The organism is Bradyrhizobium nivariense (assembly GCF_029846695.2).
Lineage (GTDB): Bacteria > Pseudomonadota > Alphaproteobacteria > Rhizobiales > Xanthobacteraceae > Bradyrhizobium.
Genome location: NZ_JARWCR020000033.1, coordinates 1 through 57671, shown reverse-complemented (window position 1 = coordinate 57671; position 57671 = coordinate 1). Strand labels below are relative to the sequence as shown.

The 57671-nt window shown below is 61.8% G+C and carries 46 protein-coding genes and 8 pseudogenes (1 of these 54 running past the window's edge); 19 read left to right on the top strand and 35 right to left on the bottom strand.

Annotation, left to right across the window (positions count from 1 at the left end; translation table 11 throughout):
- Both QCM77_RS25125 and QCM77_RS25120 read right to left on the bottom strand, forming a co-directional pair.
- Positions 1 to 1284: the 5' portion of a non-ribosomal peptide synthetase gene (locus QCM77_RS25125; protein WP_279685306.1), read on the bottom strand. 1632 nt of this gene lie to the left of the window's left edge; only the first 1284 of its 2916 coding nucleotides appear in the window; it begins with the start codon at positions 1282 to 1284; the stop codon falls past the left edge of the window.
- 50 nt (positions 1285 to 1334) lie between these two features.
- Positions 1335 to 1946 (bottom strand): 4'-phosphopantetheinyl transferase family protein, encoded by a 612-nt coding sequence (locus QCM77_RS25120; RefSeq protein WP_279685305.1) that lies wholly within the window; start codon positions 1944 to 1946, stop codon positions 1335 to 1337.
- 894 nt (positions 1947 to 2840) lie between these two features.
- Here QCM77_RS25120 and galE point away from each other — a divergent pair.
- On the top strand, positions 2841 to 3866 hold the full coding sequence (gene galE / locus QCM77_RS25115) for a UDP-glucose 4-epimerase GalE (RefSeq protein WP_279685304.1): 1026 nt from the start codon (positions 2841 to 2843) through the stop codon (positions 3864 to 3866).
- 334 nt (positions 3867 to 4200) lie between these two features.
- On the opposite strand, the pseudogene QCM77_RS25110 reads toward galE, so the two are convergent.
- The 4 genes and pseudogenes from QCM77_RS25110 to QCM77_RS25095 all read right to left on the bottom strand — a co-directional run.
- A pseudogene (locus QCM77_RS25110) lies at positions 4201 to 4251 on the bottom strand (hypothetical protein); the annotation flags it as partial.
- 25 nt (positions 4252 to 4276) lie between these two features.
- Positions 4277 to 4450 (bottom strand): DUF2934 domain-containing protein, encoded by a 174-nt coding sequence (locus QCM77_RS25105; protein ID WP_279685303.1) that lies wholly within the window; start codon positions 4448 to 4450, stop codon positions 4277 to 4279.
- A 321-nt stretch (positions 4451 to 4771) separates the two neighbouring features.
- Positions 4772 to 5349: pseudogene (locus QCM77_RS25100) on the bottom strand (sugar transferase).
- 778 nt (positions 5350 to 6127) lie between these two features.
- Entirely contained in the window at positions 6128 to 6934 is an 807-nt protein-coding gene (locus QCM77_RS25095; protein WP_279685301.1) for a LuxR C-terminal-related transcriptional regulator, read from the bottom strand.
- A gap of 774 nt (positions 6935 to 7708) precedes the next feature.
- On the opposite strand from QCM77_RS25095, the gene QCM77_RS25090 reads away from it, so the two are divergent.
- Positions 7709 to 8344, top strand: coding sequence for a LuxR C-terminal-related transcriptional regulator (locus tag QCM77_RS25090; RefSeq protein WP_511337210.1), 636 nt, complete (start codon positions 7709 to 7711; stop codon positions 8342 to 8344).
- A gap of 91 nt (positions 8345 to 8435) precedes the next feature.
- On the opposite strand, the gene QCM77_RS25085 is transcribed toward QCM77_RS25090, so the two are convergent.
- Complete coding sequence (locus QCM77_RS25085) at positions 8436 to 8678, bottom strand: DUF6894 family protein (RefSeq protein ID WP_279685299.1); 243 nt, start codon at positions 8676 to 8678, stop codon at positions 8436 to 8438.
- A 612-nt stretch (positions 8679 to 9290) separates the two neighbouring features.
- Between QCM77_RS25085 and glmS the strand changes: the two genes are divergently transcribed.
- Complete coding sequence (gene glmS, locus QCM77_RS25080; RefSeq protein ID WP_279685298.1) at positions 9291 to 11117, top strand: glutamine--fructose-6-phosphate transaminase (isomerizing); 1827 nt, start codon at positions 9291 to 9293, stop codon at positions 11115 to 11117.
- Between the two features lie 643 nt (positions 11118 to 11760).
- Here glmS and QCM77_RS25075 read toward each other — a convergent pair.
- On the bottom strand, positions 11761 to 12042 hold the full coding sequence (locus tag QCM77_RS25075; RefSeq protein ID WP_279685296.1) for a hypothetical protein: 282 nt from the start codon (positions 12040 to 12042) through the stop codon (positions 11761 to 11763).
- Between the two features lie 334 nt (positions 12043 to 12376).
- On the opposite strand from QCM77_RS25075, the gene QCM77_RS25070 reads away from it, so the two are divergent.
- Positions 12377 to 12571, top strand: a complete 195-nt coding sequence (locus tag QCM77_RS25070; RefSeq protein WP_279685294.1) for a hypothetical protein — start codon at positions 12377 to 12379, stop codon at positions 12569 to 12571.
- Between the two features lie 131 nt (positions 12572 to 12702).
- On the opposite strand, the pseudogene QCM77_RS25065 reads toward QCM77_RS25070, so the two are convergent.
- The 6 genes and pseudogenes from QCM77_RS25065 to QCM77_RS25040 all read right to left on the bottom strand — a co-directional run bounded on the left by QCM77_RS25065 (position 12703) and on the right by QCM77_RS25040 (position 16371).
- Positions 12703 to 13327, bottom strand: a pseudogene (locus tag QCM77_RS25065) (LabA-like NYN domain-containing protein).
- Between the two features lie 300 nt (positions 13328 to 13627).
- Positions 13628 to 14816 (bottom strand): annotated as a pseudogene (locus QCM77_RS25060) (IS4 family transposase).
- Positions 14780 to 15034, bottom strand: a pseudogene (locus QCM77_RS25055) (DUF7662 domain-containing protein); the annotation flags it as partial. The pseudogenes QCM77_RS25060 and QCM77_RS25055, both read right to left, overlap by 37 nt.
- A gap of 67 nt (positions 15035 to 15101) precedes the next feature.
- Positions 15102 to 15287 carry a hypothetical protein gene (locus tag QCM77_RS25050; RefSeq protein ID WP_279685293.1) on the bottom strand — a complete coding sequence of 62 codons (186 nt, stop codon included), beginning with the start codon at positions 15285 to 15287 and terminating at the stop codon, positions 15102 to 15104.
- Between the two features lie 240 nt (positions 15288 to 15527).
- The gene (locus tag QCM77_RS25045) at positions 15528 to 15827 is read right to left on the bottom strand and encodes a hypothetical protein (RefSeq protein ID WP_279685292.1); all 300 of its coding nucleotides are present in this window, start codon (positions 15825 to 15827) and stop codon (positions 15528 to 15530) included.
- A 337-nt stretch (positions 15828 to 16164) separates the two neighbouring features.
- On the bottom strand, positions 16165 to 16371 hold the full coding sequence (locus QCM77_RS25040) for a hypothetical protein (RefSeq protein WP_279685291.1): 207 nt from the start codon (positions 16369 to 16371) through the stop codon (positions 16165 to 16167).
- Positions 16372 to 17036: 665 nt separating this feature from the next.
- On the opposite strand from QCM77_RS25040, the gene QCM77_RS25035 reads away from it, so the two are divergent.
- Both QCM77_RS25035 and QCM77_RS25030 read left to right on the top strand, forming a co-directional pair.
- Positions 17037 to 17240: a PAS-domain containing protein gene (locus QCM77_RS25035; RefSeq protein WP_279685290.1), complete on the top strand. Its 204-nt coding sequence runs from the start codon at positions 17037 to 17039 to the stop codon at positions 17238 to 17240.
- Positions 17241 to 17896: 656 nt separating this feature from the next.
- The gene (locus tag QCM77_RS25030) at positions 17897 to 19411 is read left to right on the top strand and encodes a serine hydrolase (protein WP_279685289.1); all 1515 of its coding nucleotides are present in this window, start codon (positions 17897 to 17899) and stop codon (positions 19409 to 19411) included.
- 188 nt (positions 19412 to 19599) lie between these two features.
- On the opposite strand, the pseudogene QCM77_RS25025 reads toward QCM77_RS25030, so the two are convergent.
- Positions 19600 to 20021 (bottom strand): annotated as a pseudogene (locus tag QCM77_RS25025) (hypothetical protein).
- Between the two features lie 346 nt (positions 20022 to 20367).
- Here QCM77_RS25025 and QCM77_RS25020 point away from each other — a divergent pair.
- From QCM77_RS25020 to QCM77_RS25000, 5 genes and pseudogenes are all read left to right on the top strand, one after another.
- On the top strand, positions 20368 to 20862 hold the full coding sequence (locus tag QCM77_RS25020) for a septal ring lytic transglycosylase RlpA family protein (RefSeq protein ID WP_279685288.1): 495 nt from the start codon (positions 20368 to 20370) through the stop codon (positions 20860 to 20862).
- Between the two features lie 288 nt (positions 20863 to 21150).
- Positions 21151 to 22302: pseudogene (locus tag QCM77_RS25015) on the top strand (IS1182 family transposase); the annotation flags it as partial.
- 282 nt (positions 22303 to 22584) lie between these two features.
- A complete protein-coding gene (locus QCM77_RS25010; RefSeq protein WP_279685287.1) occupies positions 22585 to 22755 on the top strand; it encodes a hypothetical protein in 171 nt (56 codons plus the stop codon).
- A 13-nt stretch (positions 22756 to 22768) separates the two neighbouring features.
- Positions 22769 to 23131, top strand: a complete 363-nt coding sequence (locus QCM77_RS25005) for a response regulator transcription factor (RefSeq protein WP_279685286.1) — start codon at positions 22769 to 22771, stop codon at positions 23129 to 23131.
- Positions 23132 to 23656: 525 nt separating this feature from the next.
- Positions 23657 to 23917, top strand: coding sequence for a hypothetical protein (locus QCM77_RS25000; protein WP_279685285.1), 261 nt, complete (start codon positions 23657 to 23659; stop codon positions 23915 to 23917).
- A gap of 136 nt (positions 23918 to 24053) precedes the next feature.
- Here QCM77_RS25000 and QCM77_RS24995 read toward each other — a convergent pair.
- The 5 genes and pseudogenes from QCM77_RS24995 to QCM77_RS24975 form a co-directional block, all read right to left on the bottom strand.
- Positions 24054 to 24494, bottom strand: a pseudogene (locus QCM77_RS24995) (SDR family NAD(P)-dependent oxidoreductase); the annotation flags it as partial.
- Positions 24487 to 25872 (bottom strand): AMP-binding protein, encoded by a 1386-nt coding sequence (locus QCM77_RS24990; RefSeq protein ID WP_279685283.1) that lies wholly within the window; start codon positions 25870 to 25872, stop codon positions 24487 to 24489. The pseudogene QCM77_RS24995 and the gene QCM77_RS24990, both read right to left, overlap by 8 nt.
- The gene (locus QCM77_RS24985) at positions 25859 to 26104 is read right to left on the bottom strand and encodes an acyl carrier protein (protein ID WP_279685282.1); all 246 of its coding nucleotides are present in this window, start codon (positions 26102 to 26104) and stop codon (positions 25859 to 25861) included. Before QCM77_RS24985 ends, QCM77_RS24990 begins: the two co-directional genes overlap by 14 nt.
- Before the next feature lie 34 nt (positions 26105 to 26138).
- Positions 26139 to 28100, bottom strand: a complete 1962-nt coding sequence (locus tag QCM77_RS24980; RefSeq protein ID WP_279685281.1) for a long-chain-acyl-CoA synthetase — start codon at positions 28098 to 28100, stop codon at positions 26139 to 26141.
- Entirely contained in the window at positions 28097 to 28366 is a 270-nt protein-coding gene (locus QCM77_RS24975; RefSeq protein ID WP_279685280.1) for an acyl carrier protein, read from the bottom strand. The genes QCM77_RS24980 and QCM77_RS24975 overlap by 4 nt, the downstream gene beginning before the upstream one ends.
- Before the next feature lie 293 nt (positions 28367 to 28659).
- On the opposite strand from QCM77_RS24975, the gene QCM77_RS24970 reads away from it, so the two are divergent.
- From QCM77_RS24970 to QCM77_RS24950, 5 genes are read left to right on the top strand one after another with little or no spacing between them, the layout of a single operon-like run.
- The gene (locus QCM77_RS24970; RefSeq protein WP_279685333.1) at positions 28660 to 29835 is read left to right on the top strand and encodes an acyl-CoA dehydrogenase family protein; all 1176 of its coding nucleotides are present in this window, start codon (positions 28660 to 28662) and stop codon (positions 29833 to 29835) included.
- Between the two features lie 26 nt (positions 29836 to 29861).
- Positions 29862 to 30866 carry an amino acid--[acyl-carrier-protein] ligase gene (locus QCM77_RS24965; RefSeq protein ID WP_279685279.1) on the top strand — a complete coding sequence of 335 codons (1005 nt, stop codon included), beginning with the start codon at positions 29862 to 29864 and terminating at the stop codon, positions 30864 to 30866.
- Positions 30867 to 30898: 32 nt separating this feature from the next.
- A complete protein-coding gene (locus tag QCM77_RS24960; protein WP_279685278.1) occupies positions 30899 to 32170 on the top strand; it encodes an O-acetylhomoserine aminocarboxypropyltransferase/cysteine synthase family protein in 1272 nt (423 codons plus the stop codon).
- Between the two features lie 27 nt (positions 32171 to 32197).
- Positions 32198 to 33343, top strand: coding sequence for a homoserine O-succinyltransferase MetA (gene metA / locus QCM77_RS24955; protein WP_279685277.1), 1146 nt, complete (start codon positions 32198 to 32200; stop codon positions 33341 to 33343).
- 11 nt (positions 33344 to 33354) lie between these two features.
- A complete protein-coding gene (locus QCM77_RS24950; RefSeq protein ID WP_279685276.1) occupies positions 33355 to 34164 on the top strand; it encodes an acyl-CoA acyltransferase in 810 nt (269 codons plus the stop codon).
- 362 nt (positions 34165 to 34526) lie between these two features.
- Here QCM77_RS24950 and QCM77_RS24945 read toward each other — a convergent pair whose 3' ends face one another.
- The 3 genes from QCM77_RS24945 to QCM77_RS24935 form a co-directional block, all read right to left on the bottom strand.
- Positions 34527 to 35324: a hypothetical protein gene (locus QCM77_RS24945; RefSeq protein ID WP_279685275.1), complete on the bottom strand. Its 798-nt coding sequence runs from the start codon at positions 35322 to 35324 to the stop codon at positions 34527 to 34529.
- Positions 35325 to 35761: 437 nt separating this feature from the next.
- On the bottom strand, positions 35762 to 36355 hold the full coding sequence (locus QCM77_RS24940; RefSeq protein WP_279685274.1) for a site-specific integrase: 594 nt from the start codon (positions 36353 to 36355) through the stop codon (positions 35762 to 35764).
- 90 nt (positions 36356 to 36445) lie between these two features.
- Positions 36446 to 37015: a DUF4102 domain-containing protein gene (locus tag QCM77_RS24935; protein ID WP_279685273.1), complete on the bottom strand. Its 570-nt coding sequence runs from the start codon at positions 37013 to 37015 to the stop codon at positions 36446 to 36448.
- 281 nt (positions 37016 to 37296) lie between these two features.
- Here QCM77_RS24935 and QCM77_RS24930 point away from each other — a divergent pair, with 281 nt between their 5' ends.
- Together QCM77_RS24930 and QCM77_RS24925 are read left to right on the top strand one after the other, a co-directional pair.
- The gene (locus QCM77_RS24930) at positions 37297 to 38757 is read left to right on the top strand and encodes a sensor histidine kinase (protein ID WP_279685272.1); all 1461 of its coding nucleotides are present in this window, start codon (positions 37297 to 37299) and stop codon (positions 38755 to 38757) included.
- The gene (locus tag QCM77_RS24925) at positions 38754 to 41741 is read left to right on the top strand and encodes a bifunctional [glutamine synthetase] adenylyltransferase/[glutamine synthetase]-adenylyl-L-tyrosine phosphorylase (RefSeq protein WP_279685271.1); all 2988 of its coding nucleotides are present in this window, start codon (positions 38754 to 38756) and stop codon (positions 41739 to 41741) included. Before QCM77_RS24930 ends, QCM77_RS24925 begins: the two co-directional genes overlap by 4 nt.
- Here QCM77_RS24925 and QCM77_RS24920 read toward each other — a convergent pair.
- From QCM77_RS24920 to QCM77_RS24900, 5 genes are read right to left on the bottom strand one after another with little or no spacing between them, the layout of a single operon-like run.
- The gene (locus QCM77_RS24920; RefSeq protein WP_279659981.1) at positions 41698 to 41931 is read right to left on the bottom strand and encodes a formate dehydrogenase subunit delta; all 234 of its coding nucleotides are present in this window, start codon (positions 41929 to 41931) and stop codon (positions 41698 to 41700) included. The two genes, QCM77_RS24925 and QCM77_RS24920, sit on opposite strands and share 44 nt — an antisense overlap.
- Positions 41921 to 42748: a formate dehydrogenase accessory sulfurtransferase FdhD gene (gene fdhD / locus QCM77_RS24915; RefSeq protein WP_279659980.1), complete on the bottom strand. Its 828-nt coding sequence runs from the start codon at positions 42746 to 42748 to the stop codon at positions 41921 to 41923. The genes QCM77_RS24920 and fdhD overlap by 11 nt, the downstream gene beginning before the upstream one ends.
- A 4-nt stretch (positions 42749 to 42752) precedes the next feature.
- On the bottom strand, positions 42753 to 45626 hold the full coding sequence (gene fdhF, locus QCM77_RS24910; RefSeq protein ID WP_279685270.1) for a formate dehydrogenase subunit alpha: 2874 nt from the start codon (positions 45624 to 45626) through the stop codon (positions 42753 to 42755).
- Between the two features lie 10 nt (positions 45627 to 45636).
- Complete coding sequence (locus QCM77_RS24905; RefSeq protein ID WP_279685269.1) at positions 45637 to 47193, bottom strand: formate dehydrogenase beta subunit; 1557 nt, start codon at positions 47191 to 47193, stop codon at positions 45637 to 45639.
- Positions 47190 to 47666, bottom strand: a complete 477-nt coding sequence (locus QCM77_RS24900; RefSeq protein WP_279685268.1) for a formate dehydrogenase subunit gamma — start codon at positions 47664 to 47666, stop codon at positions 47190 to 47192. The genes QCM77_RS24905 and QCM77_RS24900 overlap by 4 nt, the downstream gene beginning before the upstream one ends.
- Positions 47667 to 47889: 223 nt before the next feature.
- Here QCM77_RS24900 and QCM77_RS24895 point away from each other — a divergent pair, with 223 nt between their 5' ends.
- Positions 47890 to 48783, top strand: coding sequence for a LysR family transcriptional regulator (locus QCM77_RS24895; protein ID WP_279685267.1), 894 nt, complete (start codon positions 47890 to 47892; stop codon positions 48781 to 48783).
- Positions 48784 to 48786: 3 nt separating this feature from the next.
- Here QCM77_RS24895 and QCM77_RS24890 read toward each other — a convergent pair whose 3' ends face one another.
- The 7 genes from QCM77_RS24890 to QCM77_RS24860 form a co-directional block, all read right to left on the bottom strand.
- Positions 48787 to 51117, bottom strand: a complete 2331-nt coding sequence (locus QCM77_RS24890; protein WP_279659975.1) for a PAS domain-containing sensor histidine kinase — start codon at positions 51115 to 51117, stop codon at positions 48787 to 48789.
- A 227-nt stretch (positions 51118 to 51344) separates the two neighbouring features.
- Positions 51345 to 52718 (bottom strand): cation-efflux pump, encoded by a 1374-nt coding sequence (locus QCM77_RS24885; RefSeq protein ID WP_279685266.1) that lies wholly within the window; start codon positions 52716 to 52718, stop codon positions 51345 to 51347.
- 221 nt (positions 52719 to 52939) lie between these two features.
- Positions 52940 to 53908 carry a zinc-binding dehydrogenase gene (locus QCM77_RS24880; RefSeq protein WP_279685265.1) on the bottom strand — a complete coding sequence of 323 codons (969 nt, stop codon included), beginning with the start codon at positions 53906 to 53908 and terminating at the stop codon, positions 52940 to 52942.
- Positions 53909 to 53933: 25 nt separating this feature from the next.
- The gene (locus QCM77_RS24875; RefSeq protein WP_279685264.1) at positions 53934 to 54929 is read right to left on the bottom strand and encodes an NAD(P)H-dependent flavin oxidoreductase; all 996 of its coding nucleotides are present in this window, start codon (positions 54927 to 54929) and stop codon (positions 53934 to 53936) included.
- Positions 54930 to 56110: 1181 nt separating this feature from the next.
- Positions 56111 to 56761, bottom strand: coding sequence for a hypothetical protein (locus QCM77_RS24870; protein ID WP_279685263.1), 651 nt, complete (start codon positions 56759 to 56761; stop codon positions 56111 to 56113).
- Positions 56762 to 56818: 57 nt separating this feature from the next.
- Positions 56819 to 57019, bottom strand: coding sequence for a hypothetical protein (locus tag QCM77_RS24865; RefSeq protein WP_279659970.1), 201 nt, complete (start codon positions 57017 to 57019; stop codon positions 56819 to 56821).
- A 171-nt stretch (positions 57020 to 57190) separates the two neighbouring features.
- Positions 57191 to 57671, bottom strand: a 481-nt coding sequence (locus QCM77_RS24860) for a hypothetical protein (protein ID WP_279685262.1), incomplete at its 5' end; no start/stop codon positions are given.

Here is a 57671-nt window from a genome sequence, read left to right as displayed (position 1 = left end):
CTTATAAAGCCGCAGATTCGAAGACCCACCTCGGGGATCGGCGGCCGTGCGGAAGCGCTCGTCGGTCAGGTCCGGCCGATTGAAATAACCTCTCGCGAGACCGTCGCCGGCAATGAACATCTCTCCGATGATGGCGGGGCCGGTGGGGTGATATGCCTTGCTAAGGATGTAGATTCCCGCATTGGCGGCCGGAACGCCGATCGGCACCGATGCGGATTGATCCCGGTCAATGTCGAAACGGTGAATCATGCAGCCCACTGTGGCTTCGGTTGGCCCGTACTCGTTGTAGATCTCGATAGGATGGTGGATCGCTTTCGTGATATCGCGAGCCAACTCGGTCTTGAAATCTTCGCCACCCACGATGAACTTGCGCAGTCTTGTGGTCTCAAGATTGCGGTCGCGGATCATCGCGAGATGCGCAGGCGTCAGCTTCATGATATCGACGGCATTGTCGTCGATGACCTTCAGCACCACCATGCTCTGCACTCCGGGGTCACCAAGATAGACCACGATGCGGCCGCCGGTGATGAGGGGCGTGAAGAGCGTTGTGACGGTAAGGTCGAAGGCGAGGGATGAGAAAAGGGGCCATGTGAGACGTTCGCCGGAACTGTACACCCGAGCGGCCCACCAGATGTAGTTCACCAGGCTGCGGTGCTCGATCTCGACGCCCTTGGGAGTGCCGGTCGAGCCGGAGGTGAAGATGATATAGGCGGTGACGTCCGACGTGGCAGCGGACGGCCGGGCCGAGTCCGGCTGATTCGAAATCGAACCGAAATCGGCGTCGAGCACGAAGATGTCGGCAAGGTTCGAGGAAATGGCGGATTGCAGGCGCGCCTGAGTGATCGCCACCGGCGGCCGCCCGTCGGTCCCGTTGGAAATATCGTTCAGGATTGTTGCGATACGCCCCTTTGGCGTTGCCGCATCCAGCGGCACATAAGCTGCGCCTGACTTCAGGACGCCTAAGATCGCGACGACGACCTCAATAGAGTGCTCCATGAACACCACGGCAATCCGACCCGGCCCTACGCCGGTCGAGCTCAAATGCGTGGCCATCTGGTTGGAGCGTTCGTCGAGCTGCCGGTACGTCAGCGTTGCATCACCAAAGCGGATCGCTTCGGCATCAGGACTACGCGTCACCTGATCGCGGAAGAGATCGATGATCGTCCTGTCCGATGGGTAGGGCGCTGCCGTGGCGTTGTACTCGACAACCAGCGCCTGATGATCGGCGTCTTTCAGCAGGGCAAGCGCTAAGCCCTCCGCCGCGATAGGTAGGACTTCATTCATGAGATGGCTCCCATCGAGCAGAAAATCAAATCACATCACCGGACGATCATTCATTTCCGAACGACCACGCTCCCGATATATCCAGGTTTCGGTATGAAACTTCGGACAGCCCAATCCTTTTCATCCCAGGAAATGCGCTGTCCTAAGCCGCACCCCAGGGCCTTAGAGATAGCCTCCAGCCGGGTCCAGCGCCGGAGGAAGCCTTCCAGCCGGTCTTCCGGACCAAGGGCGGTGTAGGACGCATACTCGGAGGCGGAAAAGCAGAGCGCCGCGATCTCGTCCGCTTCGGGCACAGGGAGAACTGCCTCGATGTCCACCCCGACCTCTTGCTTGGTCGAGAGGGCCACGACCGCCACATCTGCGGATCGTGAGACGCTGAAGCGCAAATCGCGCGCAGGCATACGGTACGAAAGGTGGGGTTTGCCCAGCCGCCCATACTCTAGTTCGACCTCGGACGGCGAAATTCCCAGTTTGGAACCGAGGACCCGGCGCAACTGCCCACGGGTAGCAACAAAGCGGCGGCGGTCCTGCTCCAGTCTTAACCCCTGGGCGCGTCGACGTTCCTCTTCGTTGAGGCAAACGCCTATCCGCCGGATGATGTCCTGCTCCGCATCGAGCATGAATGCCAGGACCTCCAATCCATCGTTCTCGAAAACCGGCATTATGATCCCGGGTCTCAGCTCGACTGCTTTATTCAAAAGGCTCGAGAGGGCAGTGCTGGCGCCGCTAGCCCCGCATTCAAGCTCGTGATCGCCCGGCCGGTCCTGGCCACCAATGCCATATCGACGATTCCCCCACTCGCTCCGCTCGCGGGCCCTAATGCGAAAAGCCATCAAACCCTACTTTCTACGCCCAATTTTAATTCGGATCGCCACCAATAGATTGGGAACGGGTATTTGAGCGGATTGCTGATCGAAATTTTAGTCCCGCGCTGCAATGGCTCAATGGACCATCGTAATTACCCATTTGTTGCCAGTTCCCATCCAGTGACTGGGATTGCACAGGCGGCGGCGAACGGCGCGCCGTGCGCGGCTTCATCTTGAGGAGGCTGCTGCGGCAGAGCTCATCGCGCGCGCGAGCATGCTCCTCGACCAAGCGATGTAGGTGGGACGCGGATTGTGCTGGAGCGCGCCGTCCAGATTGGCAGCGCTCAGGCAGCCTTCTCGCTCGCAGAGACCTATGACCCCTGGTCGTTGCGGAATGGGGAAGTTACGGGACGCGCGGCGACGCAACCAACGGGCAGGATTCTATTGCGTAGGCTGCAGCAGCGGGAATCAAGAAGGCGAAAGAACGATACGAGGCGCGGCGTCGGCAAGCGAAGCCAAAGGAGGTAATCCCTCGGCGTCGTTGCACTCAGCTGTGGTGAGAAGTCAGCTGGAAACGTGAGGAGTCTGGCAAAGCTGCTGACACCGGTCGCATCGAGCTTCAGGCGGCCTGCGGCGAAGCCTCTTGCCGCAGTCGCGTCGCAGCATCTGCTACCGCGGTTGAGTTTTGAGAGCATAGACGGTGGATGCGCAGGAATAAGGCCGGTTGTGTAAACACAGGAACTGTCCAAGATGATTCTTTTGACTGGAGGCGCTGGCTATATCGGGTCCCATGTGTGCATTGCCTTGCTGGACGCTGGATTCGATGCCGTCGTAGTCGACAATCTCTCAAACAGCAACAAAGCCTCCCTTGAGCGGGTACAACTCATCTGCGGGCGGTCCCTCGCCTTTCGGCACGTCGACATTCTGGATGAAGAGGCCATCTACGAAACACTTTGCGCATACGAAGTAACTGCGGTTATCCATCTTGCGGGCCTGAAGGCGGTAGCGGAATCCAGCATTCGGCCAATGACCTATTATGAAAACAACCTGCTCGGAACCATGCGCCTCGTTTCGGCGATGAACAGGGCAACTGTAAAGACGCTCGTCTTTAGCTCGTCCGCCACTGTCTACGGTGTACCTACCTACCTGCCGCTCGATGAGCACCACCCTCTCGGACCGACAAACCCATACGGCCGTACCAAGTTCTTCATCGAGGAAATGCTGAAGGATCTCTATCGGTCCGACAATGATTGGCGGATTGGGATTCTCCGATATTTCAATCCGGTTGGCGCACATGAAAGCGGGCTGATCGGTGAAGACCCCAAGGGCGTTCCGAACAATCTGCTGCCATTTGTCGCGCAAGTGGCGATCGGAAAACGAGAGAAGCTGCAGATTTGGGGAAACGATTACGACACGCCGGATGGCACTGGGATCCGCGACTTCATTCACGTCGTTGATCTTGCGTCTGGTCATCTGAGTGTATTGAATAACCTGAAGCAGCCTGGACTCCTTACGGCGAACTTTGGAACGGGCAATGGCAGCAGCGTTCTGGACGTTGTTCGGACATTTGAAGCCGTGAGCGGCAGGTCGGTTCCATTTGAAATTGACAAACGCCGGGCCGGTGATGTCGCCGTCTGTTTTGCCGATCCTACGTTTGCGGAAAGGGAGTTGGGCTGGAAATCGGTGCGATCACTGGAGGAAATGTGCGCGGACCATTGGCGCTGGCAATGCAAGAATCCCGACGGCTATCGTGGTACGAACTCTGGAGGCCGATAGATCGTGCCGTGATTGTACGATATCCGGAGGCGCAAGTCGTCGACTGTGTCTGGCTATGGTGTCGCTGTAAGCCGAACGCCGGCCATCCTAGTGTGGGAAAAAGCGGCGTTGGCTCCTTTTGGCAGACGAGAGCCGTCTCAACACATCGATCCACGAATGTCGGCTGCCGGCACGAACTGCAATGCGCTGCCATCTCGCCAGCGAACGGAGGCGCGCAACGGAAATGCCGCGCCACCATTGTCAATATCCGAGACCGAGACCGCGAGCCCAGCGAGCACTGTCCGGTTGCTGATTCGAGCTCCTGGAAGATATGGTGAAGATGAACCTTCGTGGTCTCGTCGCAAATGTTCAGCCGACGCGCAATGTCCTTGTTCGAAGCTCCCACTTCCACGTCTTCTCGGTCTGGGGTTTCATAGATGTTTCTTCTGAGTACCGGCAACCGACGGTTCGTCGCGGAGCAGCTCTCTCTTCAGCTGCCGCTTCGCTTCAAAAAAACTCTTGGTCTCGCCCTTAGGCATCCCGGCTTGCTCCCACAGCCGATATGCGCGGCACTCGATGTCCTTCTGGGTTGGAAGACCTCGCATCTGCCTTACTCCTAATGAGCCAACGGCGGGCTTTGACCGTGAGATTGGCCGCCTCTGCTCGTATCGATGAGCCCGCTATCTCCTCAGGTATTCTTTGTTCATCGACTACAAGCATCTAACTGACGCCCGTCTTGTGGTCGCTGATGCGAACGAGCAGGCGCCAAGCGCATCAGGATCTGGTGAGGTCTGCTGCACAGGAGTTCGGGGAATCATTCGAGGGTGGCACCGGGCGTGTTGGGAATGGAGAAAACTGCTCGCGTTCCTCCGAGCTCGATCGGATCGCGCGGCAGACCGGCTCCAAGCACCCATGGGCCAGGCGGTCTACGACACCGCCTCGCCGCGGATGACCGTTGCTGGCGAAGATGGTGGAACACGGGCAATCCAGCCGAAATCCGATCCGAGAGTCCAGTGCGGAAGATAGGCAAGGTCGGTTTTCGCCTTGGCTGGAAACAGGACCTTCCGATAATACCCCTGCTGCGGGCGTGTCGGCGGGGTACATCCTGTTTTCGTGTCTAAACAGGACCTGGCACGAGCCAAACACGCCCGGCTTGTAGTCGAGCAGCTTTCGAAGCCGTCGCGAAAGCAATCGGAAAAGCTGAGAGACTCTGGCCGGGCCCCCACGAGAGACATATCGTCCCGCAAGACGTTCCAGAGCTGCGGCAGCTCGTCCAGCCGGTCGCGGCGAGGATTCGGGCGACGGCCGTCATACGTTCATCCTCCTGCAGCGTCATCAGGGAAGAGCCGTCGCTGCCGCAGCTCGGGCTGAACTTGCGAAACTTGTACATGCGAAACGGTTCGCCGCTTTGGCCCATGCGGCGCTGCGAGAACAGGAGTGGCGGTCCGCTCTCCAGACAAATGACAAACGCGACAACGACGGACACGGGTGAAAGTGATGCCATCGCGAGGCCGGCACAGAGTGGCGATCTGAGAGTGGAGAGTTGCCGCGCCGATGGCAGATCACGAACTGATTGAGATTCAGATTCGTCAGCACGTCGCCATTAGGAACGAGAAACGGCTCACGAGCTGGTCGCAGCAACGACAGTGGACCAATGGTTTCGAGCGGCTCCATCTCCTAGGTGTTGTTGATGCGCATGTCCCACCGATTGCCGTCCCCGCAGACGCTGCGAAGGAGGTGGCGCGGATATCCGGTCCTGACGTAGACCTCTCTGATCCCGTTCCGACTGAGCCATTTGAGGACGAGCTCAAGAACAGCACGCGCACCGATCGGCATAATGGCTTCGGCAGGTGTGGGCGTAAGCGTGTTCCTTCGCCGCATTGAATAACCCCCTTCATAAAACCCTCCGTATTGCTAGAGTCTGCAATCGATCAACTATGTACTTTCGCCTGCGCAAGTCTGATCTCAGCGCGCCGATCGGACCGGCGTTGGAAAGAACGTAAGCGCAATTGAGCGGACGCGTCTTCGTGCGTTTGCATGAGACGATCTGGGTATGAGGACATGATCCAGTGGACCCACTGCGATCGCAATCGAGTGTCGAATGATGAGCGCAGGTGGAGCTGCGCTGGTCGGCGCGTTCAAGCGCGAGAAATCCTGGCACGATCACTGCGCTGCGTAGACCTGGACGGTCGAGATATGCACGAAAAAAACGCCACAACAGCGTGGCCGCTGTGGCGTTTCGAGAAGATTGCGAACCGCGCGACGGTTGCCGTACCGCGGGATTAGTTCTTTATCGCTTGCCGAAGGCGCAGTTGCGATGAGCTGGTAGGCGCATGTAGAGGGATAATCGAGGGCAGGGTGTGTCCATTTGCGGCGTGCACCGGTGTCCCATTGTTCATTCCCCAGATCGCAGCCTGCGTCCGGTTCTGGACCCGGATCTTGCGCAGGATCGCCTTGACGTGAACTTTCACGGTCGCCTCAGCTATGTCGATCTTTCGGGCGATGGACTTGTTGGAATTGCCCTCGATCAAACAAGACAAGATCGCCTTCTCGCGTGGAGAAAGATGTGGCGCAGCCTGTTCCTCCGCGGCGAGCACGATGCCGTGCTCGACCTCTTCGGTTGGTGCTGCTTCGCGCTCAAGGGTTGGTGCTGCTTCGCGCTCAAGGATGCCGTCAAGCGCGAACGAAAGGAATGCCGGAGGAAAGACAGCCTCACCCATCGTCACGAGTTCAATGGATTTGATGAAGGCATCGCAAGAATTGACGTTCACGAAATAGCCACTCGCACCGGCCCGATAGGCCAAAACAAGTTCATCTGGGCGATAATGATCCGACACGACTGCGATTCGAGCATCAGGATAGTGAGCTTTTACGAAGTGTATCTGGTCCAATGCGAGATCGAAACTGTCGCCGTTGTGGATGATGAGAAACAGCAGTTGAGGTGCTTGGAGTTCGCTTGGTAGTTCATCAGCGCTCGAAGCAGAGAGCACGATCCGGAAATGTGCCGCATGTAGGATCCGCGAAATTCCCTCCCTGACCAAAATGTTTTTTCCAATAAGAATTGTTTCGTAAGATTGACGCCTCGGCATTCTACCCTCCTACGCTACGCAAAAACGACTGCGATGAAACATTGGGAATTCAAAACCATCAGCATTGAAGTCAAAACGATCTGCGCCGATCAGTCCGTCTGCCTCCTGACAGGCCGCTTAGTGATCGTCCTTGGTACACTACCCTTTCGTGCTACCCCGGCTGTGTGCTTCCAGCCTTTGCCATCATTTGGCAAGTTTCCGGCCTTAATTGTTTGTTAACGTTTTGGGACGTTAAATGCGAATTTTGCATTTCCATATATATCGTTCGTTGTAGGTGCACTCGCGGATCCGTCGGCTTCCGTGCCAGTATTTTCGCAATCTGCAGATGAGCCAACATCAGAATTCTTGCATACATTGAGTCGATCCCTGGAGCCGCGCGCCGGGCTGAACTGCTGTTGACTCAGGCAATCTCCGAGGGAGACGTGTAGCGGAATAGCCAGAGACAAAAGATAAGATCTTCGAGTTTGGGTTACGGGAAGTTCTCGTCGCGAATACGCGGTGTGACGAACCACCACCGGGATCTTACGGGCGAAGCGCCCCGGGACACTGATCGCTGGTCTGCGGTAAGGCATCGGCCGCGGTCGTTGGGCCGGAGAGCATACGGTGAATTCTATAGGTTAATTGGCGTGAGCGTGTTGCGGGGTGGGGTCGACATTTCTTGCAGTCTCCCAAATGTGTCGAGCCATACCGATATGGAAGTGAAACAAAGCCAGGTGAGTGAGCGTTGAGATCGGGGTCTACTGGTTGAGGAGCCCAATGAGTTGCACAAGGGTAGTGGTCGCAGACCGGCATCCGGTGGTCTTGCGAGGTCTGAGCAGCGTGCTCGGTGCGGAGGGCGACTTCAAGATTGTTGCATCTTGTGGTGATGCGGCAAGTTGTATGCAGGCGATCGAGAGGCTTGCGCCCGATATCGTGATTCTCGATTCAACAATGCCCGAGCTGATCGCGCTTAACTTGTCTGCCCTCAATTCAGCCGATTGCTCGATCCGCTTGGTGTTTTTCATCTCTTCAGAAGACTACGAGCTCGTCTTGCCGGACGCGTTCGACGGCTGCAGCGTGCTCTTGAAGGAGATCTTGCCGGAAGCGCTGGTGCGATCTTTGCGGCAAATCGCGAGCGGTGAGAGAATCGTGCCGCAGTCCTCAATTGATCAGGTTATGCCAGCGGGGCATGGGGTGAATTCAGACAATGCGCTGGCCGTGCTGACGGACCGAGAGCGACAGATCATGCGCTTGGTTTCGGAAGGACTATCAAACAAGCAAATTGGACGCCGCTTGAACATTGCCGACGGCACAATCAAAGTCCATCTTCACCACATCTTCCAGAAGCTGGAGATCAGCAATCGGACAGCGCTCGCGGCCTTGGCCATTTCGCAGAATGATCGGGGCGCTCCGGTCAAGTCGACGGAATGACTGAGCGGAGAGCTCTGCCGAGGCCAACTGACGTTCCCATCGGGATTAATCCGACGCTCGCGGGGTTCTATCAGCAGGTGCTTGCTGCAGGCTATTGCTCTACCGAAAAGTGAAGGACAAACAGTGGCAGACTGGTCATCTCAGGCCTGTCGCTCACCTCGATCCGCCAAGACGGATGGTCCTGAAATGTCCCGACGACGTCACTTCGCAGGATCTCGCGGCTCAAGTCAATGGCCGCTATCCGGGCGGCGTCGATGTCGGGGAGATTCAAGCCAAGGTCGTCGGGTATTGAACCGCCGTCGACGTCGTGAACGTGGAAGAAATAGCGAGGCATTGGCGTTTCCGGAAAACGAGTGCACTCCCGGGACAAAACCAAGCGGACGTAGCAGTAGCGTCCCCGAGTGGACCTTCGACGAGCTGCCATTCCAGGTCCATGATCATTGTTGAGTACCTCAACGTCGAACCGGATTCTCGTGGTTGACATGGACTATTGCTTCTTGCGGTCTAGAGTCACGTTGCGCCGCAATTGCCCAATTCGGCGTGTTCGGCGGCCCCGGCTTCCCTGCAAATCAGCCCCCCGCCGGGGCCGCGATCTCTTCGCATCGAAGGCATAGCGACGGCGGAGGCTTGCCTGCTGATTCACTTGCACGCGTTCGCCCCGGCTCCCGGCAGCTATTGAACCGCCTCGCGTAAGGCACCTGGAAGCACGGCTCAGATCCAGATCACGCATTCACCCGCCGCAATCGCATTCACGACATTGATCTGTGCCGCAGCGGATCTCCTCGAAAAGAGGAGGGCGCTTTCTGCATTCGCTCGCTCAAGCGGAGTACCCCGCGTTTGTTGCTGCAATTCTCCGGATTCGAGCGCCCCAATTCGCACCAACCGGCGATGATGATCATCGCGCGCGTGCATTTGGTGATTGTCGGCAAGGCGAGAGATCTGACGGATGTGCGGAATTATCGGCATACTAGGACAAACTGCGGTATCGGGGCGATTGATCGATGCCCTCAGGCGGCTCGAATATCGTGGTTACGACTCGACAGGGGTGGCCACCCTCGATGATGGTCATCTCGAGCGCCGGCGTGCCGAAGGCAAGCTCAAGAACCTGGAGGTGCGGTTGCGCGACGAGCCGCTGGGTGGGGACGTCGGAATCGGTCACACGCGCTGGGCGACGCACGGCAAGCCGACAGAGTGCAATGCGCATCCACACGCGACCGAGCGCGTCGCGGTGGTCCATAACGGCATCATCGAGAACTTTCGGAAATTGCGGCAGGGGCTCGAAGCGAAGGGCGCGAGATTCGCGAGCGAAACGGATAGTGAAGTCGTAGCACACCTCGTTCATTCCTACCTGCTAATGGGCTATTCGCCTCAGGAAGCCGTCAAGGCGTCGTTGCCGCAGCTACGCGGCGCCTTTGCGCTGGTGTTTCTCTTCAAGGGATATCGCGATCTTCTGATCGGGGCGCGCAAGGGTTCGCCACTGGCGGTGGGCTATGGCAACGGCGAGACCTATCTCGGTTCTGATGCAATTGCCCTCGCTCCGTTTGCCAAGGGCATCAGCTACCTGGAAGACGGTGACTGGGTGGTGCTGTCACGCGAGAGAGGAGTGATCCGGGACACCAATGGCGCGGTCGTCATGCGCGAGGTGCTCCAATCGGGTGGGGCGTCGTTCGTCGCCGACAAGGCCAACCATCGCCATTTCATGGCCAAGGAGATTTGCGAGCAGCCGGACGTAGTGGGCCGCACACTCGCCCACTATGTGGATATGAAAGCCGAGCGGGTGGCGCTGCCGATCAAGCTACCGTTCGATTTCAGCGACGTCGGGCGTGTTACGATCACGGCCTGCGGCACCGCAAGTTATGCGGGCGCTATCGCGAAGTACTGGTTCGAACGGCTGGCACATATCCCCGTCGATGTCGATATCGCCTCCGAATTCCGCTATCGCGAAGCGCCGCTCCGTAGAGGCGACCTCGCGGTCTTCATCTCGCAATCGGGCGAAACCGCCGACACGCTGGCAGCACTTCGCTACGCCAAGGAGATGGGGGTTCACACCGTCTCTGTTGTGAACGTTCCGACCTCCACGATTGCGCGTGAAAGTGAAACGGTGCTGCCGACCCTGGCCGGCCCGGAAATCGGCGTTGCCTCCACGAAAGCCTTCACCTGTCAGTTGATGGCGCTCGCCGCCCTCGCGGTCGCTGCGGGAACAGCGCGTGGCGAGATCTCCGTGAGCGAAGAGCGAAAGCTCGTGAGGGGGCTGATTGAAGTTCCGCGTTTGATGGCCGCCGCCCTTGTCAGCGGGCCGCAGATCGAGAAGCTGGCTCGCTATGTCGCAAAATCGCGTGACGTCCTTTATTTGGGGCGCGGCACCAGCTATCCGCTTGCGTTAGAAGGCGCGCTGAAGCTGAAGGAAATCTCCTATATTCACGCCGAGGGTTATGCCGCAGGCGAACTCAAGCATGGCCCGATCGCTCTGATCGATGAGAACATGCCTGTCGTGGTCATCGCGCCTTTCGACGGAGTGTTCGAAAAAACCGTGTCGAACATGCAAGAGGTCGTAGCGCGCGGCGGCAAGATCATTCTGATCACGGATGCCAAAGGTGCGGCGGAAGCAGGCGTTGAGCCCGTAGCTACGGTATTGCTGCCTGACATGGCGTCGACCTTCGCGCCGATAGTCTACGCCGTTCCGATCCAGTTGCTCGCTTATCATACGGCAGTCATCATGGGCACCGATGTGGACCAGCCGCGCAATCTCGCCAAATCGGTTACGGTCGAATAGAGGCGAATGCCGTGGCAGGATATGGTCGCTCGGCATCCACGGGTGCGGTCATCAAGGATCCGCTCGGAAGCATTATCGGCCATGCGGCTGCCCTCCTCCAGGTCGGAGACGACGGAGATGACCCATTTGGTGCAACGAATTTGCGGGGAGCAAACGCTCCGATTTTCCTGAAGGAGTACCCCTTATGGGACGGCAGAATGGTCTGTCGTGGTGCTTTGAATTCTCGCCGCATGTCGTGCAATATCAAAGAGTCCGCAGGTGATCGCGTTACGGCCGGCAGCCGACAAGATTCTGTGTACGGGTCCGGTATGCGTGTGAGCGTGCCGGGGAGAGCGCCCCATCGCAAAGCTCGGCTAATCGTCGCGGGCTTAAGTGAATGGTGGCGCGGTCAGCCGGATTCGCCGCGATAACAAGAGTGTCAAACGCAGTACAAATTCGGATAGAGGGAGCATCAACGTAAGCTATTCCTCAAATATCCAGACATTGTTCTCCAGACCCTCAACGACCAGCGTCCCCCCGCTCAACGGCCGTGCCGTTGGGCCGAACTAGGGGTCGAGGATTGAATGGACGAACCCGACCGAGGGATCGCCAACCCTGCAGTCGGTCACGGCTTCTTCTCGCCGTTATCGCCGACCAGCGGCCTCTATGATCCACGCCCGTATACGACAGCGGTGAGGACGATGATGCTTGCAGTTGGGAGGTCCGTGTGCGCTTCGTCGATCTCGCGCCAAGCGCGGCCGGCCCGCGCTCCGAAGTCGTCCTGCACCAGATAAACGTGGCGTCGGTCGGCGCGATCGAGGGCGAGCAACGCATACGCCAGACAGTGCAGATCAAATCGCGATGGCAAGCTGATCGTTCGTCCCAGAAGACCACTGTCAATTCGCCTGCCGTTCTTGTCGATCTCGACCTTGAAGCCAGCGGGCATGCGCGGCGTCTCGCCCTCCGCGGAGATTGCACCTCGGGCAGGGCGCGCCGGCACCGCGGCAGGGACGCGCTCGCGGGCCATCCCACGGCCGATCCAGATGGTTCTCCCCAGTCGGTGCCGTCGCAGCCGCTGCAGGTCACGAGCGAGAGCGAGTTCTCGCCGGAGAGACGGCCCGGTTGTGGGCTCTTGGGGAGGTAGACCGGGGCTGCTCCGGCAACCATCGGCGGCGAGGGCCGGCAGACCTTAACCTTCGACCAAGTTCCACGTTCCTCTAAGGGGCTAACCGCTGCATAATTGTCCGATTTAGCTTGTCATTTTTCAATGAGTCTTTGCCATGGCGAACGGCGTTGAAGATCTTCAGATGCTGCGGTTGATCAGGGCATTTCTGAAGCTGACTGACCAGGGCACACGGCGCACGGTGGTCTTGTACGTCGAGGAGCAGGTTCAGAAGCAGCAAGCCGAGGCAACTGTTGAACGCTCCACCAGGTCGTCGCCCGACACCGGCAGCAGCATAACCGTAGATTCATAGTCATCGACCGGCAGACAAGCGAAGCTAAGGCATATTGCGTCTCGGTGGGAAAACCCAATGCGCCCTGCATTTGCATTATGTAGGTCTCTGCGCGTCGCCAGCGGCTGGATGTCCGTGATGTTGAAGCCGGGCTACCCAGATTCATCGATGCGGACGTCGCCCTTGTCGTGAGGATCGTTTCCCTTCGGCTCTTGCAAGAATTTAGGCATGCGTCCACGCGCTTCACGATCACGCGGAGCGGGGCGCTCGGGCGGATCGCGGCCAAGCTTGGATTGAAGTTCGACGAGGTCGGTGAAGACGTCGGCCAGGCGGCGAAGCTCAGCGATGGTGGAGATCACGGTGACTCGCACGCCGCGGCGCTGGACGGCCTCGACCAGGCAGCGGAAGTCGAAGTGACCCGATAACAGCCTCATCTGGTCGATGAGCTCGGCCAGCTCCACGGCGTCCACGGCAAGCTCGATGTCCATGTTGCCCTTCACCTTGAGCCGGCCGGAGGGGTCGACAAACTGTTTAGTCGCCTTAATGACGACGGTGTGGTCGTTGTGCTGTGGTCCAACCAATCGATCAGTGGACGGATCGAGGATTATTCCTGGTCCTCGATGACTGCGGTGTAGTAAAACGCCCGAAACAGCTCCCCTATCTGAAACTCCTTCAGCAGTCGCTTGTAATCGATGTCGAAGCCGAGAGCTTCGCCGTCGCATAGAGATTGGCCCCATCAATGAAGAGCGCAACCTTGTTGGTAGGAGCGGTTGGCATGACTTGCGGGCTTTGTGGCGAGTTTAGGTGGTCGTTTGGAGTAAGCGTCCTGTGAGCGATGCGGATTTACCTCTCTTTGGCAGTTCGATCACGCGGCGTGGTCGTGCCTGGCGTTGGTGTGTCTCGGGCGAAGCCGTAGGACTGTCTTGCAGAGTACGGAGCGCAGCCGACCAGCGGCACAGTATATGGCTGCGCTTGCTACTTCAGGATCCGCCTTTACGCGCGAGAATCAGATCCGATTGAATTCGGCCGCTTGGTGCTTCAGCGACACCTTCGCCTTGAAGCCAGTCTCCAGCCACGTCATAGCCTGCGTGTGGCCACGGCGGTCCGGTTTAAGGTGTGAGCAGGACTTAGGCACATCTGCGACAGATCTTGGATGGTCGGCGATGGTACGAGCAAGCTGTCGATACGGCGGCGTTGCATGAGATTGGCGCGGACCAGCCTTGCGAAGACGAGCGGGCTTTGAATGGTTTGCTGCGTAGCCTGAGCAAGGCGCAACAGCAGCAACGCGATCAGGGCGACGGCAATCTGGATGCGCACGGCATTCTCGGAAGTGCCGACGAAGCGGGTGATTTTGAGGGTCTGCTTGCCCCCGCGGAATAACAACTCGATGGCCCAGCACGGCGGTAAAAATCGGCGATGTCCTCGGCGCTGAATCGAGATCGTTCGACAGCAGGCGCAGGACCTTTCCGGTCTCGATGGTGATGCGCACCTCGCGTACGGCATCCTGCATCGGGTTTCGATGGCATCCCGCCTGGCGTGCCGGAAGAAAGCCGATGCGATCGGACAGGATGTTGCTGCCCGGGGCGACCGGCAACTCCTTGACCACATCAAGCCGGGTGTTGGATTTGAACCGGCTGACAATGCGGCAGCCGGCGGCATCAAGCTCGGCCCACCAGGCATAATCGTAATAGCCGAGATCGAAGACATAGGTCGCGCCCGGCACGATCGGCATCTGATGGGCTGCGGTGATGTCGTTGACATTGGCGGCACTGACCGCGGCATAGATCGGACGATCGGCGTCGGCATCGTAGATCATGTGCACTTTGGCACCGCAGACCCCGGACGAGAACCGCGCCCAGCCGCCGGAGCTGTGCTCGTTCAACCGCACACTCGTGGAATCAATCAGATAGGTCGTCTCGGCGAGCTTGCGGCGCAGCCCGCGATGGGCCTGCTTCATCATCACTTCCAGCAGTTCGTTGAACACCGCAACAGGCCGCTTGGCGTTGGCATCCGACATCGTCGACCGGCGGACCGGATCATCCGCGCTCAGATGATAGAGCCGGGCCGCGTGGCTCGAAAGTCCGGTCACGACCTCGCGCAAACCCGACGCGCCCGACAGTTGGCCGTAGAGCAGCGCTACAAACTGGGCCTTGGTCGAGAGCCGACGCACCCGCGCGTCGGCATCATGATCTTCCACAAGTGCTTCGAACCGATGCCACGGCACAAGCTTCAGGAGATCGCGAAATACTGTATTGTGGTGCGGCATGGCGCTGATCTCCATTCGTGTCCCGGAACGCTTGCAGACGTCCAGGATCGAGTAGAATCAACGCCATCCGCTTCGTCCAATGAATTTAAACCGGACAGCCGTGGCGTGTGGCCGGCTTTGCGTGAGCTTTCATTGCCCCACCACGCACTGAACTTGTAGGCAGAAGGGGGCAGCGACCTTCCGAGTAACACTTCGATTTCAGAGAATGTGAGCCGAACGGTGCGCCCGGTACGCTCTCCAGCTTTCTTCGCAAGGGATCGTAAACGGACATAACGCCCGCAATCGTCAAGGTTTGTCGACGCGACTGGTCGAGGTGTGGAAGTTGCGTGCGGCGAGCTCTAGCTCGAGATCGGTAATGCGTTCGAAGATGCGAGCAGCAATTGTCTCTGATTCATCGTTGGTCAGTGATCGAATGCCTCGCAATGCAAGTTCGTCTCTAAGGACCTTCGCCTCAATGAACTTGATGGCCATTGGATCAGTAATCCTAAAGCCACGGTCCAACCGCAATCAGAGGGCGAGCGCAGGAGGGCGTTGTGAATTCAGTGATGAAGGTCGCTGATCTGAGAGCTGCAGTTTAGAGGTCAAATCGACCAATGTTGCCGCTGCGCGCAGCAAACGCATTCAATCATTGTCTCACGGTGTAGACATCGCGGCCATCCAGTCGATACACCATGGTCGCGAGCAGAGGCCTTCAAGTGAAGGACGAGATCGTTAATGCGCTTTTTGATCGATGTCTCTGAGTAGTGCATGAAGGAAATCGCTGGCGTGTTTATAGCGTGCACTGCCATCGGCGATCTGCCGGGTGCGCGGAACTAGCATGCTACCGACGATTTCGGGGTCGAGCACCTGAGTGCGATCCGACCATAGCTGGAGTAGATAGTCGGGTATGTCCTTGGTCGAAGCGAAAAGATTCAATAGGCGGTGTTCACCGTCGTGCTCGTGGTGAGTTCTTGCTGCATAAAAAGCAAACGAGCCTCGAAAGGCGTCACGGGAAATGGCAGGTGTTGCCATCGCAATCCCCACTGAAAATCGAGCGAATATACTTCGGGAAATATGGAGCTTCAGCGAAATAAAAGCTGGTGAAGTTAACGCGGCTTGGGTCAGCAGAACTGACGTTGACAAGGTACCGGTGATCCGTGGCAAGGCTCAAGGAATTGAGCAGCGCCGCGCAGGGGCAGGACAAACTGAAGGTCGAAACGTCCTGTGGCGTTGACAGCGATGAAGTCCTGCAGTGCCGGTGTGACCTCGGCGTCCATATCGACTGCGCACTGAGCCAAGGCATCGGCGACCTCGGATGTGCCGAGGGGGTTACCGCGTCGTGCCCACCAATGCGACCGCTCCAAGCGACTTAAACCAAGCGGCTGTCTGGTCCGCATGATTGGTTACGGTGCGCTTCGCTTGAGACCGAACTGACCAAAATCTCCAGTTTCGATTGCTCTTCGTTTAAACGCCTTTCAACAAACTGGCGTTCGAACTCTGTCAGGCTGGTCTGCAATAACTGGTGATAGCGCTGAATATTGTTGCGATGTGCGCGCGCCAACTGGTCGTCAATCATCGTCGTCTTCCCTTGACGGCTACCTACATCATTACTTTTGCTTCACGGGGCGACCCCGAGGCAACATTCCAAGACGTCTTGGAGTGGAATATCATCGCTCCGCGACGTCGGCATTCCCTGGCCGGTCCTTTAAAATCCGACTTTCTAATTCTGTCGAACTTCGGTGACAGAAGCAAGAGCACGTAAAAGGGGTGACTCGTGAGCTGTTTCTTGCGAGCTGTGAACCATTTCACGGTCGCAGCGGGCGCCGACTGCTTTTGGTTTGGCATCGCCAGAACCAAATTATTTGCTTGGAAATGCCCCCCGGCGCGCAAACGCTGGGGGTTTTTGCTTCTGCGAGAAACTGACTGCGCCAGCTGGCCTTTTCAAGAGTCGCTCTTGATGACGGGGAGTCCCCGTTGCGTGTTTGCGTGCAAACGGTCGGGATTCGTCATGCTAGAGGTAATCCTCAATTGCCCGGGATCGGGGCGGCAGCGCGTCCTCTGATCGCGTTCTGGGGGCTCCGATCGCGGGCATACGACGCCCAATGCAGCGGTACTACTTGTCTCCGGAGAAGGGATGCTGGTCTCGCTCGGGATCAACGTGTTGCTGCTGGTCGTACTGCTCAGTCGCATGATCAATACGAACTTCCAATACTTGGTCGATCTGATAGGGCGCACGCCAAGGTGGCCGAAGAGGGCGTGCGCTCACGCACGGCCGAACAAACCGCCCAGGCCTTCGCCGAGCGCTTCGACACGGCTCTGAATAACATGTCTCAGGAGCTCGGCTTCTTCGACGGCGAACAGCGATTGATCGTCTGCAATCGGCATTATCTCGAGATCTATGGTCTCGATCCGAAGATCGTCCATGAGCTTGAATCAAATCGTTGAGCTGGATATTCCGCGCGCAGCGCGCCCAATATGACGCGGCAGGAATACTTGACGTGGCGCAACAGCGCGCGTGTCATCGGGCAAGAGTCTGACACGACCGTCGAACTTACAAATGGTCGTTTTGTGCGGATCCGGCACCGGTCCATGGAGAGCAACGGCTGGGATCCAAAAATGCGCGCCCCGGCGACGGGTCGGGCCTACCAGACGCCGCCGCCGCGCCGCAAGGCGCGAGAGGCGGCGAAGCCATGAGCTGGTGGTTCTAAGTGCCCCGTGACACCGACACCCGATTTGACATGTGCCGCCCGCCTGCTGGCGACGTTGACTTAGAATGGACTCCCGCCGTCATTTGACGAAGGCCGGAGTCCGTCCATCCGTCAGACAGGTGGCGTGCTTGACAGACGTCGTTCGCCGACGTCAACGAGTTGAACACGTTGGCCATGGTGCAATAGTCGCGCTCCTCCAGCGCGCCCAATGGTCCGCGGGATCTGGCAGGTGGAGCGGTTAGATCGAACTTCTCTCTTCTTGGCCTATCGCGCTGGGTGGCACACGGCAGCGAAATGTCCGGAGCGAGAGATAGAGCAGAAGTCGTCCCAAAGCGGCCGACCGCCGCCTCTGACCCCTACCGAAAGTGGCGCCTTTTTGATAAAATCGCTATCATGTCTCAATCCATTGTCTGCCCGCAAAGCGTCAAGTCGATGATTCTCAACGTGGGCCGTCTGGCCGTGCTAGCCGTCATAGGAAGCACGGTGCCCCTCCCGTATTCATTTGCTCAGGACGACGCGGCCTCAGGCGTCAGTAGCGATTTCGAGCAGCGCATCCAGCGCATCGTGAATGGCCTACGGCCTGCCATCGCCATCGCTGGCGAACCTCCGATGAAGCTTGCTGATCGGATGAAGAAGCTGCACGTTCCTGGCGTCAGCATCGCCGTGATTCATGGCGGAGTGATCCAGGCTCGTGGGTTCGGGTCCGCTACCATCGGTGGTCCGCCTGTATTACCTGAAACGTTGTTCCAGGCGGCCTCAATCAGCAAACCGGTTACGGCTGTAGCGGCCCTCGCATTGGCTCAGGCCGGAAAACTCGACGTCGATGGCGACGTCAATCTCTCTCTCAGGAAATGGAAGATTCCCGTCAACTCGTTCACCACTCAATCCAAGGTCACACTTGGAAGGCTGCTGAATCATTCGGCTGGTGTCACTGTCGGTAGTTTTCCGGGATATCCTGCAGGCGCACCAATTCCCTCACTCGGCGACGTTCTCAATGGCACGCCGCCTGCAAACACCGCGCCTATCGTGGTCAATCATGAGCCGGGCGCACGGTTTGAGTACTCTAGCGGGGGCTACACCATTGTGCAGCAACTGCTCACTGACGTAACCGATAAGCCATTCCCAAACCTGCTTGAAGAAACAGTCCTCAAGCCGTTCGGAATGACTCATAGCAGTTTCCTCCAGCCGCTACCCGAAATTGACGCTCAAATCGCCGCAACACCCTATCAAGCTTCGGGAGCACCAGTACCCGGAGGTCCACACACCTATCCCGAATTGGCTGCGGCGGGATTGTGGACGACACCTACCGACCTTGCTCACTTTGCACTGGGTGTGCTGGATGCATGGAGCGGCCGGAATGATTCCGTGTTGTCTCAAGCCACGACGCTTCAAATGCTCACACCGGGCCTCGCCGATTATGGACTGGGCCTGATTGTTCGCGGCGTCTCACCGCATCGACGATTTCAGCATTGGGGCTTCAACGCCGGATTCGTCAGTTCGATGATTATGTTCGAAAATGGAGATGGCGCTGTTACCATGACGAACGGAGCGGGCGGTGGACAACTTATTAGCGAGATAATGCACGGTATCGCGGTCGAATATGACTGGCCAGATGGCCAGCCCAAGATCCGCCAACGAACGACGGTCAGCCCGCAAGTCTTGGATCGATTGGTCGGGACTTACCAACTGGCGCCTGATGTTTCGATTCATATTTCCAAGCAAGGCGATCGCCTATTCGCCCAGGCAACCGGGCAAGAACGGTTTGAAATCTTCCCTGAAAGTGACCACACTTTCTTTTTCACCGATGTCGACGCAGTCCTGACATTCGATGCAGAAAATCAAGTCGATGCGGCGCAATTGATTCTTCATCAGAACGGCGTGGGTCGCGTTGGAAGGCGCGTTCAGTAGGACGCGGGCACTTGTCATGCCTCTTTTTGTATGTCTCTTTGTGGCTCGTTTGAGACATGCCGGGGCGGTCTGACGATGTCCGTTCACAGGGGGTAGATCGGAAGAGAACGGCACGCGGCGATTGAACTGAAGCAGAGGTTCCCAGAATCAGAGTCATTTGATTGTGCTTTTCCGCTACGCGAAGTTGATCAGCAGGGGCGATACATCGCCTGCAAGGACTTCCCGCTTAGAAAAATAGTGTGAGGTCTCAGACCACCCCGCCTAGCGATCCAGCGACGTACCGGCGTCGGGTAGCCAGAGTACAACATCAAGGTCGCTTCGGTATCGGTGAAGGTGCGGCCGTTCGGGCCGTAATTCCAAGCCGCATGGAAGCCGAGTGTAGCGCGCGAAGTCACGCAGATATTGTCGCGAGGGAGCTCGCTGAGGACAATAGTGCATGCCGAGGCACAGAGACCGTCACCGACTCGCCGGCTGAGGCTAGGCGCTGATACCTCATGACGTAGCTTCCGATCTGCCCGCCTCCATCATTCGTGATGCGTACTGCTGAGACTGCATTCGACATGCTTAGGATCAGCAAAATTGCCGGAAGAAATCCCCTCCCATACTTCATGTTCCCACCCTTCGATTCGAGCAAACTGGTCGGATCGCTTTGTGTGATGCGCGAAGCCGCGACAAGTCTTGTTCAGCTTGATGGCTTCGTTTGCACGCACTGCAGGAGTACGCGTCTGTCTACGAAAGTTCCCGGAAGCCGACAGACGTTTGCTCCTAGTCATGCTGCTGACGCAATCTCTGTCTTAGACGGCGAGAACCAAGAACGCCCATGCGCGGACCACCCTGGTCCCCCACAATGGTTCCGCCAAGATTGGCACGAATCCGCAAAATTGGCACGAGTTCGTTAACGCCTCCGCGTTCGCTTGACCTGCCAGGAACCGAACGAAAAAATCGGTCGAGGAGTAATGATATTGTTTCGTTCTAGCGCCGCAATTTGCGGCGCCGCAATCGCACTTGCCGTTTCTGTTACCGTTGCTCGAAGTGAAGTCGTTGCAGTTCATTCAAGCACCGTCGTCAACGAAGCTTCTGGGGATGCGATTGTTGGCACAGCATCGACGTACAATCCGTTCCGGCCCGGTTGGCGGGAGGGCGGCCCGAACACAGCTTCCGGGGAGCGCTATGATCCCTTTGTCTGGGCGGCCGCCATCAAGACGAGTTTGCGTCAAAAATTTGGTGGGGTCCAATATGGCGAGAGGCCGAAGTATGCCCTCGTTGAGGCTGTAGGCAAGAAGGTCATCGTCAAGATAAATGACGTTGGGCCATTAACGCCTGGACGCATCATTGACCTCAATGAGCGGGCGATGCGCTATTTCGATCCAAGCCTGCAGCTCGGGGTAATTCATGACGTAAAAGTCAGGCCGCTTTCCGGCAACTATTGGGTCCCCGGACCGGTTGGATGAACATCGCACGCGAAACAGGTAGAGCACGGCCCTCCTGGAGATCAGGTCTTCAATGTAGAGAAGGGCGTGGCCGAATGTCGCCTCTTGAGGACAAAGCAGACCTCGCCAATACGGGCGTCGACTTCCGAAAAGGCCCATCGCTTCATCGAGCGCATTGCAGCGATATGTCCGGAGTCAGGGGTAGACCGGAAGTCACAACAATATGGTCCGAAAGACGTGAATGACCCTGGCTGTGTGAAAACGCCGCTGCTTTGCTATGATTCCCTCGTGATTCTGCGGGGGAAGCTGATGAGGCGCTTCGTTAAGCAGGCGGATCGTGGGCAACGGACGCTATTACCCGAATGCCTCGATGATTTCATTGACGAGAGCAACCCTGTTCGCGTGATCGACGTGTTTGTCGATGCGTCGATTTGGCTGCGATGAGCTTTGAGGGGGGTGGAGCCGGCGGCGACTGGTCGGCCATCGTACCACCCCTCGGTTCTCCTTAAGCTTTACATTTATGGCTATCTGAACCGGGGTCAGTCGAGCCGGCGGCTCGAACGAGAAGCCGGACGCAATGTCGAGGTCATGTGGCTGCTGGGTCGGCTCGCACCTGATCACAAGACGATCGCGGACTTCCGCAAAGACAGCGGCCCGGCGCTGCGCAGGGTATGTGCGCGCTTCGTCGAACTCTGCCGCGAGATGGGCCTCCTCACGACGGCGAGCGTTGCCATCGATGGCAGCAAGTTCAAGGCCGTGAACAATCGGGACAAGAACTTCACGCGGGGGAAGGTGGAACGGCGGCGTGCCCAGCTGGAGGAGAGCGTCGCGCGCTATCTGAGCCAACTTGACACGGCCGACCGGCAAGAGCCGACGGAGGCACTGGCCGCGAAGGTGACGAGGCTTACCGAGAAACTGACGAAGCTGAAAGAGGAAATGGGCAAGCTTGCCGCCCACGAGAAGCAGATGCTGGCTTCGCCTGACCAACAAATCTCCCTGACCGATCCCGACAGCCGGTCGATGGCAACGAGCGGCCGCGGGTCCGGCGTTGTCGGATACAACGTGCAAGTCGCCGTGGATACCGAGCACCATCTGATTGTGACGCATGAGGTGACGAACAGCGGCTCGGATCGGGCTCAACTGGCCAATGTGGCCAAGCAGGCGAAGGCTGTTCTAAAGACCGAGACGCTCGAGGCCGTTGCCGATCGCGGCTACTTCAGCAGCTTGGAGATCCTCGCGTGCCACGAGGCCGGCATCACCGTAACTCTGCCCAAGCCGCAGACGTCGGGTGCCAAGTCAGATGGCCGCTTCGGCAAGCAGGACTTTGCCTATTTGCCGGAGGAAGACGCCTATCGCTGTCCGGCTGGGGAGCAACTGCCGTATCGCTTTACGAACGAGGAAGATGGCAAGCGGATAAAGCGCTACTGGACCACACCCGCTCGAAAAACCTACTTAAACGAACAAGCACCGGAATACTTCTTTCCAGGCGCGTAGGGATCGACGGCGGCTGCCACCTGAACTCGCGCTCCAGGGTGTCTACCCATAGATCATCGATATCGCCGATCGTAGGGTCGGTCCTCCTACCATCCGGTATGCCGACAAAGATCGGCCAACGCGTCTTCACCCCCGCGACATTCTTACAGAGCGCGCGGGACCGAGGTTGACGGAATATCGTCAAGATTGCCGACAAGCGCCCCGTCTGAGACGGAAGGCCATCGCGAACACGGGGTTGATGAAATCGAGATGCCGACGCGCGTGAAACGTCAGCTCAGACATAACTTCGGCGGTTGCGCGAAGACTCACGTCGGCGAGGAGCGGATTCGCAACATCCTCGAAATCTTGTGGTCGTTCGAAGGTCTGACAGATATCGGGGTGTTTCTGTCGGCGCTCGAATTGCCAGCGCCCACAGGATGACCTGACGATGATAATGATGTGGGCCGCCCCCGCAACTCGCAATGTCGAGGTGCTAACAGGTCGCTTGAGCAAATTAGCAGAAACCCAAGCGAAGGTTCAGGGCACGAATTCGGGGAACGGGCTGACAGCGCTGACGGAACGCGAGCGTCAGATCATGCGTCTGGTCTCCGAAGGATTGTCGAACAAGGAAATCGGGCGGCGGTTGAGCATTGCCGACGGCACCATCAAAGTGCGCCTTCACAATATCTTTCAAAAGCTTGAAATCAGCAACCGGACGGTGCTCGCGGCTATCGCCATCTCGCAACATGATCGCGCGACCGCCGCGCGGGAGAAGGCTCCGCATCCCGGATTGAGTCCGACGAGCGGGCAGCGCTGAGAAGATCTTCACGCACCGCCGTTTTTCGTCACGCTGTGATGGGCAGATGGCCTCAAATTGGAAGCGCCGGCCCCGGCCGAAGACGCTGTCTCGGCCACGATGCGGCAGGGGCGGCACGCCGACACGATTGAACCGAGTAACCTGTTAAGGACCGAAAATTGATTTCAGGCGCGGCTTGATTGGCGTGGTCAATGTTCGGGGAGCTTATTGGGTAGTCCGCCATGGCTGGCGGCTGATCCAGAATCGCAGGCAAGGGAACGGGAGGGAAGTGTAATTATTCGTCATCTGCAGCTCTGGGTCGATCGCAGTTTGTCCGTTGTCAGGTAAAACGAAGTCGCGGGCAACAGATCGGCTCCAGATGCGATCGCAGGGGTGTGCCGACTAGATATCGGTACATCTGGAGCGGCGGCCCTGGCCTTTCCTGCCCTGCCCCCCAAGTGGTCAGGGCCGTTTCTCTGTAGTCGGCCTGCCAACAGGAGTGAAACTCCGTGGTTGAGCTGAAAGCGAGTGCGTGGACGCATCTTGATGTCCCTTCAGTTTCACCGTGCCGTCGAGGACATGGAAATTTGGAGCGCGACCGGCGACGGCTTTTCCTTTGTGGTCACGTATGAGACCCCTGCTGGTAGCGGCTTTCATGGACGTACCGGCTATTTGGCGTCATGGCGGCCGCTCTATCGGGGTAACGGCGCGATCAAGATTGGCGGTTCGGCGTTTGCAACCTTCGCGGAGGCGGAGAAGGCCTGCAACACGATGCTTGAGCTTCTGAAGGAGCTGTCGCTGAAATGAAGTGCCTCGCCTGCAGTCAGGCGAGGTCGACATTCAAGTACGTTTGAGCCGAGAGGAGAGGTCGCCCGCAACGGCGGATGGCCTATTCTCAGCGATCAGGCGGTGCTACCCGCGTCGACCGTCACCACGGTGCCGGTGACGTTCCGGCCGCCTTCGTCGAGGCGACGATAGAGGAAATGTTGACGATCCGCCCCGCGCCGTCGGCCATCATATGGCGCGCCACGTATTTAGTCAGGATGATCGGCGACAGTACATTCAGGCGAATCAAGGCCTCGATTTCGGAATTGTGCATGGTGGCCAGCAGCCCATCGGCACCGATCCCGGCATTGTTGACGAGGCCGTAGATCGTGCCGAATTCGGCGCGCACTGATTTTGCGAAGATCGGGATCGATTCAATTACCGCGAGGTCGCAGGCGCGGAAATGCAGGCGCCCTTGTGCTTCGCCGCATGCAGCCGCAAACTCTGCGCTCTCGCGGCGCGCCACTACGACCACATTGTAGTGGCCGGAGGCAGTGAGCTTGCGTGCAATGGCAAGACCGATACCGCGGCTGCCGCCGGTGATGAGGACGTTACGCATCGGTGCGCGCCAGTTTCCCCGCGGCCGTGACCTCGATCCGATCGACGAAGCGGATCACCGCAGGCACCTTCCATACTGCCAGCCGGTCTTTGCACTGGCTGAGAATCTCCGTGCGGATCGTTTCGTGGCGTTCCCTATCGGTGCCGTCGACCAGGACGACATCGGCGACTACAATGGCGCCGGTGATCGGGCTCCTGCGCGATCGCGCGCGCGACATCTGGACGCAAGCGTGCCGGTTGATCACGACCTCCACCTCCTCCGGATGCACCTTCAACCCGCCGATGTTGATGATGCCGCCTCGCCGGCCGACGAAGTGGTATCGTTCGCCGCGCAGCTCGACCATATCGCCGGTATCGACGAAGCCCTCGGCGTCGGCGAGCGGCGGAGCATCGGCGCCGACATAGGAGCGCGCGGTACGCTGGGAACGGATCCGCAGTGAGCCGTCGACCACCTTCATCTCAACGCCGGCGTGATTCTGCCCGATCAGGTGGACAGGAAAACCCTCGCGCCCATCGTCCACGCTGAAACCGACGCCAGCCTCGGTCGAGGCATAGGCGTGCCCGATTGACGCATGCGGATAAGCCCGGGCCAAGCCGTCCAGCACTGCCTGGTCAGCGATTTCGCCGGACAGGCGGACATAGTCCGGCGAGAAGTTGGCGGACGCACCGCTCATCAGGAGCTTGCGCCAATGCGACGGCGTTCCGGAGATGTGGGTGACGCCGCCCGCGCGCAGCCGCACCACATGGGCCGCGACGGCTTCCTCGGGCTCCGAAAGCACCATCGATCCGCCGCCGATCACGGCCCGCAGGAAAATTTGCAAGCCGCCGTAGCGGCGGATGTCGTAGAACGTCGCCCAGGTCGCGTTCGGGTGGCGCGAAGGTCCATCGGCGATGATCGCGCCGGCCAGCCCATCGAGCGTATGTCGGACGATCTTCGGCAGCCCTGATGTCCCCGATGTCAGCATTAGCCACTCGGTCGCGCGTTCGGTCCTCCATCCCGCACCGGCACGTTCGGGCAGGCGGGCGCCGACAATCAAATGCGCGCCGGCATCGCAATGGTGCAGCGGCCGATCGGTGACGATGGCATCGATCCCGGCATTCGAAAGCAGGGCGGGGATGCGATCCGGATCGAGGTCGGGCGGGCACAGAAGCATGCGGCGGACGACGCCGTCGAGTTCGATCATCGCAAGCGCGGACAAGAGCTGTCCCGATGTCGCAAGCAGCACCGAACGGCCGGATAGCTCGCGGGATTTGCCGGTCAAGCAGCTGCGCCGGAGAATGTCGGTCAGCGATACGCAGTGCCTTGCATCGGAAATCGTGCGGCCCTTCAGTTCCAGGCCGAGATATTGGCGTAGTGCAAAGATATCAGGCGGGGACATTCTCGTAGGCCTTGACGAACTCACCAACGGTCGACGGGAAGGCTGCGTCCTCGGCGACAGTGAAGGGATCGATACCGAGCTCGTCCTCCAGCCGCGCAACCAGGATGGCGAATGCCAGCGAATCGAACCCGGTCTCGTTCAGTGGCAGATCGTCCTCAAGCGGCGGCAGCGTGACCTTCTGTTCCTCGGCGATCTGGTTCATCGCGGAGAAAATCTTCGACTTGACCGACATGGCAAACCTCATATCTCGGCTTCTCGAGCCGATGCTAGAGCCTGATTTCGCCCGCAACGATGCGCGCGTAGACCGCCCGGTCGATCGAACGATAGTCGCCGGACACCGGATCGTGCAGGAACAGCGGATCGCCCACCACCGAAGGATCAAATCCCTCGCGGATCAGGCGCGGCTTCTTCTGCTTGAAAGTGTCGGTCGCGTCGAGCGCCCGGCACAACCTGACGAAGGCTGGAACCGCATAGCGCGGAAGCCGATTCGAAAGGTGTTCTCTGAATATTCCGAAATCGAAACGTCGGTCCACCACCAGGGCCGCCATGCCGGCGCGGCCATCGGCCCCCGACACGGCAACTCCATAGGTCGATGCGTCGAGAACGCCGGGGCAGTCCCTGATTGCGTCGTTCACTTCGCTGGTCGCGACGTTCTCGCCCTTCCAGCGGAAGGTGTCGCCGACACGGTCGATGAAGTGCAAGTAGCCCTGCTCGTCGCGCAGCATCAGATCGCCGGTGCGGAACCAGGCGTCGCCTTCAGCAAAGACGTTGCGCAGAATCTTTTTCGCAGTCTCGGCGGGATCGGTGTAGCCCTCGAAAGGTACGCCGTCGCGATCGGCGCTGCCGATGCGCCCGACAGCCTCGCCCGTCTCGCCGGGGACGCAGGCGATACAGAGCCCGGCGGTGCCGCGGAGTGGGCTGCCGCTGTCGGCATCGACCCTGACGATAGAGGCGGGAAAGCGATGCGCCAGCACCGGCGGGATCCGGCCGATCGCGCCGGGTTTTCCTTCGACGTTGAATAGCGAAAAATTGCCTTCCGTTGCGGCATAGAACTCGAGGATCTGCGGAATCGCGAACCGGCTGGCGAACAGCTCCCAGATGTCGCCGGGCAATCCGTTGCCGACAGCCAGCCGCAACCTGTGTCGCGCCTCTCGTTCGGACGACGGCGCCTTCAGCAGATACCGGCAGAGCTCGCCAATATATTGGAAGACGGTGCAGTCGAAACGCACGATGTCGTCCCAGAAGCTGCTAGCGGAGAATTTCTCCGCGATCACGACCGAAGCGCCCGCGCAGAGCATGCTGCAGGGGGCCGCGACGCCGCCCACGGAGTGATGGAGCGGCAGGCAATCGTAGAGACGATCGTCGGTTGAGGCGTCCGTCAGTCCGGCAAACCATCGGCCCCAGGTGAGAATGCGGCGATGACTGACGTTCGCGGCCTTCGGTAGCCCCGTGGTGCCCGAGGTGTAGATAAGGAGCGCGCGTCCATCGATCGTGACGTCACCACGTTCGGCGGAGGACAGCGGACGTGGATCGAACGCGCCGAGGGTCAGGTCCAGATCGTCGCTTGGGTCGCCGGTGCCCAGGCTCCAACTTTGCGGCACGCGGTGCAGGTGTGGACGTGCGGTTTCGAACGCATCCACACAATCGGCAGCAAGGATGATGTGATCGGCATCCGCGACGTCGATGCAGTGGGCGAGCGACTGGCCGACCAGTTTGGTATTGATCAGTGCCACAGTCCCGCCGACCCTGCTGATGCCGAGCCAGCAGGCGAGGTAGTCCGGCCGGTTGGGCATCAGCAGACAGACGGTGCGGCCGGCATGGAGGCCGAGGCCCCGCGCCCAGCGCGCATACCGGTTGATCCGGGCGGTGAGTTCTCCATAGGTGAAGGATTGGCCGTCCGAGAGCAAGGCAGGTCGCCTGGGGTGATGCTGTGCCCATTCTTCCACGACGTCGGCGAACAACCGATGCGGTTGGGTGTCGACCCGCGCTGTTAGTGCGATGGCTTGCAGCCAGGCCTTGGCGGCGGAGCGTCTGCGCCGCGGAGCGCCGCGTTTGGTCGCCTCCCGGATCTCGGCTGTCTTCACCACTTGATCATGCGGTTGGGCTCGATCCGCGTCCGCGCGCACCTGCTCGCTGGTCGGCAAGGTCGCGGTCGGAGCGACCCCGCAATCATTGTTGATTCGTCTCGCTTGTTTGTCGAAGCAGAATCTCTGTTCAGCCGGCGTCATCCCGCCTCAGATCCGAGCTGGTTGAGGATCATCCGCTCCATCGCCTTCACCGATTGAAAATTTTCGGGCGTGATTTCGAGTTGGGGAAGGATGAGATCGAATTCGGCTTCAACCTTGAGCATCAGCTCGACCATGCCCATCGAGTTTAGCCCGATATCCACCAGTCGTGACTCCGGGTGGACATCGGCGGTGATCGCGTTCTGCTGGAGGACGCTCGTGACGACGGATAGAACACGGTTCTGAACGTTGACGACAAAGTCGCGCATTTTACTTGCCCCTTGCCGTGGCCGAGCGTGATCACAATCGGGACGACGATACTCAACTGCTCCTCCGGTCAATAGCTCTGCTTCGGAGGTACCTCGCCCGGGAGTGGCAGCTCCTTGACACCCACTTCTGCGCCAACGACGCAGCAAGGGAAGTGGGCTAGCTGTTGATTTTGAGCGGAATTCATCTCGACCCGGCTCGCGTTGTCCATCCATGACAACCATGAAATGAGGGGCGTTGGCCTATGAGTGTGCAGGAAGTTCAGTTCCGCAACATCGCCACGGGAATCGGCCGAATGGCATTTTCTCCCGACGGCTCCTCGTTCCGGCAGCGGACGGCAATTGTCGCGGAGGTCGCCGCGGCGGAGGCGGAGGGGGTCGATCGCGAGGCGCGCTTCCCGCGGAAGGCGATCGACGCGGCGCGCAGTGAGAGACTTCTTGGCGCTCAGATTCCGATCGAGTTCGGCGGAGGCGGTGCGTCTATCTCCGAGGTGGCCGATATGTGCTACGCGCTCGGCCGGGCTTGCGCCTCCGTCGGGATGATCTTCGCGATGCATCAGACCAAAGTCGCGTGCCTGGTTCGCCACGGCGCGGGCAGCGGCTGGCACGAAAGTCTCATGCGTCGCGTGGCTGCCGAGCAGCTGCTGCTGGCATCGTCGACCACGGAAGGCCAGAACGGCGGGAATATACGCTTCAGCTCGGCCGCAGTGGAGAGTGCTGGCACAGAGATTTCACTGGTGCGCGACGCGACGGTGATTTCGTACGGCGCCGAGGCGGACGGCATCATCACCGTCGCCCGCCGCTCCGACTCTGCTGCCGGATCCGACCAGGTGCTGCTGGCCATCATCCGCGACGACTATACGCTGGAGCCCACTCTCGCGTGGGAGACGCTTGGCATGCGTGGGACATGCAGCGCCGGGTTCAAGCTGAATTTCAGGGGCGCCGCGGACCAGATATTCCCCGTGCCATACGAAAGGATCCATGCGCAGACGATGACACCCGTCGCGCACCTGTGCTGGTCCTCGGTTTGGGCAGGGATCGCGGCTGCGGCGGTGGACCGGGCGCAGCTCTTCATCCGCAAGGCCGCCCGCGGGTCGGGTGGCAATATGCCTCCCGGCGCGGCGCATTTCACCAACGCCAAAATGACGCTGACGAAACTGCGCGCCATCGTCGCCGCGAATCTCCAGTTCTATGAAGCTCGCGAACGGGACGAGCGCGCGCTGTCATCCCTCGAGTTCCAGTCCTCGATCAATCTTCTCAAGGTGGAGGCCTCCGAGCTCGCGGTTACGGCCGTTATGCACGCGACGCGCGCCTGCGGCCTTTCCGGTTACCGCAACGACACCGACGTAAGTATCGGCCGCCACCTGCGCGACGTGCTTTCCGCTCCGATCATGATCAACAACGACCGCATCCTCGCCAGCATGGGTACCTCCACGCTGATGAGCACCGTCCCGGAGTCCCTGCGCGATTGATTTTCTCCCCAGAAGGAATCGGCCTGATGAACGTGGCCATTGTTGAAGCACCGGCGGACTCCACGCAGCCATCGGCCGATCCGTTGGATCATCTTGCCGATGCGCTGTTCCATGAGATGGGCTCTCCCGGCGTCCATGGCCGCACCGCGCTCCATGAAGACGTCGTGGAGCGGATTGGGGCGGTGATCTCACGGAATCGCGAACCGAACACTGAGGTGATGCGCTTCCCGCCCGTCATGAACCGCGCGCAGCTTGAGAAGTCAGGCTATCTTAAGAGCTTTCCCAACCTCCTCGGCTGCGTTTGTGGCTTGCACGGCACGGAAAGCGAGATCGACGCGGCGGTCAGCCGCTTCGATGCCGGCGGCGACTGGACCGCGTCGCTGTCACCGGCCGATCTCGTTCTGTCGCCGGCCGCCTGCTATCCGGTCTATCCAATCGCGGCGAGCCGAGGTCCCGTGCCGGCGGGCGGCTGGAGCTTCGACGTGGCTGCCGATTGTTTTCGTCGCGAGCCCTCGCGCCATCTCGATCGGCTGCAGTCCTTCAGGATGCGTGAATTCGTCTGCATCGGTAGCCCCGATCACGTCTCGGCGTTCCGGGAGCGCTGGATCATACGTGCGCAGAAGATCGCCCGGGATCTCGGGCTGACCTTCAGGGTCGATTATGCCAACGACCCGTTCTTCGGCCGGGTCGGTCAGATGATGGCGGTGAGCCAAAAGCAGCAGTCGCTGAAGTTCGAACTGCTGGTGCCTCTGCGCTCCGAGGAGCGACCGACCGCCTGCATGAGCTTCAACTACCACCGAGATCATTTCGGCACCGCCTGGGGCATCGTGGATGCGGCCTCTGAGCCGGCTCACACCTCCTGCGTGGCCTTCGGAATGGACCGTCTCGCCGTCGCCATGTTCCATACCCACGGCAAAGACGTCGCCCTGTGGCCGATCGCGGTCCGGGACCTACTGGGCATCGCGCAGACCGACCGTGGGGGGCAGTCAGTATTCGAGGAATTCCGATGCGCCAAGGAAGTCGGGAGCTAGGCCGGGATCGGAGAGACGAAGGGCCAGTCTCCATGAGGAGAGAGACTCTCGCCGTCCATGGCGGCTTCGAAAGCGATCCGGCAACGAAGGCCGTTGCCGTGCCGATCTACCAGACGGCCGCGTTTGCATTCGACAGCGCCGACCATGGAGCCGCGCTTTTCAACCTCGAAGTGGACGGCTTCCGCTACACCCGGATCGGCAATCCGACCAACGCGGTGCTGGAGAAGCGCGTCGCCGCCCTGGAAGGAGGCATCGAGGCGCTCAGCGTGGCCTGTGGTCAGGCCGCGGTGAACTATGCGGTGGTCAACATCACTGAGATGGGCACCAACATCGTCTCGGTTCCGCAGCTCTACGGCACCACGCATACGCTTTTCGCATACCTCCTGCCGAGGCAGGGCATTACGGTCCGGTTTTCGGACGACGACCGGCCGGCGAGCGTCGAAAGATTGATCGACGACGATACGCGGGCGGTGTTCTGCGAGAGCGTCGGGAATCCGGCCGGAAACGTCTGCGACATCGAAGTCATGGCCGAGGTCGCGCACAGGCACGGCGTTCCGCTGATCGTCGATAACACGGTGCCGACACCGATCCTGCTCAGGCCGATCGATGGCGCAGACATTGTCGTGGAGTCGCTGACGAAATTCATGGGTGGGTATGGCACCACGCTCGGTGGAATTATCGTCGACAGCGGCAGATTCCCGTGGGCGGAGCATCGCCGGCGCTTCCCGATGATGAACGAGCCGGAGAAATCGTACCATGGTCTGATCTTCACCGAGCGCTACGGTGCCGCCGCCTACATTGCCCGTTGCCGCGCCGTCTCCCAGAGGACCACCGGCGCCGTCCTGGCGCCGATGAACGCTTTCCTGCTGCTCCAGGGCATCGAGACAGTCGCGCTCCGGATCGAGCGGCACGTCGAGAATGGCGAAAAGGTCGCGTGGTTCTTGCGCGATGACCGCCGTGTCGGGTGGGTCAATTTTGCGGGCTTTCACGACCGTCCCTATTACGCGCTGACACAGAAGTATCTAGGTGGTCGGGCGTGTTCGCTGCTGACTTTTGGCGTGGCTGGAGGCTTCGAGGCGGGCAAGCGGTTCTACGACGCACTGAAGCTCTGCAAGCGGCTGGTCAATATCGGCGACGCGAAATCGCTCGCCTGCCACCCCGCATCGACAACCCACCGGCAAATGTCGCCCGAGGAACAGGATAGAGCCGGCGTGCGGCCCGAGATGATCAGGCTGAGCGTCGGAATCGAGCACATCGACGACATCATAGCGGATCTCGATCAGGCCCTCCGTGCCGCGAACTGATGTTTCGTCAACCATGAAGGCATTCGGATGACTGTCTTGATCGACATAGATTCGCACGAACACCACCTCTTCTCGAGAGCGCCGGCTAGAGGCGCTGATGCGATGGCGTCATTGGAAAACCAGACGGAGTGCCTTGACATCGCGCTTATCAATAACATGTCGGATGCTGCGTTGATGTCGACCGAGCGTCAACTGTTCGACCTGCTCAATGCGGCGGCCGGACGACTTAGCGTCAGGCTGCATTTCTATACGATGGCGGCGACCCCCCGTTCGGAATGGGGGCGCGATTACGTCGGTCGATATTACCGTGGCCTCGACGATCTGCTGAACAGGCGTCTGGATGGGGTGATCGTGACCGGCGCCGAACCCAAGGCCGCCAGCCTGACGGAAGAGCCATATTGGAACACTTTCGCAGAGATCGTCGATTGGGCCGAGGAAAATACCGTGTCGTCGGTGTTTTCCTGTCTGGCCGTCCATGGGGCCGTCCTCCACATGGACGGCGTTCCGCGCCACAAGCTGCCTACCAAGTGCTTTGGTGTCTTTGCTCAAACAAAAACGACACGTCATCCCTTGATGCAAGATGTGCCGAGGACCTTCAGAATACCGCACGCCCGGTGGAACGAGGTGGAGGAGGGGGATCTCGCGAACTGCGGATACTCGGTTCTCACCTGGTCGGCCGAGGCCGGCGTCGATTGCTTCGTGAAGCGGCAGAAGAAGAGCCTTTTCGTCCATTTCCAGGGCCACCCGGAATACGAAACGCAGAGCCTGCTTGGCGAATACTGGCGAGATATGGGTCGCTTCCTCCGGGGGGAGAATGAAGTCTGTCCGACGATACCGAAGGGTTATTTCGGCGAGGAGGCGGAAGAGATACAGGTCGCTTTCCGACAGAAAGCCCTTTCCGACAGACACCCAGAACTTTTCGCCGACTTTCCAGCCGATCAAATGGCGAAGGACCTGAGCAACGTCTGGCATCTGCCGGCTACGCGCATATACCGCAACTGGTTGCTGTACCTGATGTCGCAGCGAGTTGGACGCTCAAAGCCGTTAGGGACGCGAGAGGCGGCTCTCTCCGCAGCCGGAATTCCGGCTCGTCGCCATGTTGCCGCTCGATCCGCTCGCCGGGCGCGCTCGCCAAGCCTGATGACCAAGACGCGGCTCGGATATTATGAGTGAGAATTCGGACCATGATCCGTTGCCGCGAGATAGGATTAGCTGATTTTAACGCCATCGCCGATCTTCTCGCAAACGGTTTTCCAATGCGATCGCGCGACTACTGGGTCGACGGACTCCGGCGCATGTCAGCGCGTGATGTACCTGAAGGCTTCCCGCGCTTCGGCTACCTGCTTGACCATGACGGGACGTCCGTCGGCGCTCTGCTGTTGATCCACACCGCGCGGAACGATGACGGCTGTACCTCCATCCGCTGCAATCTCTCCAGCTGGTATGTGGAACCTGCCTTTCGCAGCTACGCTCCGATGCTGACCAACGTCGCGCAGCGTCACAAGGACGTCACCCACATCAATATCAGTGCGGCGCAATGGACTTGGCGAGCCATCGAAGCTCAGGGATTCCGCCGCTATTGCGGCGGCATGTTCTTCTCGTTTTCCAGCGGTGTCGCGTCCGGCCAAGGCTATGCGTGCCGAAGTCGTCGGGCAAGGCGCGCAGGGATCGCCGGCTTGTCCGAAGCTGACGCCGCGCTGCTTGCACGTCACGCAGCCTACGGCTGGCTCAGCTTGGTATGCCGCGCTGCCGATGGCCGCGCCTTTCCGTTCGTCCTGCAGCCGATGCGAATCCGCAGAGGCGATGCTGTTCCGCGATTGATGCAAGGAGCGGCCGTCGCAGACGACGCATTCGTGGGGCACGCGAACCCGACGAGCGAATCCGATCAAGGTCAGGATCGGAGTGGGGGAGATGATCACGCACTGCACAGCACTGGTGATTGCACTCGGGATCTCATTGATCGCGCCGGCTTCGGCTCAGAAGGCCGAGATTGAAGCGATCAACGCGAAGCGGATTGAATTGTGCAACAAGGACGACGTCTCTGCATGGCTGGCCAAGTTGGCGATCCAAAGCTCACAACCGTTGACGTCAAGCCGCTCGGCCCTTCCGCGGCACGCGAAATCGGGACCCTCACCCTGAAGGCCAAGGGACCGACCCTGCAGGAGGTGACCGGAAAATATGCGTCGTTTGGGAAAAGGTCGAAAACGACTGGAGGCTCACCACCAACATACGGAACGACGGCAAATTTCCGACGCGCATCTCCACGGCAGGGCGCTGCGACATAAGCATCGCGTTCTTAGCCAACGGTGCGGGCCGCGACAGTATCAGGCGCGCAGAAAGCAGGTACGTCACGGCCCTAGCGTACAGGCCATGGCCATCCCGATGTTGGTTGCGGCTTTTTGGCTTGCGGCAGCGCCGGGGTTGGTGCCGGCTTGTGCGTCTGGGCGATGTTGGTCGGCTGCCGCGGACGCGGCACTGGTACTTCGGGCATCAGCTTTGGCTCGTCGGGACTCGCCTTTGGCTCTTCGGGGTTCACCTGTGACTCTTCAGGTATCACCTTTGGCTCCGAAGCGTTGGCGATGACGCGGGCCAGTTGTTCCTGATTTGCGTTGAGCCGCTCGGTAACCGTTTCGCTTTCGCGCTCTACACGTATTTGGGTGGCCTTGATCTGGTCGATGATATTGTTGTTGCGTACCATTTCTGCCTGGCTCGCCTTGAGTTGGTTTGCGACATTTTCATTATCGCGGACCAATTGTCCTTGCCTCATCTCGAGCTGTGCGACCGCTTGCTTCAAGGCAGCGAGATCATGCTCTATCGGTTGGAGCTGCTGCGCAAAGTCGGACGACAGGGCGACCGTAGTCGGCGAGGCCTGTGCCAGGGATGTTGGGTCTGAGGGGGCCATCGCTTCCGTATGAGCGGAGGAGGACCACCACCAGGCAACAACACCGATGGATGCCGCCAACAGAGAACCGACGAAAGCCATATAGCGCCAATCCGCCAACTCATGAATCGTTGGCGGCGGAGGACTAAACGTCTCAATGCTGGTCGGCGGGTCCGAATGAGTGACCCTCGCTTCGCGCGCGAGGTTCGAAAGTTGTTCCTCCAAGCTCGCAAACGACCCTTCCGTGAGTTTGTCGTCCAGCGTGGAATCCATTTGGGTGCTCCGTTTCAAATGCAATGTCACCCAAGTGAGAGTGATCCGCGCAGCTGCGCTACGGCGAGCTAACATTCGATGGGACGCAGATGGTCGTGCAGCCCACGAAGCTTCGCAGGGATGAGATGCAACCTGCGCGTCACATCGTCTTTCATCCCTGCACTGTCCTGCGTTCTTAACCCAGCCGAAGAGGCGGAACTATGTCCACGGCCGGAGAATTACGGAAGGAACCCTTACTCTTCATCTGGCCGCTGCGCGTCCGTGGAAGCGGGAAGAAGACCTTATCGAACGAGAAGCCGACGCCGGCGGGGGTCCGGCTGCAGGTCCTGCTCGACCGGGCTAAATTCTCCCCAGGCGAGATCGATGGAAGGTTCGGCGAGAAACGAAAGCGGCACTAAGCTGCTGTAGGTCGCTCGCTGAAATCCTTGTGCGCCTCGTTAGGCGATGAGCTTGAGCTTTTGCCGCTTTCTTTCGGGTAGCTGCTCGCTCGACGTATCCTTGCGCGGCTTGATGAAGTCAGCCCACGCCTGCAGCACCTCGCGGCGTCGCTTGATCATCTCGCTGTCCCAGTACGAAAGTTCAGCCTCATCGCCGATACGGTGTGACAGGCAGAACTCGAGCACTTCGCGGCGGAAATTGTGCTCCTTGTTGTCAGCGCCCCAATTTCGGAAGCTCGTGCGGCAGCCATGCATGGTGGATTTGACAGCAGTGCGCTCGATGGCCCCAACAAGCGCGTTCGCCCGGAACGGCTGATGGTCCTCCGCGTGGTCGGAGGGGAACACGTACTTATCCGTGCGCGGCATCGATTGGATGATCTCGATGGCCTGATCTGACAACGGGGCGAGATGCGGCTTCGGCTCTAGCTCGCCCTTAATCTTCATCTTCTCAGCCGGAACCATCCACGTCCTTGCTTCGAAGTCGAGCTCCGTCCACTCCATCAGCCGGATTTCTTGGCTCCGCGACACAGTGAGGATCCCGACTTCTGTGCAGCGCGCGGCGTTGCCGGGATCATAGCGCAGCCCTGTCATCATTCCCGGCATCTTCGTGTACGGCGCGGACCGATGCCCCTTCTTGCGATTCAGCTTGCGGGGCGACGGCAGCAGATGTTTGAGGTTGCCGCGTCATGCAGCCGGGTTCTCGCCCGTGCGCAGTCTCAAAGCTTTGGCGGCGTCCATCAGCCGCTCGATCCGCTGGCGCGTCCGCGACGCTGTGACCGGCTTCACGGTCCAGATCGCCTTGAGCGCCTCCAACACGTGCTCGGTGGTGATCTCCTGGAGTTTCTTGTCGTGCAGGCTCGGCACGTCCCGGATGGAGCGCTGCCACTGCTTCAACTCCTCTTCGGACAGCCCTTGGCACCAACCAGGATACTGCTCCTCGGCAAACTCCTTGAGCGTCTTGCTGCCCTGAGCGGTGCCGCGCTTCTTGACGCGCGGATCGATGCCCTCGCGCTTCAACGCGACCTTATAGTCGCGCGCCTTTTCGCGCGCGCTGCTTAGGGTTAGAACGTCACCGCTTGCGCCGTCGCGGTCGCCAGCCCTGGCGAACTCCATCTGCGCCCGCTTGCCCTCGAGGTCGGTGAAGCGGAAGGCCCACACCCGATCACCGCTGTCGCGCACCACCAGATAAAGCCCCCCACCGTCCGCATGAACGCCAGGTTGCAGGGATTTAACTTGGTTCGAATTGAGTGCCACTTTAACGTTCCCCTTCCGCTTACCACTTACCGTCACGGATGCTCCGTCGTGACGGTCAGCTGTTCCAAAATCCACCTGTTTTGGATGTATTGCCGTCACGGATACTTCAGAAGGGAGAGGGCGCCAACTTACCAGTTTTTCGCCAAAACCGGCCGACGTTCGGCGATTTTCAACGATGTCAGACGACTGCAGATGCAGATAATACATTGAAAATAAAAGGAAATAAAGCAGTGACGACGGTCAGTGGTAGCAGACGAAGTGCTCAGATTGGAACATGACCCGTGACGGCATTCGGTAAACTCGTCCGCACCACGGCATTCCGGCTGACGCTGGTCTACTTGCTGCTGTTCGCGATGTTCGCGGCCTCGCTGCTCGCCTATTTCGCCTGGAATACGCGGCGGCTGATCACCGAGGAGATCACGCAGACGGTCAATGCCGAAACCTCGGAGATCAACGAAATCTACGGCCGCCGTGGCTTGCGCGGACTCGTGCTCGCGATCGAGTACCGGGCGCTGCGTCCGGGCGCCAACCTCTATCTCGTGACCACGCCGACCGGGCAGGCGATCGCCGGCAATGTCGGCTCGCTGGCGCCGGGCGTGATGGCGACGCGAGGCTGGACCGAAACGGCCTACCGGCGGATCGAGGATGCGGACGAGCGCGATCATCGCGCGCTGGTGCGCGTCACCGAACTCGAAAACGGTTTCCGCCTTCTGATCGGCCGCGACCTCGACGAGCGGCGGCGGCTGTTCGGCATCGTGGCGAAGGCGGCGCAATGGTCGATCCTGATCGTGGTGGTGCTCGGCCTTGGCGGCGGCATTTTCGTGGCGCGCCGCGTGCTCAGGCGCATCGATGCGATGAGCGGCACCGCTCATCGCATCATGACCGGCGATCTCAGCGAGCGCCTGCCGGTGGGACGCAGTGGTGACGAGCTCGATCGCCTCGCTGAAAACCTCAACGCGATGCTGGAGCGGATCGAGGCGCTGATGGCGGGGCTGAAGGAGGTTTCGGACAACATCGCCCACGATCTCAAGACGCCGCTGACGCGCTTGCGCAACCGCGCCGAAGAGGCCCTGGCGAAATCGGGCTGCGAGGCCGATTACCGCGCCGCGCTGGAACGGACCATCGAGGAATCCGACGGGCTGATCCGCACCTTCAACGCGCTTCTGATGATCGCGCGCGCCGAGTCCGGACAGGCGCGCGGCAACATGGATGATTTCGACGCCGCCGCCGTCGCCAACGGCATCCACGAGCTCTACGAGCCGCTGGCCGAAGACGACGGCATGACCTTGAAGGTCAGGTGCGAGCCGACGCCGGTTCACGCCAATCGCGAATTGATCAGCCAGGCCCTCGCCAATCTTGTCGAGAATGCGATCAAATACGGCAAGCCGGTCGCGCAGTCGGCCGGAACCGTGGTCAGCATGGACAGCAGGCAGATCACGATCGAATCGAGGCGCGAGGGCGATCAGGTGCTGCTCAGCGTCACCGATCGCGGTCCCGGCATCCCCGAAGCCGACCGCAAGCATGTCGTGGAACGATTCGTGCGGCTGGAAGCGAGTCGCACGCTGCCAGGATCCGGCCTCGGCCTCAGTCTCGCCTCGGCGGTCGCGACATTGCATGGCGGTGAGTTGAGGCTGGGTCACGCCCAGCCCGGTCTCGTCGCCACGCTGGTGCTGCCGGCGCGCGCGGGGGCCGGCGACAGGGTTGCTCCGCCAATGCAGGATGTGCCACAGAAGGTGGCATGAACCACTCCGCGCCGGGAAACGCGGACAAGCATGGTGAGAGCCTGGCCGCACGTTTCGCGGAGGCTCCCCATATTGCCGCTTCCGCAATCGACCAAGGACGTTTTGAAAGCTGGCTGGCCGGGCTCGAGCCCGCGCAATGCGCCCGTCTTGAAGTGCTGCTGGCCCATCCCTTCTCGCGGGACATCCTGGCCGGCATCGCGGAATTCTCGCCTTATCTGTTCGAGCTGGTGCGCGCTGATCCGCAGCGCCTGATCCGGCTGCTGCAATGCGATCCGGATCCGCATCTCGCCACGCTGATCGCGGAGGCGAGCGGCGCGGTGTTCGCGGCATCCGACGAAGCCGAGGTGATGCGGCTGCTTCGCCGTATGAAGGCGGAGGCCGCGCTCCTGACCGCCCTGTGCGACATCGGTGGGGTCTGGCCGGTGATGCGGGTGACCGCGGCCCTCACCGAGGTCGCGGTGTCCTCGGTGCAGGCGGCGCTTCAATACCTCCTGCGGCAGGAAGCCGCACGTGGCAAGCTCTCGCCGCCCAATCCCGAGGCGCCGGAGGAGGGCTGCGGGCTGATCGTGCTTGCGATGGGCAAGATGGGCGCAGGCGAGCTGAATTATTCCAGCGACATCGATCTCATCGTGTTCTTCGATCCCGACAACACGACGCTGGCCGCGGATATCGAGCCCCAGCCATTCTTCGTGAGGGTGACGCAGGGGATGGCACGCATTCTCCAGCAGCGCACCTATGACGGCTACGTCTTCCGCGTCGATCTGCGCCTGCGTCCCGATCCATCCTCGACGCAGGTGGCGATTTCGCGCGACGCCGCGCTGAATTATTACGAGCGGGAAGGGCGTACCTGGGAGCGCGCCGCGATGATCAAGGCGCGAGCCTGCGCCGGCGATCCCAAAGCGGGGGAGGCGCTGCTCGCGGAGATCGCGCCCTTCGTCTGGCGCAAGCATCTCGACTTCGCCGCGCTTGCCGACGTTCACGACATGAAGCGGCAGATGCAGACCTATCGCGGCCAGAGCGAGGTGGCGGTCGAAGGGCATAACGTGAAGGTCGGGCGCGGCGGAATCCGCGAGATCGAGTTCTTCGCCCAGACCCAGCAATTGATCGCCGGCGGCCGCCATCCCGAGCTGCGCCTGCGGCCGACGCTCGCCGCGCTCGGCGTGCTCGCTTCCAGCAACTGGATCACGTTCGCGGCGCGCGACGAACTGGCCACGGCGTACCAATTCCTGCGCCGGGTCGAGCATCGCCTCCAGATGATCGCCGACGAGCAAACCCACACGCTGCCCGAGGACAAGGATGCGCTCGAGCGTTTCGCCTGGTTCTTCGGCTATCCGGATCGCGAGGCCTTTGCCCGCGACCTCTTGCGCCAGCTCGAGATCGTCCAGGGCCACTACGAAAAACTGTTCGAGGGCGACGATCCCACCGGCTCGGCCAAGCTGCCGGCGCTTGACTACAGTGCGGGTCCCGACGATCCGCGGCTGCTTCAGCACCTGGCGACGCTCGGCTTCAAGAAGCCTGCCGCCGTCGCGCAGACCGTGCGTGACTGGATCACCGGCGACTATCGCGTGTTCCGCAATGAGGCGACGCTAACCGCCTTCGTCGAATTCGTGCCGGCCCTGATCGACGGTCTCGCTCATGCCGAGGAGCCGGATCGGGCCGTCGTGGCGTTCGATCATTTCCTTGGGGCGCTTCAGCGCGGCGGCCGGCTGATCACGCTGCTCGGCCAGAACCGCGATCTCGTTGCGCTCGTGGCGCTGGTCCTGGGTGCGGCACCGCGGCTCGGCGACACGCTGGCACGGCAGCCGCAGCTCATGGACGGCCTGATCGATCCGCGCTTCTTCGGCGCCATGCCCGACAGGCAGGAATTGTCGGGGCGGCTCGCGACGACGGTACAGGATGCCGGCTCGTACGAAGAGTTCCTCGACCGCCTGCGCCTGTTCGGGCAGGAGAGCCTGTTCCTGATCGGCACGCGCATCCTGTCCGGCACCGTCTCGGCGCAGCAGGCGAGCACGGCGTTCGCCGACGTCGCCGAAGGCATCGTTCATACCGTGCACGGCCTCGTCGCCGACCGCTTTGCCGCCCAGCACGGCCGGATCAAGGGGCAGGAGACCGCGATCATCGCGATGGGCCGGCTCGGCAGCCGCGAGATGACGGCGTCGTCCGATCTCGACCTGATCCTGCTCTACGATTTCGACAGCGACAACCCGGACTCCGACGGTGCGAAGTCACTGCAAGGTGCCCACTATTTCGCCCGCCTCACCCAGCGCCTGATCAGCGCCTTCACGACGCGTACCAATTACGGCGTGCTCTATGAGATCGACATGCGGCTGCGTCCCTCGGGGCGTGCGGGCCCCGTGGCCTCGAGCCTCCTCTCCTTCGCGGACTACCAGGCCAACGAGGCCTGGACCTGGGAGCACATGGCGCTGACGCGCGCGCGCGTGGTGTCGGCTTCGCCCGAATTCCGGCAACGGATCGAGCGCGTCGTCCGCGATGTCCTGACCCGCCGCCGCGATCCCGCAATCACCGCCAACGACGTCGCCGACATGCGGCGCGCGATCGCCCAGGAGAAGGGCGAGGCCGATTGCTGGGATCTCAAATATGCCGCCGGCGGCATGGTCGACATCGACTTCATCGCGCAATATCTCCAGCTCGTGCATGCGCACGAGAAGCCGGAAATTCTCGACGTCGGCACCACGCAGGTGCTGGAAAATGCATGTCGGCTCGGCGTGCTCGCACAATCGGAGACTGAGATATTGCGTGCCGCGGCGCGGCTCTATCACGACCTGACGCAGATCCTGCGACTCTGCGTCAGCGACCGCTTCAAGCCGGAAACCGCGGGCACCGACCTCCTGCGCGTGATGGCACGCGCCGGCGACGCGCCGGATTTCTCCTCGCTGGAGGCGCGCGTGAAGGAGACGCAGAGCGAGGTGCGCCGCGTCTTCAGGGCGCTGCTGGAAGGGACGTCGCCGGCTTCAGCGAGGTGAGCGCCTCGCGCACGTTCGGCTCCAGGCCCGCGCCGCCGGCATCGAGATGGGCGAAGATCGCGCGCTTCATCCGCGGATCCCAGAACTTCCTGATGTGGTCGGCGATCCCCGGCACGGCCTTGTCGTGGCCCTGGCTCCGGAAGAACGTGCCGATCTGGTTGGCCATGTAGATCAGGCGGTCAGGCGACATCGGCAACCTCCGTGGCATGACGGGCGGCAACCCGGCCGCCATGCGAAAACACTTCGAACCCGTCCTGGCGGGCAATGGCAATCAGCGTGATGCCGGCGACCTCCGCGGTGCGCACCGCGAGCGCGGTCGGCGCAGAGACGGCGACCATCACCGGCGCGCCGATGGCGGCGGTCTTCTGCACCATCTCGACCGAGACGCGGCTCGTCAGCAGCACGATGCCGCCGCTTGCAGCCGTGCGGCTGCGAGCCAGCGAACCGGCGAGCTTGTCGAGCGCATTGTGGCGGCCGACATCCTCGCGTAGCGCGACGATACCTCCGGCAGGCGACCAGAACGCGGCGGCGTGAACGGCGCGGGTTTGCAAATTGATCGATTGCAGCGGTGCGATGGCCTGCATCGCCGCCATGATCTGCTCGGGCGTAAACGCCTGTCCCTGCGGCACGACGGCCGCAGGCCGCACGGCTTCGGCAATCGAGTCGATGCCGCAAATGCCGCAGCCGGTCGGGCCGGCGATGTGGCGGCGGCGCTCGCCGATGCGCGCGGCATCTTCCGACGCCAGCCACATGCGCAGCTCGATGCCGTCGTCGAGGCGGACCATTTCGAGCGACTTGATGTCGTCGACCGATCCGATGATGCCTTCGTCCAGGCTGAAGCCGACCGCGAAGTCTTCGAGGTTCTGCGGCGTCCCCATCATGACGGCATAGGTGCCGCCATTGTAGGTCAGCGCCAGCGGCGTCTCCTCCGGGATCAGCCGCGCCCCTTCGGACGCGACACCGTCGCGCCAGATCTCGCGGTCGATGGCCTGGACTGGAACGTGCATGCCGCTACTCCGCGGCCTCGGCCGGCGCGATGCGTCGGGAGTGCCGCGCCTGCGCGTCGTAGGCCTTCTGCCAGTCGGACGGGCCGTTCGACGGCGAGATCTGCACCGCCGTGACCTTGTATTCGGGGCAGTTGGTCGCCCAGTCCGAATAGTCGGTCGTGATGACGTTGGCCTGCGTGTCCGGATGGTGGAAGGTGGTGTAGACGACGCCCGGCGCGACGCGATCGGTGATCTCCGCACGCAGCGTGGTCTCGCCGGCCCGGCTCTTCAGCCGCACCCAGTCGCCATCGCGCACGCCGCGCTGCTCGGCATCGTGCGGATGGATCTCCAGCCGGTCCTCGGCATGCCAGACCACGTTCTCGGTGCGCCGGGTCTGCGCCCCGACATTGTACTGGCTGAGGATGCGGCCCGTGGTGAGCAGCAGCGGATAGCGCGGGCCGGTGCGTTCGTCGGTCGCGATATACTCGGTGACGACGAATTTGCCCTTGCCGCGGACGAAGCCGTCGATGTGCATCACCGGCGTGCCCTCGGGCGCCGTCTCGTTGCAGGGCCACTGCACCGAGCCGAGCTCGTCGAGCTTGGCGTAGGAGACGCCGGCAAATGTCGGGGTCAGCGCCGCGATCTCGTCCATGATCTCGGAAGGATGGCTGTAGGTCATCTCGAAGCCCATGGCCTTGGCGAGGCCGATGGTGACCTCCCAGTCGGCGAGGCCGTTCTTCGGCGTCATCACCTTGCGGACGCGCTGGATGCGGCGCTCGGCGTTGGTGAAGGTGCCGTCCTTCTCGAGGAAGCTGGAGCCCGGCAGGAACACATGGGCGTAGTTCGCGGTCTCATTCAGGAAGAGGTCATGGACGATGACGCATTCCATTGCCGACAGTGCGGCCACAACATGCTTGGTGTTGGGATCGGATTGCAGGATGTCCTCGCCCTGCACGTAGATCCCCATGAACGTGCCTTCGACCGCGGCGTCGAACATGTTGGGAATGCGCAGGCCCGGCTCGGGGTTGAGCTTGACGTTCCACAGCGCCTCGAACTGGTCGCGCACGGCATCGCCCGAGATGTGGCGGTAGCCGGGGAGCTCGTGCGGGAACGAACCCATGTCGCAGGAGCCCTGCACGTTGTTCTGGCCGCGCAACGGGTTCACGCCGACGCCGGGACGGCCGATATTGCCTGTGACCATCGCGAGGTTGGCGATCGCGATCACGGTGGTCGAACCCTGGCTGTGCTCGGTGACGCCGAGACCGTAATAGATCGCGCCGTTGCCGCCGGTGGCGTAGACGCGCGCTGCTTCGCGCAGATCCTTCGGATCGACGCCGGTGAGGATTGCGGTGGCTTCCGGGCTGTTGTTCGGCTGGGCGACGAACGCCGCCCATTCCTCGAACTCGCTCCAGTCGCAGCGCTCGCGCACGAAGGGTTCGTTGACGAGGCCTTCGGTGACGATCACATGCGCCAGCGCCGTCATCACCGCAACGTTGGTGCCGGGCATCAGCGGCAGATGCAGCGCCTTCACGTGCGGCGATTCCACCATCTCGGTGCGGCGCGGATCGATCACGATCAGCTTGGCGCCCTGGCGCAGCCGCTTCTTCAGACGGGAGGCGAACACCGGGTGGGCCGAAGCGGGGTTGGCGCCGATGACGACAACGACGTCGGTGTCCTCGACCGAGTCGAAATCCTGCGTGCCGGCAGACGTACCGAACGTGGTCGAGAGGCCATAGCCGGTCGGGGAGTGGCAGACGCGGGCGCAGGTGTCGACATTGTTGTTGCCGAAGCCGGCGCGGATCAGCTTCTGCACCAGATAGGTTTCTTCATTGGTGCAGCGGGACGAGGTGATGCCGCCGATGGCGTCGCGGCCGTATTTCTTCTGGATGCCGCGCATCCTGGTCGCGGCGAACGAGAACGCTTCATCCCATGAGACTTCACGCCAGGGATCCTCGATCCGCTCGCGGATCATCGGGTTGAGGATGCGTTCCTTGTGGTTGGTGTAACCCCAGGCGAAGCGGCCCTTGACGCAGGAATGGCCGCGATTGGCCTTGCCGTCCTTGTAGGGCACCATGCGGACGACTTCCTCGCCGCGCATCTCGGCCTTGAAGGCGCAGCCGACGCCGCAATAGGCGCAGGTGGTGACGACCGAGTGTTCGGGCTGGCCGATCTCGATCACGGATTTCTCGGTCAGCGTCGCAGTCGGGCAGGCCTGCACGCAGGCGCCGCAGGAGACGCATTCGGAGCCGAGGAAGCTTTCGCTCATGCCGGGCGAGACGCGGCTGTCGAAGCCACGGCCGGAGATCGTCAACGCGAAGGTGCCTTGCACCTCCTCGCAGGCGCGCACGCAGCGCGAGCAGACGATGCACTTGGAGGGATCGTAGGTGAAATAGGGATTGGACTCGTCCTTCGGCATCCAGGCGGCGTTGATCTCGCCATTGGATTTGGCGAAGACGTGGTTCTCGCCGTCATAGCCGTAACGCACGTCGCGCAGGCCCACGGCGCCGGCCATGTCCTGCAACTCGCAATCCCCGTTGGCACCGCAGGTGAGGCAGTCGAGCGGATGGTCGGAGATGTAGAGCTCCATCACGCCCTTGCGCAGCTTCTTCAGACGTTCGCTCTGGGTGTGCACGACCAGACCGGCCATGACAGGCGTGGTGCAGGAGGCCGGCGTGCCGGCGCGGCCCTCGATCTCGACGACGCAAAGACGGCACGAGCCGAATGCGTCGACCATGTCGGTCGCGCAGAGTTTTGGAATCTGATGGCCGGCGTCCATCGCCGCCCGCATGATCGAAGTGCCCTCGGGCACCGTGACCTGGTTGCCGTCGATGGTCAGCGTTACCATCGTTTCCGATTTCGAGCGCGGCGTGCCGAAGTCGATTTCTTCGATCAGAGACATTGTCGTTCTCCTATTCCGCGGCCTGAAGCGTGGTCGGGGCCGGGATGAAATCATCCCGGAAGTGCTTCAATGCGCTGAGCACGGGATAGGGCGTGAAGCCGCCGAGCGCGCAGAGCGATCCGAATTTCATGGTGTTGCAGAGGTCTTCGACGAGTGCGAGGTTTTCGCTCACGCGCTCGCCGTTGATGATTTTCTCGATGGTCTCGACGCCGCGGGTCGAACCGATCCGGCACGGCGTGCACTTGCCGCAGGATTCGATGGCGCAGAATTCCATGGCGAAACGCGCCTGCTTGCGCATGTCGACCCCGTCGTCGAACACGACGATGCCGCCATGGCCGATCAGGCCGTCGCGCGCGGCGAAGGCCTCGTAGTCGAATGGCGTGTCGAACAACGCGCGCGGGAAGTAGGCGCCCAAGGGACCGCCGACCTGCACCGCGCGGACCGGACGGCCCGTGAACGTGCCGCCGCCGATGTCGTCGACGAGCTCGCCGAGCGTCACGCCGAACGCGGTCTCGAACAGCCCGCCTTGGCGGATGTTGCCGGCGAGCTGGATCGGCATCGTGCCGCGCGAGCGACCCATGCCGAAATCGGCATAGGCCCTGGCGCCCTCGGCCAGGATGAAGGGGATGGCGGCGAACGACAGCACGTTGTTGATGACGGTCGGCTTGCCGAACAGGCCGTGATGCGCGGGCAGCGGCGGCTTTGCGCGCACGAGGCCGCGGCGGCCTTCGAGGCTTTCCAGCAGCGAGGTCTCTTCGCCGCAAACGTAAGCGCCGGCGCCGACGCGTACTTCGAGATCGAAGCTGTATGCGGAGCCGCCGATCTTGTCGCCGAGATAGCCGCCGCGTCGAGCCGCGGCGATGGCCGCGTTCATCGCCTCGACGGCGTGCGGATATTCGCTGCGGATGTAGATGTAGCCCTTGGTCGCGCCGACCGTGAGGCCGGCGGTCGTCATGCCCTCGATGACGAGGAAGGGATCGCCTTCCATGATCATGCGGTCGGCGAAGGTGCCGCTGTCGCCTTCGTCGGCGTTGCAGACGATGAACTTGCGGTCGGCCTTCGCCTGCGCGACCGTCTTCCACTTGATGCCGGTCGGGAAGCCGGCGCCGCCGCGGCCGCGCAGGCCGGACGCCGTCACTTCATTGAGGATGGCTTCCGAGCCGAGCGACAGCGCGCGTTCGAGGCCCTTGTAGCCGCCATGGGCGCGGTAGTCGTCGAGCGAGCGCGGGTCGATCACGCCGCAGCGCGCGAAGGTCAGGCGGGTCTGGCGCTTCAGCCAGGGGATCTCGTCCGCGGCGCCAAGCCGCAGGGGATGGGATCCATTGCTCACCATCGAATCGAACACGGAAGCAACATCCTCCGGGCCGACCGGACCATACGCGACGCGGCCCCCGGGGGTCGCCACCTCGATCATCGGCTCCAGCCAGCAAAGCCCGCGCGAGCCGGTCCTGACGATTTCGATCGGCAGGCCGCGCGGTGCCGCGAGCTGTTCGAGCGCCGTAGCTACATCATCGGCGCCGACGGCGATTGCAGCCGCATCGCGGGGGACGAATATCCGCATCTTCATCGCTGCGCCTCCGCGACAAGCGCATCGATACGCTTTTCATCGAGCCGGCCAATGAGCCGGCCGTCGAGCATCGCGGACGGCGCGGTCGCGCACAGGCCAAGGCAGTAGATCGGCTCCAGCGTGACGCGGTTATCGGCCGTGGTGCTGCCGAGCGACACGCCGAGCTTCGCCTCGGCACGCGCAGCCAGCGCATCGCCGCCCGCCGCCTGACAGGCCTCCGCGCGGCAGAGTTTCAGCACATGGCGGCCGGCCGGCTTGTGGCGGAAATCATGGTAGAACGTGAACACGCCATGCACTTCGGCGCGCGACAGATTGAGCGCCTGCGCCACCATGGGAATGGCTGCCTCCGTCACGTAGCCGAACGCCTCCTGGAGCGCGTGCAGGATCACCAGCGTCGCGCCTTCCTGCTTGCTGTGTTCGGCGATGACGTCGGCGCCGCGCGTTTCGTCCCAAGGTTCGTAAACCGCTGTCATTCTTCGTTCTCAACCAGAGCGTCTGCTCATCGCAAACTATTTGGAATCATTCGAAGATCAATAAAGCTGTCTCATGCTGCGATTGCGAATTCCGATCGATTTCCGATGGCGATCAGTCGATTTGAAATTGCAATTGAAGCCGTCCGCCGGGCGGTTTTTACGTGTTGGGAGGGGGAGGGCATGCTAGCTTGTATGCCACCACACAATCCGAGGAGATGACCGGTTGCTCGACAAGCTTGAACTGCTGCTGGCGCTGGCGAAGGAGCGGCATTTCGGACGCGCGGCGGAGGTCTGCGGCGTGACGCAGCCGACGATGTCGACCGGGCTCAAGCAGCTCGAGGAGATCCTCGGCGTGATGCTGGTCCAGCGCGGCTCCCGCTTCCAGGGTTTTACGCCGGAAGGCGAGCGGGCGCTGGATTGGGCCCGTCGGATCGTGGGCGATGCCCGCGCGATGCGTGACGAGATCAACGGGCTGAAGCATCAGCTCTCCGGCGAGATCCGTATTGCCGCGATCCCGACCGTGCTCGGCATGGTCGCCGCGCTGACGACGCCGTTCCGCGCCAGGCATCCCGAGGTGCGCTTCAGTATCCGGTCCACCACCTCGTCCGAGGTGCTGGGGCTGCTCGAGAATCTCGAGGTGGATGCGGGGCTGACCTATATCGAGAACGAGCCGATCGGCAAGGTGCGCACCATTCCGCTCTACAACGAGAGCTATCGTCTGCTCACCGCGCCGGATGGAATGTTCGGCGATCGGGAGACGGTGACGTGGGAGGAGGTCGGGCAAGTGCCGCTGTGCCTGCTCACGCCCGACATGCAGAACCGCCGGATCATCGACCGTGCGTTACGTTCGGTCGGCGCGGAGGCGACGCCGACCTTGACCTCGAATTCGCTGCTCGTGCTGTTCACGCATGTGAAGACGGGACGCTGGGCCAGCGTGATGCCGGCCAAGCTTGCCGAGACGCTCGGCCTTTCCGATACGGTGCGCTCGATCCCGATCACCGATCCCGATGTCAATTACAGCATCGGCATGGTGATCCCGCAGCGTGATCCGATGACGCCGCTGATTGCGGCGCTGGTCAATGTCGCGCGGGAAGTCGCGCCGTCGCTGCAAATGTAGGATTCAGGCCGCCGCCGATATCCCGGACGCCGCCTTGATCGCGTCGCGGGGCAGGGTCACGCGCACGACGGTGCCGACTTCGAGCTTGGAGCGCAGCCGCATCGAGCCGCCATGGAGCTGCGCCAGCGAGCGGGCGATCGCAAGCCCCAGTCCCGAGCCGTGATAGGTCTTGGTGAGCTGGCTCTCGACCTGCTCGAAGGGGCGGCCGAGCCGCGCCAGCGAATGCGGCGCGATGCCGATGCCGGTGTCGGCGATCATCAGCACGATCCTGTCGTCGAACTGCCGGCTGCGCACCACGATGCGTCCCCCGTCCGGCGTGAACTTCACGGCGTTGGAGAGCAGGTTGACGATGATCTGCTTGGTGGCGCGGCGGTCGGCGACGACGGCGATGGATTTTGCGATGTCGGCGTCGAGCGTCAGGTGCTTGTCCTGCGCGCGGCCGGTGACGACCCGCAAGGATTCCGCCAGCGTCTGCGCCAGGTCGAGCTCTTCCATGTCGAGCTTCATGCGGCCGGCCTCGATCTTGGACATGTCGAGGATGTCGTTGATGACTTCGAGCAGGTAATGCCCGCTGGTCAGGATGTCGTGGCAGTATTCCTGGTACTTTTCCGAGCCGAGTTCGCCGAACATGCCCGAGCCCATGATCTCGGAGAAGCCGATGATCGCGTTCAGCGGCGTGCGCAGCTCGTGGCTCATATTGGCGAGGAATTTCGACTTGGTCTGGTTGGCTTCCTCGGCGCGGGTCTTCTCGCGCTGGTATTTCTCGGCGAGATCGGCGAGCTCGCCCGCCTGGCGCTCCAGGGCTGCCTGCGAGCGCTTCAGGTCGATGACGGTGGCGCGCAGGCGCAAATCGTTGTCGACCAGCTTCTGCTCGTGCTCCTTGATGCGGGTGATGTCGGTGCCGACCGAGACGTAGCCGCCGTCCTTGGTGCGGCGCTCGCTGATGTGCAGCCAGCTGCCGTCGTCGAGCTGCGCCTCGAAGGTGCGCGCGCCAGGCCCCTGGCTCGCGGTCTCGTTGTGGCGGGTGCGCACCTCCGGCATGCGGCCGACCTCGAGCACGGTCTCGTAGGAGGTGCCGGGGATGACGGCTGAGTCGGGCAGCTTGTGCAGCCGCTGGAAGTGCGAGTTGCAGAGCACCAGGCGGTCGCTCGCGTCCCACAGCACGAAGGCTTCGGGAATGGTCTCGATCGCGTCGCGCAGGCGCAAATCGGCTTCCACGGTCCGCTCGGCAAGGCTCTTCTGCTCGGTGATGTCGACGGCGATCCCGATCAGGTGAACGCTGGAGTCGGTCGCGCCGCTGGTCTTTTCGCAGCGGACGCGGAGCCAGATCCAGTGGCCGTCGACATGCTGCATGCGGAAGGTCTGGTCGATGTGGTCGATCTTCCCGGAGATGAGCTGGTCGGCGATCTCGAACAGGTCGATGTCGTCGGACTTCACCAGCGCGTTGACCTCGCCGAAGGTGAGGAGCTCGTTGCGGCCGTCGAGGCCGAGCATCGAAAACATCGACTGCGACCAGAAGATGCGGCCGCGCGACAGGTCCCAGTCCCACAGCCCGCAGCGGCCGCGGTTGAGCGCGGTGTCGATCCGGCCGCGCACGGCGTCGTTGATCAGGTCGCCTTCGCGGGCTCGGGTGGACTGCCAGTGGAAGGCGAAGCCGAGGATCAGGACGACGAAGCCGGTGGTGGCCGACAGCGTCACCGAGAGCGCGGCGTCCGAGCCCCAGATCGGCTCGTTGCGCTCCTGGATCACGGTGACGAAGCCGGGCAGCGACTTGATCTGCCGCGAGGTCGCGATCGCGGCGTTGCCGTTCGGCAGCGTCATCTCGGAGATGTTGCCGTCGCGCGGCGGCGCCGCGAGCAGTTGCGCGGTCGTGATCGCGTCGAGCAGACGGTCGTTGCCGGAGGGATCGCTGTCGACCGGGATGCGGGCGAGGATGCGGCGATCGATTCCGGCCGAGGTGACGATGACATGGCGGCCCGAGGCAGTGCCCCAGGACGGAATGAAGTCGGGCAGCAGCGTCGGCAGGCTCTCGATGTTCTTCAGCCGTTCCTGTCGCGCGGAGGTGAGGCGGTCGATGCGCTCGGCGAGCAGGTCGGCGAGTGCCGAGATGTCGCGGCGGATCACCAGCCGCTTCTGGCGCGTCTGATCGACGACCTGCACGAATGCGCCGAGACAGATCGTGATCAGGAACGCGATGATGAGCGTCGGCACGGCGCGGCGCAGCGCCGGCTCCGCGATCAGGAGCCGATGATAGGCAGGTTTCGCGATCGATTGCGCCAATCCTTTGATCGAATCGGATTGGACGCACGCGTTCGCGGCGTCTGCACGCGACATGCCTTAGGCCCCCTGGAAACCTGCTTGCAACTGAAGCTCGGAAGCAGCCCCACATCGCTTCCGAATCATGCCCGATTTGAATCCAGTTTTCGCGGGCTGTCGAGAGTCAACGAATCGTTAACGCGAATTTATTCTTATCCAACGCGCAGTTTGCGCATCGCGCGTCCGCAAACTCACGTGCGCGGCGAGTCCGAAACGGGAACGTGTGACTCCTCGCACATTCTCTGTCACGCGCGCGGCGGTTCGGCGTGACTGATCACGCGTTTCACGCTGGGGAACGCGCGCCGCAGCGCGCGCTCGATCGCGTCGACATGCTCGTGCACCTTGATCACGCTCATCGACGGCTCGGCGCGGCAGTGGAAGTTGACGATCTCGCCGGCGTCGGTGTTGCGGACGCGGACATTGTGGATGTCGTGGATCTCGCCGCTGGCGGCATATTCCGTCAGAGCGGCGGCGATGGTCTGCACCCGTTCCGGCGCGGCGTTGATCCCGAACGGCAGTTCCGGTTCCAGCGGCTCGATGTGGACGTCGACCTCGACGTCCGCGCCGAACTCCTCCTGGATGTTGCGCTCCAGCGTGTTGGCGACGTCGTGGGCGGCGTCGAGCTGCATTCCGGCGTCGACCTCGAGGTCGATGCTGACGATCAGCTTGCCGCCGAGATCGTGCACCGTGACGTGGTGGATGGCTAGTCCCGTATTATGCGCGATCACCATGATGCGATCGCGCACGGTCTCGTTGTCGCGCGCGACGGGGACCGCAGTGAAGGTGAGGTCGGTATCGCCGAAGGCCTTCTCGACGGCTGCTTGCGCGTTGCGCTTGATGTCCTCGACCCGATCGATGGGGTAAGTGCGCGGCACCTTCGCGATGGTATCGATAAACATGGTGGCACCGACCATGCGCACGCGTAGCCGCTCGACGCCGATCACGCCCGGCACGCTGCGGATCGCGGCCGTGGCGGTCTCATGCGCGCCTTCAGGGGCGCGGTCGACCAGCGTCTGCACGGTCGAGCCGGCCATGCGCAGGCCGAGCAGGGCGATCATCACGGCGACCGCGGCGGCTGCAGCCGCGTCGCCCCACCAGAAGCCGAGGGCGGCGAGGATCAGGCCGATGATCACGGCGAATGAGCCCATCACGTCGGAGGCGAAATGCAGCGCGTCGGCGGCGAGCGCCTGGCTTCGCGTCTCCCGCGCGGCGCGGTGCAGGGCGCGGGCGCGCCAGAGATTGACGACGATGTCGATCACCAGCACCACGAACGGTACGGCCGAAATGGTCGGCGGCGCGGTTCCCTCGCGCAGCCGGCTGTAGGACTCGACCAGGATTCCGCCGGCGAGCACGTAGAGCAGGGCGGTGACGCCGAGCGCGGAGATACTTTCCAGCTTGCCGTGGCCGTAATGGTGCTCGTGGTCCGCCGGCTTGTCGGACACCCGCACCACCGCCCAGGTGATGATGGTGGCGACCAGGTCGATCGAGGAATGCAGCGCCTCGGAGATCAGCGCCAGCGAGCCGATCGCGATCCCGACCGCGAACTTGGCCGCCGCCATGCCGCCGCTGGCGAAGATCGAGATCGCCGCGACCGAGGTCTTGTCGTGTTGGGCTGTCATGACCGGGATTTAGCAGCCCATGGGTGAACATCAAGCGACGATCCACAGGTGTAGTCGCTAGTGATTTGCAGGAGCGGGACCCGTCATGCCCGGGCTTGTCCCGGGCATCCACGTTCTTCGGAGTGGCGAAGACGTGGATGGCCGGGTCAAGCCGGCCATGACGACGGAGAGAGGAGCGTCCTGTCGCTCTCGCTTCGCAGCGCCCCACGCCTCAAGGCGCCTCACACCGTCACGACGATCTTGCCGAGGTGCTTGTTCGCCTCCATGTGCTCGAATGCCTTGTCGATGTCGTCGAAAGCAAACACCCTGTCGATCGGCAGCTGCAGTTTTCGCGACTCGACCGCGGCCCAGATGTCCTTGCGGACCTCCTCGAAAATCTCGCGGACCTCTTCGATGGTGCGGGTGCGGAAGGTGACGCCGACATAGTCGATGCGGCGCGCCGCGTGCAGGTCGAAGTTGAAATCGGCATGGGTGCCGCCGAGCCGGCCGACATTAACGATACGGCCTTTGACCTTGGTCGCGGCGAGGTTCTGGTTGGCGACCTTGCCCGAGACCTGGTCGACGATGAGGTCGACGCCATCGCCGCCGGTCGCCTTGAGCACCTCGTCGACCCATTTGGGGTCGGAGGAATCGACCGCGAGATCGGCGCCATACTCCTTCAGTCGGCCGCGGCGAGCGGCATCGGTCGAGGAGCCGATCACGAGCCTGGCGCCCTTGAGCTTGGCGATCTGCATCGCCATCAGGCCGACGCCGGAGCTTGCGCCCTGGATCAGCACGGCCTGCCCGGGCTGCACGCCGCCGATGGTGACGACGGCGTTGTGCATGGTCGCGAGCGCGACGGGCAGGGTGGCGGCGTCCTCGAAGTTCATGTTCGAGGGCGCGCGGAACAGCCGGCCGTGATCGGCCAGCGTGTATTCGGCAAACGCCGCGCCGCCCGAGCCCATGATGCGGTCGCCGACCTTCACGCCCTTGGCATCCGGTCCGAGCTCGGCGACCTCGCCGGCCCATTCCATGCCGAGCACGGTGCCGGTGCCGCCGGCGGCGCCATGGGCGTGGCCCTTGCGCATGCCTGTGTCGGCGCGATTGAGGCCACAGGCGCGGACCCGGACCAGCACCTGCGTGCCTTCAGGTTTTGGTTGAACGACGTCGGAAATTGTAGCGCCATCAGGGCCGTAGACGTAAGCCTTCATGAATTGCTCTCGCTTCTTGCAGTGATTATTCCGCAGCTTGCGCCGTCGGATGAACGATCATGCCTTCGAGCCGGCTGCGGATGATGGCCTCCGCTTCGCGCACGATACGGGAGACGAGCTCGGCGCAGCTCGGGATGTCCTGGATCAGGCCCTGCACCTGTCCGGCCGACCAGATGCCTTCGTCCGAGTTGCCGGTCGCATAGACCATCTTGCCGCGGGGGCCGGCGACGAGCTCGCGGATGTCCTCGAACTTGGCGCCTTCCTTCTCCATCGCAACGACCTTGGTCGAGATCTCGTTCCTGGCGACGCGCGAGGTGTTGCGCATGGTGCGGAAGATCAGCTCGGTCTCGCGCTCGTCGTTGGCGACGATCTTCTCCTTGATGAGCTGGTGGATCGGGCTCTCCCTGGTCGCCATGAAACGCGTGCCCATGTTGATGCCTTCGGCGCCCAGCGCCAGCGCGGCGACGAGGCCGCGGGCGTCGGCGAAGCCGCCGGAAGCGATCATCGGGATCTTGATCTTGTTGGCGGCGGCCGGGATCAGGATCAGGCCAGGGGTGTCGTCCTCGCCGGGGTGGCCGGCGCATTCGAACCCGTCGATCGAGATGGCGTCGACGCCCATGCGCTCGGCCGAGAGCCCGTGACGGACGCTGGTGCATTTGTGCACGACCCTGACGCCGTGCTTCCTAAACTCGTCGACATGCTCCTGCGGCTTGTTGCCGGCGGTTTCGACCACCGTGATGCCGCTCTCGATGATGGCGGCGCGGTATTCGGCATATGGCGGCGGCTTGATCGCAGGCAGGATGGTGAGGTTGACGCCAAACGGCTTGTCGGTGAGGTCGCGGCAGCGCGCGATCTCCTTCCTGAGGTCCTCCGGCGTCGGCTGGGTCAGCGCCGTGATGAACCCGAGCGCGCCGGCATTGGCGACGGCGGCGACCAGCTCGGCACGCCCGACCCATTGCATGCCGCCCTGGACGATCGGGTGCTCGACGCCGACGAGCTTGGTGAACCGTGTCTGCAACATGTTCTGTTTCCCCGCCTTCGTGGCGCTCTTTTATCGGTTGATGGCCGGCAGGATGCCGCCCGGGTCGGGAAAAGTCTATTGGGAGGGCGTGCGGTGGAGGCGGGGCGATCATGCGAGGAGTGGGGGGATTCCGCAGGGCGGATAATTGAGGCGGGCTCTTGTCCCGGACGCGCTGCAACGCCTCTTAGCGTTGCGGCGCAGAGCCGGGACCCATGCCCAGCGAGCGCTCTGAAAGATGGGCCCCGGCTCTGCAGCGAACCGTCGAAGGGACGCTGCGCTGCGTCCGGGGCACGAGAGCGTCTGTTGATACGTGCATTGAAATGAGCACACCTTCGCCTCCTCGCGGCGCATTTCGCCCGAGCTTTGCCCGATCGCGTCGCCCTCGTCGTGACAAGGGCGCAGGGAAGGCCGGGCGCCGGCTGGCACCCGCAAGGTCCGTGCGCCAAAAAATGCACACGGGGTGGACCACAGGTCAGCCGAACGCCCGGCCTTCCCTGCGCGATGGTTTACGGCTTACTTCGCGCTCTCCCCGGGGAGTCGAGCCCTATTGCCCCCGTCGCCTCGCGGATTGCTGGCGACCGCCCGGTCGGGCAGAGAGCGCCACCACGAGACTTGACGCCGGATTCGGGCGTCAGGACCACACGACTTGGCCGTCCGCGCACGTCCTCGCTGGGACTTCGAGAGCTGGCGTGTGCTCGCGCCCGAAGCCATGCGAACACGCTGTCGGCATCGTGTCGTAAGCGCGAGAGCAACTGCTCACGGCAAGAGCCGCCCTGCAATTCCGATCGCGCCCGACGCCGTCGCGTCCATCGCACCCCAGCCCGCAGTTCGTGACGATCGCGATCCGCCCCTTGTCTCGGGCCAGGGTGGTTCGTGTGTACGGTAAATCAGAATTTCGGTAAAGCGGAATATTTTTGGCGCGGCGGGTTGACAAGCGAGGGTGGGAATTTGCGCGAGGTGTTTTGCCCGACGGGCAAGGTGCTTCCTCAATTCCGTCGCCATACCCCGCGACCCGGCTACGCCAAGGCTTCGCCGAGGTTGAGGTCCAGGGGCGCCGAAGCTTTTAGCGTAGGCGACAGGCGGGAGTATCCAGTACGTCGCGGCTCCTCGATTCCAGCCTCGCTGTCTCCGAATACTGGATTGCCCGCCTTCGCGGGCAATGACAGCGATTGTGACCGCCGCTACTCCGCCGACAGCCGCACCATCTGGCGGCCGCCGTTCATGTCCTTGAGGCTGTTGACGAAGTTTTCCGGGCGTTGCCAGCGGTACGGGACCTTCAATCCCATGTACTCGGCGATGTCGCCGATGAAGCCGGTGCAATTGGTGGTCTCGGCGTTCCAGACCGGCGAGCTCGCCTGCAGTTTCTTGATATAGGCGAACACGCGCTTGGCGTCGGCTTCGTTCAAATAGACGCGGTAGTTCGCGGTCAGATAGTCGGGATCGAGATCGCCGTAGCTCGCACCGGTCTCCGCCGGCACCCAGGTCAGGTGGCCGAGCACGTAAGCAAGAGTGTCGCCGGACGGCGTCAGGCCCGCGACCTCGACGGCGCGCTCGCTGGTCTTGCCGTACCAGACGAAGGCATGGCCCCAGCTCGCGGCCGTGCGGGCGCGGAAGTCGACAAAGTACGGGCCTTTCTCCGCGCGCGCGACCGCGCGCCGCGTCGATGGCGGCGCCGGTCGCGAGCCGGTGTCGGCCGGGACAAGCGCATTTGCGTCGGCAACGCGCTTGTTCGCTTCGTGGGCCGAGGCCGAGAGTGTCGTGCACGCGAGCATCGCCGCGAGGGCGAATCCCGCGAGGATGCAGGATCCCGATCGATCAGGTTTGTTCGTCACGCTGTGCCCCCGGACTGTCGGCCACTCACGCAGATTCTGCGCGTATTTCGCTGCGCGTCAGTAGCGCGCCGCGACGGGGCCGGGCGCCTTGCCGATCGGGGCCTTACCAATCGGGCTCTTGCCAATCGGCATCTTGCCGATCGGCGCTTGCTCCGAATAGACGGGAACGGGCTGGCGACGCGGCAGATCCGCAGCGTTCGCGGCCGTCACCAGAGCAAGCGTAGCACCCACGACAATTACAATCTTCTTCACAGTCATACCCCTAGAAAGTTTGGTCCAAACACGGCACCGCCGTGCCCCCAGACACGCCTCACAGAAGGGCGGCGGAATGCGTCCACAGTGCGGCGCGCGCGGGACATGTTGGCGGCATCTGCCGGGCGCGCGCAGATGTGATGTGTCTGAATGTTTCGAAGCTGCGCCGCGCACTCGTCAGCGGTCGGCGCTCAGCCGGAATTGCATCTCGATCTTCGTAGGTGATGGTTCGCTCGCAGCGCGCCAGGGCGAATAGCCGGGCGTCGGGTCGGGATCGGAGGGAAGATCGATCGGCCAGCTTTGCGTTGGAAGGCCCGGGAGCGTCAGGCTAACGGCGCGGTGGCGCGTCTTGTACGTCAGCGAGGCGGAGGCGATGATCGCCGGGCGGTCGCCTTCATGGGCGCGCCAATTCGCGGCCGGTCCGGCGGTCGCATGTCTCTGCGCTTCCTCCACTTCGATCCGCACGTCGTCCTTGGCGTCTGGCAGGATAGTGCCGGCCGGAAGCCTGAATTGCAGATCGAGGGTCATGAACCCGTGGCTGAGATAGGGCGAGCGGATGAATTCATACCATCCCCACCAGGAGAGGCCCGCTGTGATGAGCAGAAGCGTGATGGCAAAAGGGAAAGACAGGCGTGTGTTGGGGTGAGGGGTCTTGGGG

Excerpts from the sequence above, each read along its gene's own strand:
- fdhF (WP_279685270.1), bottom strand. The coding sequence starts at position 45,626 with ATGTCTCTGATCGAAGAAATCGACTTCGGCACGCCGCGCTCGAAATCG.
- QCM77_RS24900 (WP_279685268.1), bottom strand. The coding sequence starts at position 47,666 with ATGACAGCGGTTTACGAACCTTGGGACGAAACGCGCGGCGCCGACGTC.
- QCM77_RS24960 (WP_279685278.1), top strand. The coding sequence starts at position 30,899 with ATGAGGAGAGAGACTCTCGCCGTCCATGGCGGCTTCGAAAGCGATCCG.
- QCM77_RS24950 (WP_279685276.1), top strand. The coding sequence starts at position 33,355 with ATGATCCGTTGCCGCGAGATAGGATTAGCTGATTTTAACGCCATCGCC.
- QCM77_RS25085 (WP_279685299.1), bottom strand. The coding sequence starts at position 8,678 with ATGCCTCGCTATTTCTTCCACGTTCACGACGTCGACGGCGGTTCAATA.
- QCM77_RS24880 (WP_279685265.1), bottom strand. The coding sequence starts at position 53,908 with ATGAAGGCTTACGTCTACGGCCCTGATGGCGCTACAATTTCCGACGTC.
- QCM77_RS25105 (WP_279685303.1), bottom strand. The coding sequence starts at position 4,450 with ATGCGAGGTCTTCCAACCCAGAAGGACATCGAGTGCCGCGCATATCGG.
- QCM77_RS24925 (WP_279685271.1), top strand. The coding sequence starts at position 38,754 with ATGAACCACTCCGCGCCGGGAAACGCGGACAAGCATGGTGAGAGCCTG.
- QCM77_RS24970 (WP_279685333.1), top strand. The coding sequence starts at position 28,660 with ATGGCATTTTCTCCCGACGGCTCCTCGTTCCGGCAGCGGACGGCAATT.
- QCM77_RS25075 (WP_279685296.1), bottom strand. The coding sequence starts at position 12,042 with ATGCCCGCTGGCTTCAAGGTCGAGATCGACAAGAACGGCAGGCGAATT.
- QCM77_RS24890 (WP_279659975.1), bottom strand. The coding sequence starts at position 51,117 with ATGTCGCGTGCAGACGCCGCGAACGCGTGCGTCCAATCCGATTCGATC.
- QCM77_RS25010 (WP_279685287.1), top strand. The coding sequence starts at position 22,585 with ATGCCGACGCGCGTGAAACGTCAGCTCAGACATAACTTCGGCGGTTGC.
- QCM77_RS25000 (WP_279685285.1), top strand. The coding sequence starts at position 23,657 with ATGTCCCTTCAGTTTCACCGTGCCGTCGAGGACATGGAAATTTGGAGC.
- QCM77_RS25120 (WP_279685305.1), bottom strand. The coding sequence starts at position 1,946 with ATGCCGGTTTTCGAGAACGATGGATTGGAGGTCCTGGCATTCATGCTC.
- QCM77_RS25040 (WP_279685291.1), bottom strand. The coding sequence starts at position 16,371 with ATGATTGACGACCAGTTGGCGCGCGCACATCGCAACAATATTCAGCGC.
- QCM77_RS25005 (WP_279685286.1), top strand. The coding sequence starts at position 22,769 with ATGATGTGGGCCGCCCCCGCAACTCGCAATGTCGAGGTGCTAACAGGT.
- QCM77_RS24990 (WP_279685283.1), bottom strand. The coding sequence starts at position 25,872 with ATGTCCCCGCCTGATATCTTTGCACTACGCCAATATCTCGGCCTGGAA.
- QCM77_RS25070 (WP_279685294.1), top strand. The coding sequence starts at position 12,377 with ATGGCGAACGGCGTTGAAGATCTTCAGATGCTGCGGTTGATCAGGGCA.
- fdhD (WP_279659980.1), bottom strand. The coding sequence starts at position 42,748 with ATGCACGTTCCAGTCCAGGCCATCGACCGCGAGATCTGGCGCGACGGT.
- QCM77_RS24885 (WP_279685266.1), bottom strand. The coding sequence starts at position 52,718 with ATGACAGCCCAACACGACAAGACCTCGGTCGCGGCGATCTCGATCTTC.
- QCM77_RS25045 (WP_279685292.1), bottom strand. The coding sequence starts at position 15,827 with ATGGCAACACCTGCCATTTCCCGTGACGCCTTTCGAGGCTCGTTTGCT.
- glmS (WP_279685298.1), top strand. The coding sequence starts at position 9,291 with ATGTGCGGAATTATCGGCATACTAGGACAAACTGCGGTATCGGGGCGA.
- QCM77_RS24865 (WP_279659970.1), bottom strand. The coding sequence starts at position 57,019 with ATGACTGTGAAGAAGATTGTAATTGTCGTGGGTGCTACGCTTGCTCTG.
- QCM77_RS24985 (WP_279685282.1), bottom strand. The coding sequence starts at position 26,104 with ATGTCGGTCAAGTCGAAGATTTTCTCCGCGATGAACCAGATCGCCGAG.
- QCM77_RS25030 (WP_279685289.1), top strand. The coding sequence starts at position 17,897 with ATGTCTCAATCCATTGTCTGCCCGCAAAGCGTCAAGTCGATGATTCTC.
- QCM77_RS25050 (WP_279685293.1), bottom strand. The coding sequence starts at position 15,287 with ATGGCCATCAAGTTCATTGAGGCGAAGGTCCTTAGAGACGAACTTGCA.
- QCM77_RS24980 (WP_279685281.1), bottom strand. The coding sequence starts at position 28,100 with ATGACGCCGGCTGAACAGAGATTCTGCTTCGACAAACAAGCGAGACGA.
- QCM77_RS24905 (WP_279685269.1), bottom strand. The coding sequence starts at position 47,193 with ATGAAGATGCGGATATTCGTCCCCCGCGATGCGGCTGCAATCGCCGTC.
- galE (WP_279685304.1), top strand. The coding sequence starts at position 2,841 with ATGATTCTTTTGACTGGAGGCGCTGGCTATATCGGGTCCCATGTGTGC.
- QCM77_RS24975 (WP_279685280.1), bottom strand. The coding sequence starts at position 28,366 with ATGCGCGACTTTGTCGTCAACGTTCAGAACCGTGTTCTATCCGTCGTC.
- QCM77_RS24940 (WP_279685274.1), bottom strand. The coding sequence starts at position 36,355 with ATGATGACAGGGCTGCGCTATGATCCCGGCAACGCCGCGCGCTGCACA.
- QCM77_RS25095 (WP_279685301.1), bottom strand. The coding sequence starts at position 6,934 with ATGCCGAGGCGTCAATCTTACGAAACAATTCTTATTGGAAAAAACATT.
- QCM77_RS24875 (WP_279685264.1), bottom strand. The coding sequence starts at position 54,929 with ATGTTGCAGACACGGTTCACCAAGCTCGTCGGCGTCGAGCACCCGATC.
- QCM77_RS25020 (WP_279685288.1), top strand. The coding sequence starts at position 20,368 with ATGATATTGTTTCGTTCTAGCGCCGCAATTTGCGGCGCCGCAATCGCA.
- metA (WP_279685277.1), top strand. The coding sequence starts at position 32,198 with ATGACTGTCTTGATCGACATAGATTCGCACGAACACCACCTCTTCTCG.
- QCM77_RS24965 (WP_279685279.1), top strand. The coding sequence starts at position 29,862 with ATGAACGTGGCCATTGTTGAAGCACCGGCGGACTCCACGCAGCCATCG.
- QCM77_RS24920 (WP_279659981.1), bottom strand. The coding sequence starts at position 41,931 with ATGTCGCCTGACCGCCTGATCTACATGGCCAACCAGATCGGCACGTTC.
- QCM77_RS24945 (WP_279685275.1), bottom strand. The coding sequence starts at position 35,324 with ATGGATTCCACGCTGGACGACAAACTCACGGAAGGGTCGTTTGCGAGC.